Origin of the sequence: Sphingomonas sp. BT-65 (assembly GCF_026107375.2) — a bacterium.
Lineage (GTDB): Bacteria > Pseudomonadota > Alphaproteobacteria > Sphingomonadales > Sphingomonadaceae > Sphingomonas.
The window spans coordinates 277,526-331,836 of sequence record NZ_JAPCIA010000002.1; the positions used below are offsets into that span (position 1 = coordinate 277,526).

Annotated in this window: 58 protein-coding genes (2 of these 58 running past the window's edge); 35 read left to right on the forward strand and 23 right to left on the reverse strand. The window is 67.2% G+C overall.

Features of this window, described 5'->3' with window-relative positions:
• The 5 genes from OK349_RS15905 to OK349_RS15925 form a co-directional block, all read left to right on the forward strand.
• Positions 1-445, forward strand: partial view of a dicarboxylate/amino acid:cation symporter gene (locus tag OK349_RS15905; protein ID WP_265118888.1) — the 3' end only. The gene continues 866 nt to the left of window position 1, outside the view; the window shows 445 of its 1,311 coding nt (coding positions 867-1,311); its start codon lies beyond the left edge, outside the window; it ends in the stop codon at positions 443-445.
• 55 nt (positions 446-500) lie between these two features.
• The gene (gene ggt / locus OK349_RS15910; protein WP_265118889.1) at positions 501-2,219 is read left to right on the forward strand and encodes a gamma-glutamyltransferase; all 1,719 of its coding nucleotides are present in this window, start codon (positions 501-503) and stop codon (positions 2,217-2,219) included.
• Positions 2,216-3,952 carry a gamma-glutamyltransferase family protein gene (locus tag OK349_RS15915; protein ID WP_265118890.1) on the forward strand — a complete coding sequence of 579 codons (1,737 nt, stop codon included), beginning with the start codon at positions 2,216-2,218 and terminating at the stop codon, positions 3,950-3,952. Before ggt ends, OK349_RS15915 begins: the two co-directional genes overlap by 4 nt.
• Positions 3,952-4,800 carry a dienelactone hydrolase family protein gene (locus tag OK349_RS15920; protein WP_265118891.1) on the forward strand — a complete coding sequence of 283 codons (849 nt, stop codon included), beginning with the start codon at positions 3,952-3,954 and terminating at the stop codon, positions 4,798-4,800. Before OK349_RS15915 ends, OK349_RS15920 begins: the two co-directional genes overlap by 1 nt.
• Positions 4,801-4,991: 191 nt before the next feature.
• Positions 4,992-6,500 (forward strand): helicase HerA domain-containing protein, encoded by a 1,509-nt coding sequence (locus tag OK349_RS15925; RefSeq protein ID WP_265118892.1) that lies wholly within the window; start codon positions 4,992-4,994, stop codon positions 6,498-6,500.
• 237 nt (positions 6,501-6,737) lie between these two features.
• Here OK349_RS15925 and OK349_RS15930 read toward each other — a convergent pair whose 3' ends face one another.
• A complete protein-coding gene (locus OK349_RS15930; RefSeq protein WP_265118893.1) occupies positions 6,738-7,490 on the reverse strand; it encodes a TlyA family RNA methyltransferase in 753 nt (250 codons plus the stop codon).
• 87 nt (positions 7,491-7,577) lie between these two features.
• On the opposite strand from OK349_RS15930, the gene OK349_RS15935 reads away from it, so the two are divergent.
• Together OK349_RS15935 and OK349_RS15940 are read left to right on the forward strand one after the other, a co-directional pair.
• The gene (locus OK349_RS15935; protein ID WP_265118894.1) at positions 7,578-8,120 is read left to right on the forward strand and encodes a glycoside hydrolase family 108 protein; all 543 of its coding nucleotides are present in this window, start codon (positions 7,578-7,580) and stop codon (positions 8,118-8,120) included.
• Between the two features lie 45 nt (positions 8,121-8,165).
• The gene (locus OK349_RS15940; RefSeq protein WP_265118895.1) at positions 8,166-8,579 is read left to right on the forward strand and encodes a holin family protein; all 414 of its coding nucleotides are present in this window, start codon (positions 8,166-8,168) and stop codon (positions 8,577-8,579) included.
• 77 nt (positions 8,580-8,656) lie between these two features.
• On the opposite strand, the gene OK349_RS15945 is transcribed toward OK349_RS15940, so the two are convergent.
• On the reverse strand, positions 8,657-9,820 hold the full coding sequence (locus OK349_RS15945) for a Yip1 family protein (RefSeq protein ID WP_265118896.1): 1,164 nt from the start codon (positions 9,818-9,820) through the stop codon (positions 8,657-8,659).
• Between the two features lie 85 nt (positions 9,821-9,905).
• On the opposite strand from OK349_RS15945, the gene hslV reads away from it, so the two are divergent.
• Genes hslV through OK349_RS15965 form a run of 4 tightly spaced genes read left to right on the forward strand, consistent with a single transcriptional unit; the run spans position 9,906 to position 13,891 of the window.
• Positions 9,906-10,454, forward strand: coding sequence for an ATP-dependent protease subunit HslV (gene hslV / locus OK349_RS15950; protein WP_301531121.1), 549 nt, complete (start codon positions 9,906-9,908; stop codon positions 10,452-10,454).
• Between the two features lie 14 nt (positions 10,455-10,468).
• Positions 10,469-11,524 carry an aldo/keto reductase gene (locus tag OK349_RS15955; protein ID WP_265118897.1) on the forward strand — a complete coding sequence of 352 codons (1,056 nt, stop codon included), beginning with the start codon at positions 10,469-10,471 and terminating at the stop codon, positions 11,522-11,524.
• 17 nt (positions 11,525-11,541) lie between these two features.
• Positions 11,542-12,834: an ATP-dependent protease ATPase subunit HslU gene (gene hslU / locus OK349_RS15960; RefSeq protein ID WP_265118898.1), complete on the forward strand. Its 1,293-nt coding sequence runs from the start codon at positions 11,542-11,544 to the stop codon at positions 12,832-12,834.
• Positions 12,835-12,874: 40 nt separating this feature from the next.
• Positions 12,875-13,891, forward strand: coding sequence for a hypothetical protein (locus tag OK349_RS15965; RefSeq protein WP_265118899.1), 1,017 nt, complete (start codon positions 12,875-12,877; stop codon positions 13,889-13,891).
• A 13-nt stretch (positions 13,892-13,904) separates the two neighbouring features.
• Here OK349_RS15965 and OK349_RS15970 read toward each other — a convergent pair whose 3' ends face one another.
• Both OK349_RS15970 and OK349_RS15975 read right to left on the reverse strand, forming a co-directional pair.
• Positions 13,905-15,941, reverse strand: coding sequence for a TonB-dependent receptor family protein (locus OK349_RS15970; protein ID WP_265118900.1), 2,037 nt, complete (start codon positions 15,939-15,941; stop codon positions 13,905-13,907).
• A gap of 188 nt (positions 15,942-16,129) precedes the next feature.
• Complete coding sequence (locus tag OK349_RS15975; RefSeq protein ID WP_265118901.1) at positions 16,130-16,519, reverse strand: hypothetical protein; 390 nt, start codon at positions 16,517-16,519, stop codon at positions 16,130-16,132.
• A gap of 76 nt (positions 16,520-16,595) precedes the next feature.
• Between OK349_RS15975 and OK349_RS15980 the strand changes: the two genes are divergently transcribed.
• The 3 genes from OK349_RS15980 to OK349_RS15990 are packed head-to-tail and all read left to right on the forward strand — an operon-like array spanning position 16,596 to position 19,909.
• A complete protein-coding gene (locus OK349_RS15980; protein WP_265118902.1) occupies positions 16,596-18,116 on the forward strand; it encodes a fumarate hydratase in 1,521 nt (506 codons plus the stop codon).
• Between the two features lie 16 nt (positions 18,117-18,132).
• Positions 18,133-18,624, forward strand: a complete 492-nt coding sequence (locus tag OK349_RS15985) for a hypothetical protein (RefSeq protein ID WP_265118903.1) — start codon at positions 18,133-18,135, stop codon at positions 18,622-18,624.
• 43 nt (positions 18,625-18,667) lie between these two features.
• Positions 18,668-19,909: an MBL fold metallo-hydrolase gene (locus OK349_RS15990; protein ID WP_265118904.1), complete on the forward strand. Its 1,242-nt coding sequence runs from the start codon at positions 18,668-18,670 to the stop codon at positions 19,907-19,909.
• A gap of 151 nt (positions 19,910-20,060) precedes the next feature.
• Here the strand turns inward: OK349_RS15990 and OK349_RS15995 are convergent, their stop codons facing one another.
• The 4 genes from OK349_RS15995 to OK349_RS16010 are packed head-to-tail and all read right to left on the reverse strand — an operon-like array spanning position 20,061 to position 22,872.
• Positions 20,061-20,690: a DUF4198 domain-containing protein gene (locus OK349_RS15995; protein ID WP_265118905.1), complete on the reverse strand. Its 630-nt coding sequence runs from the start codon at positions 20,688-20,690 to the stop codon at positions 20,061-20,063.
• Between the two features lie 18 nt (positions 20,691-20,708).
• Positions 20,709-20,990, reverse strand: a complete 282-nt coding sequence (locus tag OK349_RS16000; protein ID WP_265118906.1) for a DUF3325 domain-containing protein — start codon at positions 20,988-20,990, stop codon at positions 20,709-20,711.
• Positions 20,987-22,579: a PepSY-associated TM helix domain-containing protein gene (locus OK349_RS16005; RefSeq protein WP_265118907.1), complete on the reverse strand. Its 1,593-nt coding sequence runs from the start codon at positions 22,577-22,579 to the stop codon at positions 20,987-20,989. The genes OK349_RS16000 and OK349_RS16005 overlap by 4 nt, the downstream gene beginning before the upstream one ends.
• A complete protein-coding gene (locus OK349_RS16010; protein WP_265118908.1) occupies positions 22,576-22,872 on the reverse strand; it encodes a hypothetical protein in 297 nt (98 codons plus the stop codon). The genes OK349_RS16005 and OK349_RS16010 overlap by 4 nt, the downstream gene beginning before the upstream one ends.
• Before the next feature lie 213 nt (positions 22,873-23,085).
• On the opposite strand from OK349_RS16010, the gene OK349_RS16015 reads away from it, so the two are divergent.
• Entirely contained in the window at positions 23,086-24,126 is a 1,041-nt protein-coding gene (locus OK349_RS16015) for a substrate-binding domain-containing protein (protein WP_265118909.1), read from the forward strand.
• Between the two features lie 41 nt (positions 24,127-24,167).
• Here the strand turns inward: OK349_RS16015 and purT are convergent, their stop codons facing one another.
• The 6 genes from purT to OK349_RS16045 all read right to left on the reverse strand — a co-directional run bounded on the left by purT (position 24,168) and on the right by OK349_RS16045 (position 27,346).
• On the reverse strand, positions 24,168-25,334 hold the full coding sequence (gene purT / locus OK349_RS16020) for a formate-dependent phosphoribosylglycinamide formyltransferase (RefSeq protein ID WP_265118910.1): 1,167 nt from the start codon (positions 25,332-25,334) through the stop codon (positions 24,168-24,170).
• A 57-nt stretch (positions 25,335-25,391) separates the two neighbouring features.
• Positions 25,392-25,784 carry a DUF1801 domain-containing protein gene (locus tag OK349_RS16025; RefSeq protein ID WP_265118911.1) on the reverse strand — a complete coding sequence of 131 codons (393 nt, stop codon included), beginning with the start codon at positions 25,782-25,784 and terminating at the stop codon, positions 25,392-25,394.
• Between the two features lie 171 nt (positions 25,785-25,955).
• Positions 25,956-26,369 (reverse strand): DUF1801 domain-containing protein, encoded by a 414-nt coding sequence (locus OK349_RS16030; RefSeq protein ID WP_265118912.1) that lies wholly within the window; start codon positions 26,367-26,369, stop codon positions 25,956-25,958.
• Positions 26,370-26,485: 116 nt separating this feature from the next.
• Positions 26,486-26,599, reverse strand: coding sequence for a YccS/YhfK family membrane protein (locus OK349_RS16035; protein WP_265118913.1), 114 nt, complete (start codon positions 26,597-26,599; stop codon positions 26,486-26,488).
• Positions 26,600-26,621: 22 nt separating this feature from the next.
• Complete coding sequence (locus OK349_RS16040) at positions 26,622-27,026, reverse strand: SRPBCC family protein (protein WP_265118914.1); 405 nt, start codon at positions 27,024-27,026, stop codon at positions 26,622-26,624.
• The gene (locus tag OK349_RS16045) at positions 27,023-27,346 is read right to left on the reverse strand and encodes an ArsR/SmtB family transcription factor (protein ID WP_265118915.1); all 324 of its coding nucleotides are present in this window, start codon (positions 27,344-27,346) and stop codon (positions 27,023-27,025) included. Before OK349_RS16045 ends, OK349_RS16040 begins: the two co-directional genes overlap by 4 nt.
• 334 nt (positions 27,347-27,680) lie before the next feature.
• Between OK349_RS16045 and OK349_RS16050 the strand changes: the two genes are divergently transcribed.
• The 5 genes from OK349_RS16050 (at position 27,681) to OK349_RS16070 (ending at position 31,208) form a co-directional block, all read left to right on the forward strand.
• On the forward strand, positions 27,681-28,667 hold the full coding sequence (locus OK349_RS16050) for an alpha/beta fold hydrolase (RefSeq protein ID WP_265118916.1): 987 nt from the start codon (positions 27,681-27,683) through the stop codon (positions 28,665-28,667).
• A 138-nt stretch (positions 28,668-28,805) separates the two neighbouring features.
• Entirely contained in the window at positions 28,806-29,213 is a 408-nt protein-coding gene (locus OK349_RS16055) for a DUF350 domain-containing protein (protein ID WP_265118917.1), read from the forward strand.
• Between the two features lie 24 nt (positions 29,214-29,237).
• Positions 29,238-29,657 carry a hypothetical protein gene (locus OK349_RS16060; RefSeq protein WP_265118918.1) on the forward strand — a complete coding sequence of 140 codons (420 nt, stop codon included), beginning with the start codon at positions 29,238-29,240 and terminating at the stop codon, positions 29,655-29,657.
• A 4-nt stretch (positions 29,658-29,661) separates the two neighbouring features.
• Positions 29,662-30,807, forward strand: coding sequence for a glutathionylspermidine synthase family protein (locus OK349_RS16065; RefSeq protein ID WP_265118919.1), 1,146 nt, complete (start codon positions 29,662-29,664; stop codon positions 30,805-30,807).
• Between the two features lie 2 nt (positions 30,808-30,809).
• Positions 30,810-31,208 carry a potassium channel family protein gene (locus OK349_RS16070; protein WP_265118920.1) on the forward strand — a complete coding sequence of 133 codons (399 nt, stop codon included), beginning with the start codon at positions 30,810-30,812 and terminating at the stop codon, positions 31,206-31,208.
• A gap of 13 nt (positions 31,209-31,221) precedes the next feature.
• Here OK349_RS16070 and OK349_RS16075 read toward each other — a convergent pair whose 3' ends face one another.
• Together OK349_RS16075 and OK349_RS16080 are read right to left on the reverse strand one after the other, a co-directional pair.
• Positions 31,222-33,588, reverse strand: coding sequence for a TonB-dependent receptor plug domain-containing protein (locus OK349_RS16075; protein WP_265118921.1), 2,367 nt, complete (start codon positions 33,586-33,588; stop codon positions 31,222-31,224).
• 184 nt (positions 33,589-33,772) lie between these two features.
• Positions 33,773-34,540, reverse strand: a complete 768-nt coding sequence (locus OK349_RS16080; RefSeq protein WP_265118922.1) for a hypothetical protein — start codon at positions 34,538-34,540, stop codon at positions 33,773-33,775.
• A gap of 240 nt (positions 34,541-34,780) precedes the next feature.
• On the opposite strand from OK349_RS16080, the gene OK349_RS16085 reads away from it, so the two are divergent.
• From OK349_RS16085 to OK349_RS16100, 4 genes are all read left to right on the forward strand, one after another.
• Positions 34,781-35,275 carry a hypothetical protein gene (locus OK349_RS16085; RefSeq protein ID WP_265118923.1) on the forward strand — a complete coding sequence of 165 codons (495 nt, stop codon included), beginning with the start codon at positions 34,781-34,783 and terminating at the stop codon, positions 35,273-35,275.
• Between the two features lie 137 nt (positions 35,276-35,412).
• Positions 35,413-36,399, forward strand: a complete 987-nt coding sequence (locus OK349_RS16090) for a toll/interleukin-1 receptor domain-containing protein (protein WP_265118924.1) — start codon at positions 35,413-35,415, stop codon at positions 36,397-36,399.
• Positions 36,400-36,792: 393 nt separating this feature from the next.
• Positions 36,793-39,465 (forward strand): aconitate hydratase AcnA, encoded by a 2,673-nt coding sequence (gene acnA, locus OK349_RS16095; RefSeq protein WP_265118925.1) that lies wholly within the window; start codon positions 36,793-36,795, stop codon positions 39,463-39,465.
• Positions 39,462-39,839: a putative quinol monooxygenase gene (locus tag OK349_RS16100; RefSeq protein WP_372340579.1), complete on the forward strand. Its 378-nt coding sequence runs from the start codon at positions 39,462-39,464 to the stop codon at positions 39,837-39,839. The genes acnA and OK349_RS16100 overlap by 4 nt, the downstream gene beginning before the upstream one ends.
• 4 nt (positions 39,840-39,843) lie before the next feature.
• On the opposite strand, the gene OK349_RS16105 is transcribed toward OK349_RS16100, so the two are convergent.
• Both OK349_RS16105 and OK349_RS16110 read right to left on the reverse strand, forming a co-directional pair.
• The gene (locus tag OK349_RS16105) at positions 39,844-40,776 is read right to left on the reverse strand and encodes a right-handed parallel beta-helix repeat-containing protein (protein ID WP_265118926.1); all 933 of its coding nucleotides are present in this window, start codon (positions 40,774-40,776) and stop codon (positions 39,844-39,846) included.
• A gap of 201 nt (positions 40,777-40,977) precedes the next feature.
• A complete protein-coding gene (locus OK349_RS16110; RefSeq protein ID WP_265118927.1) occupies positions 40,978-41,535 on the reverse strand; it encodes a type 1 glutamine amidotransferase domain-containing protein in 558 nt (185 codons plus the stop codon).
• 97 nt (positions 41,536-41,632) lie between these two features.
• Between OK349_RS16110 and OK349_RS16115 the strand changes: the two genes are divergently transcribed.
• Positions 41,633-42,640, forward strand: coding sequence for a DNA topoisomerase IB (locus OK349_RS16115; RefSeq protein ID WP_265118928.1), 1,008 nt, complete (start codon positions 41,633-41,635; stop codon positions 42,638-42,640).
• A gap of 10 nt (positions 42,641-42,650) precedes the next feature.
• Positions 42,651-43,820 (forward strand): mechanosensitive ion channel family protein, encoded by a 1,170-nt coding sequence (locus OK349_RS16120; protein ID WP_265118929.1) that lies wholly within the window; start codon positions 42,651-42,653, stop codon positions 43,818-43,820.
• Positions 43,821-43,827: 7 nt separating this feature from the next.
• Here OK349_RS16120 and OK349_RS16125 read toward each other — a convergent pair whose 3' ends face one another.
• Entirely contained in the window at positions 43,828-44,778 is a 951-nt protein-coding gene (locus tag OK349_RS16125; RefSeq protein ID WP_265118930.1) for a DUF2167 domain-containing protein, read from the reverse strand.
• 228 nt (positions 44,779-45,006) lie between these two features.
• Here OK349_RS16125 and OK349_RS16130 point away from each other — a divergent pair, with 228 nt between their 5' ends.
• From OK349_RS16130 to OK349_RS16150, 5 genes are all read left to right on the forward strand, one after another.
• On the forward strand, positions 45,007-45,471 hold the full coding sequence (locus OK349_RS16130; RefSeq protein ID WP_265118931.1) for a MaoC family dehydratase: 465 nt from the start codon (positions 45,007-45,009) through the stop codon (positions 45,469-45,471).
• Positions 45,472-45,494: 23 nt separating this feature from the next.
• A complete protein-coding gene (locus tag OK349_RS16135; protein ID WP_265118932.1) occupies positions 45,495-46,670 on the forward strand; it encodes an acetyl-CoA C-acyltransferase in 1,176 nt (391 codons plus the stop codon).
• 104 nt (positions 46,671-46,774) lie between these two features.
• Complete coding sequence (locus tag OK349_RS16140) at positions 46,775-46,987, forward strand: DUF805 domain-containing protein (RefSeq protein ID WP_265118933.1); 213 nt, start codon at positions 46,775-46,777, stop codon at positions 46,985-46,987.
• Between the two features lie 27 nt (positions 46,988-47,014).
• Complete coding sequence (locus OK349_RS16145; protein ID WP_265118934.1) at positions 47,015-47,236, forward strand: DUF805 domain-containing protein; 222 nt, start codon at positions 47,015-47,017, stop codon at positions 47,234-47,236.
• A gap of 111 nt (positions 47,237-47,347) precedes the next feature.
• On the forward strand, positions 47,348-47,953 hold the full coding sequence (locus OK349_RS16150) for a hypothetical protein (protein WP_265118935.1): 606 nt from the start codon (positions 47,348-47,350) through the stop codon (positions 47,951-47,953).
• Between the two features lie 20 nt (positions 47,954-47,973).
• Here OK349_RS16150 and OK349_RS16155 read toward each other — a convergent pair whose 3' ends face one another.
• Positions 47,974-48,459 (reverse strand): hypothetical protein, encoded by a 486-nt coding sequence (locus tag OK349_RS16155; RefSeq protein WP_265118936.1) that lies wholly within the window; start codon positions 48,457-48,459, stop codon positions 47,974-47,976.
• Positions 48,460-48,539: 80 nt separating this feature from the next.
• Positions 48,540-49,007: an Lrp/AsnC family transcriptional regulator gene (locus OK349_RS16160; protein ID WP_265118937.1), complete on the reverse strand. Its 468-nt coding sequence runs from the start codon at positions 49,005-49,007 to the stop codon at positions 48,540-48,542.
• A 119-nt stretch (positions 49,008-49,126) separates the two neighbouring features.
• Here OK349_RS16160 and OK349_RS16165 point away from each other — a divergent pair, with 119 nt between their 5' ends.
• Positions 49,127-49,486 (forward strand): VOC family protein, encoded by a 360-nt coding sequence (locus tag OK349_RS16165; RefSeq protein WP_265118938.1) that lies wholly within the window; start codon positions 49,127-49,129, stop codon positions 49,484-49,486.
• Between the two features lie 14 nt (positions 49,487-49,500).
• Here the strand turns inward: OK349_RS16165 and OK349_RS16170 are convergent, their stop codons facing one another.
• Positions 49,501-49,806: a phage tail protein gene (locus OK349_RS16170; protein ID WP_265118939.1), complete on the reverse strand. Its 306-nt coding sequence runs from the start codon at positions 49,804-49,806 to the stop codon at positions 49,501-49,503.
• A 165-nt stretch (positions 49,807-49,971) separates the two neighbouring features.
• Here OK349_RS16170 and thiL point away from each other — a divergent pair, with 165 nt between their 5' ends.
• Positions 49,972-50,850 carry a thiamine-phosphate kinase gene (gene thiL, locus OK349_RS16175; protein ID WP_265118940.1) on the forward strand — a complete coding sequence of 293 codons (879 nt, stop codon included), beginning with the start codon at positions 49,972-49,974 and terminating at the stop codon, positions 50,848-50,850.
• A 123-nt stretch (positions 50,851-50,973) separates the two neighbouring features.
• Positions 50,974-53,070: a sodium-translocating pyrophosphatase gene (locus OK349_RS16180; protein WP_265118941.1), complete on the forward strand. Its 2,097-nt coding sequence runs from the start codon at positions 50,974-50,976 to the stop codon at positions 53,068-53,070.
• Positions 53,071-53,132: 62 nt separating this feature from the next.
• Here the strand turns inward: OK349_RS16180 and OK349_RS16185 are convergent, their stop codons facing one another.
• On the reverse strand, positions 53,133-53,951 hold the full coding sequence (locus OK349_RS16185) for an endonuclease/exonuclease/phosphatase family protein (RefSeq protein WP_265118942.1): 819 nt from the start codon (positions 53,949-53,951) through the stop codon (positions 53,133-53,135).
• 91 nt (positions 53,952-54,042) lie between these two features.
• Here OK349_RS16185 and OK349_RS16190 point away from each other — a divergent pair, with 91 nt between their 5' ends.
• On the forward strand, positions 54,043-54,311 hold the 5' portion of the coding sequence (locus tag OK349_RS16190; RefSeq protein ID WP_265118943.1) for a LacI family DNA-binding transcriptional regulator. It continues 736 nt past the right edge of the window; the window shows 269 of its 1,005 coding nt (coding positions 1-269); it begins with the start codon at positions 54,043-54,045; the stop codon falls past the right edge of the window.

Here is a 54,311-nt window from a genome sequence, read left to right on the forward strand (position 1 = left end):
CCCCGTCGCGATCCGCGTCGCCGAGCGCAACCTCGGCGTGTCCAAGCCGGTCGCCTCCACCGTGCTCCCGCTCGGCGCGACGATCGGCATGGACGGCGCGGCGATGTATGTCGCGATGCTCACCTTGTTCTCGGCGCAGGCGTTCGGCGTGGACCTGAGCTGGGCCGACTATCTGGTGATCGCCGCGACCACCACGATCGTCGCGATGGGCGTCGCACCGGTACCCTCGGGCTCGCTGTTCGTGCTCGCCGCGGTGCTCCATGCGATCGGCATCACCCCTGAGCAGACCGCGATCGTGGTCGGCTTCATCCTGCCGTTCGACCGCATCCTCGACATGACCCGCACCGTCCCCAACGTCACCTCCGACCTCGCCATCGCCACCGCGGTGGCGCGCTGGGAGAAGGAGATGGACGTGGGCGTCTATTATTCCTCCAACGATGTTTGACCTCACTAGAATCCTCCCCCAGCAAGCTGGAGGAGGAACTGAAAGCCCGACCTTCATGTTCCTGCGCAAGCTCGTCCTCGCCGTCTCGGCGCTCGCCCTCGCGCTGCCGCTCCCGGCCGCGGCGCAGAGCCGCCAGCTCCTCGAATATCCCTCGATCCACTCGCCCGTCGTCGGCACGCGCGGCATGATCGTCAGCCAGAACGGACTCGCTAGCGAGGTCGGCGCGCAGATCCTGCGCGACGGCGGGAATGCGATCGACGCCGCGGTCGCAATCGGCTTCGCGCTCGCCGTCACCCTGCCCCGCGCGGGCAATATCGGCGGCGATGGCTTCATGACCGTCTATGACGCCAGGTCGAAGCAGGTCCGCGTGATCGACTTCCGCGGCATTGCACCCCGTGCCGCCACCCCTGCGATGTTCGTCGATAACAAGGGCAAGGAGCGGGACATTGCTTCGTACGGCTATCTGGCGCCGTCAGTCCCCGGCACCGTCGCGGGCCTTGAACACGCCCACAAGAAATGGGGCAAGCTCCCTTGGACCCGGGTCGTCGAACCCGCCATCCGCCTCGCGCGCGACGGGGTGAAGCTCACTGCCGACGAGGCCTTCGTGTTCGGCTGGGGCCGCCAGCGCCTGTCGAACAGCGCCTCGGGCAGGGCGGTCTTCTACAAGCCCGATGGCGGCCTCTACGCCAAGGACGAGGTGCTGAAGCAGCCCGAGCTCGCCTGGACCCTGGGCGAGATCGCCAAAGGCGGTGCCAAGGCCTTCTACACCGGCGAGGTCGCACGCCGGATCGAAGCGGACATGAAGGCCCATGGCGGGCTCATCACCCGCGTCGACTTGGCCGCCTATCAACCGGTCGAGCGCGCGCCGCTGGTCGGCACCTATCGCGGCTATCAGGTCTATACCCCGCCCCCGGCCAGCGCGGGCGGCGCGACCCTCATCAACATGCTCAACATGCTCGAGCATTACGATCTCAGGGCGATGGGCGCGGGCTCCGCCGCCTCGCTCCATGTGATCGCCGAGGCGTCGAAGCTCGCCTATCTCGACCGCTACCAGGCGCTCGGCGACCCCGCCTTCGTCACCGCCCCGGTCAAGGGCTTCATCTCCAAGGAATATGCCGCCGAGCGCGTCAAGCTGATCGACCCGGACAAGGCGACGCCAGCCCGCGACCTCGCGCCCGGCGACCCGCTCAAGTTCGAGAGCCCCTCGACCACGCATTTCTCGGTCGCCGACGCCGAGGGCAATGCCGTCTCCACGACCTACACGCTCGGCTCGGATTTCGGCTCGGGCGTGATGATCGCCGGCACCGGCATCCTGCTCAACAACCAGATGAACAATTTCAGCCACGAGCAGGCATGGGAAGCGCAGCGCAAGGGCACCCCGCCGCCGCTCAACGCCATGGCGCCGGGCAAGCGCATGCTCTCGACGATGATGCCGACTATGGTGTTCAAGGACGGCAAGCCCTGGCTGATCGTCGGCACGCCGGGCGGCAGCACGATCATCACCACGATGCTCCAGCTCGTCGTCAACACGATCGATTTCGGCCTCAACGTCGACGAGGCGACGCACCAGCCACGCATCTACCAGGGCACGACCGCTTCGCTGCGCGTCGAGCCCAATTTCAACCCGGACACGGTTGCGGCGCTCAAGGCAAAGGGCCATCGCATCGAGATGGACGAAACCATGGGAAGCGCGCAGTCGATCATGATCACCAACAGTCTGTTCCTCGGCGCGGCGGACCCCCGCCGTCCCGGCGCAAAGGCGATCGAACCATGAAGATGCAGATGAAACCCCTCCTCGTCGCCTTCGCGCTCGCCGGTCTCGCCGCGTGCGCCCCGCGCACCGCACAGACGATCACACCGCACGAGCCGCTGCCGGCAACTGCGCCCGCCGCCCCCGCCAAGGAACGCCAGGCCTTCGTCGCCGCGGCGCATCCCCTCGCGGTCGAGGCTGGCCTGGAGGTGCTGCGCAAGGGCGGATCGGCGGTCGATGCCGCGATCGCAGTGCAGGCGATGCTGAGCCTGGTCGAGCCGCAGAGCAGCGGCCTGGGCGGCGGCGCGTTCATGACTCGCTACGATGCGAAGACTCGCACCGTCACCGTCTATGACGGCCGCGAGGTGGCGCCGGCCGGCGCGACGCCCGACATGCTGCTCGGTCCCGACGGCAAGCCGCTGTCCTTCGCGACCGCCGTCGTCTCGGGGCGCGCCACCGGCGTTCCCGGCGTGGTGCGCATGCTTGGCGTCGCGCACCAGCGCGACGGCAAGCTCGCCTGGAAGGACCTGTTCGGCGACGTCGTCCGCACGGCCGAGGATGGCTTCGTTGTCGGCCCCCGCCTCGCGCGCATGATCGCCGGCCGCGCGCCGCAGGCCCGCAGCGCCGACGCCGTCGCCTATTTCCGCAACGCACAGGGCGAGCAGATCAAGGCGGGCGACACGCTCCGCAACCCCGCCTATGCCGCCTTCGTCCGCCGCCTCGCCGCGCAGGGGCCCGACGCCATGTACAAGGGCGAGACCGCCCGCCGCATCGTCGCCCGCCTGCACCAGGGCGAGTTCGCCAGCTCGATGATCGAGGCGGACATCGCCGGTTACAAGCCGGTGGTGCGCGAGGCGGTCTGCAACGGCTATCGCGTCTATATCCTCTGCGCCCCGCCGCCGCCCTCCTCAGGCGTTGGCCTTCTCCAGCTGATGGCGCTCATCGAGCGCACCGATATCGGCACGCGCGGCCCCAATGATCCCATTGCATGGGTCAAATATGCCGAGGCCAGCCGCGTGATGTACGCCGATCGCGACGCCTATGTCGGCGACGTCCCGACCGTGCCGGTCAAGGGCATGCTCGACCCCGCCTATGTCGCAAGCCGCGTCGCGCTGATCGCCGACCGCGCCGGCCCCGCGCCCCAACCGGGCACCCCGCCGGGCGCGGTCACCGCGCGCATCGACGCGACCAATGAGGTCGCCGGCACCTCGCACTTCATCGTCATAGACGGCGAGGGCAATGCCGTCTCGATGACCACCACGGTCGAGAGCCTGTTCGGCAGCGGCCGCATGGTCGACGGCTTCTTCCTCAACAACCAGATGACCGACTTCTCCTTCGTCCCCGAAGGCCCCAACGCGATCGCGCCGGGCAAGCGCCCGCGCTCGTCGATGGTGCCGACGGTGATCCTTCACCCCGACCGCCGCCTCGCCGGCGCGATCGGCTCGCCCGGCGGCAATGCGATCCTCGCTTATGTCTCCAAGGCGCTGGTCGGCATCGTCGAGTGGAACATGCCGGTGGCCGAAGCGATCGCGCTGCCCAACCTCGTCGCGCGCGGATCGAGCTTCAATGGCGAGGCGGGCAAGTTCGCCCCGCCGCTGCTCGCCGCGATGGCCGAGCGCGGGGTCACCGTTCGCGGCGGCTCGGGCGAGGATTCGGGCCTGCACGGCGTGATGATTCGCGACGGCAAGTTCGACGGCGGCGCCGATCCGCGCCGCGACGGCGTCGCCCGCACGATCACGCTGCCCGCGAGGAAGTGATGCGCTTGCCTCTCGCCGCTGCCATCGTCGTGATCGCCGCCCCCGCCGCAGCGCAGGAGGTAAAGGTCGAGGACGTCACCTTCCTCAGCCGCGACGGCAAGACGCAGGTAAAGGGCTATCTCTTCGAGCCCGCCAACGCGCCCGGCAAGCTCCCCGCGGTCGTCATGCTCCACGGCCGGGGCGGCGCCTATTCCTCGCTCGCCAAGGGCAAGTACGACGCCACCACCCTCTCCAGCCGCCATAAGGCGTGGGGCGAGCTGTTGGCGCGCAACGGCTATGCCGCGCTGATGGTCGATGATTTCGGCGCGGTCGGCTATCCCGCGGGCTTCGCCGCCGGCACCTACCAGGACCGGCCCAACGCGGTCGACGAGGTCGAATTCCGCCCACTCCACGCCTATGGCGCGCTGCGCTTCCTCCAGTCGCGCCCCGATGTGATCGTCAACCGCATCGCGCTGCTCGGCTGGTCCAACGGCGCCAGCGCGACGCTCGCCGCGATGGCTGACGACAAGCCCGGCGATATGCGCAAAATCGGCTTCGTTGCCGGCGTCGCGCTATACCCTGGCTGCGGTCTCAAGAAGCGCTTCGAGAAGGACGGCTACAAGCCCTACCACCCGGTCCGCGTGTTCATGGGCACCGCCGACGAGGAGGTCTCGCCCAAGCTCTGCCAGACGCTGGTCGAGCGCAGCAAGGCGGCTGGCAACGACATCGACCTGCGCATGTTCGAAGGCGCGACCCACAGCTACGACACGCCCACCAAATCGCGCCAGTCGGTCGAAGCCAATGCCGCCGCGAAGGCCGCGACCGAGGCCGACATCCTCGCCTTCCTGGCCGCCAAGCTAAAACCCTAAATTCCCCCCCGGAGGGGGAGGGGGACCAGCGAAGCTGGTGGAGGGGTATTCTCCCCACCCGACACCGCTTGCCGAAACTACCCCTCCGTCATCGCTGCGCGATGCCACCTCCCCCTCCGGGGGAGGAATAGCTTCCTCTCCGCCGCAATCCCCTTGCCCCGACTCCCCCCGATGCGCCAAAGCACCTCCCAATGACTGCCCGCATCGACATGGGACTCGACGGCGGCGGCAACCCGGTTGCCGTCGATCTGGAGGAGCTGCTTGCGACCCGTCTGCTCGTCCAGGGCAATTCGGGCTCGGGCAAGTCGCACCTGCTGCGCCGCCTGCTCGAGGGCAGCGCTGGCTATGTCCAGCAGGTCGTGATCGATCCCGAGGGCGACTTCGTCAGCCTCGCCGACGCCTTCGGCCATATCGCGGTCGATGCCGCCGAATACAGCCTGGCCGAGCTCGGCCGCCTCGCGATGCGCGTCCGCGAGCATCGCGCCTCGGTCGTGCTCAACCTCGAAGGTCTCGAGATCGACGGCCAGATGCGCGCCGCCGCCGCCTTCCTCGCCGCCCTGTTCGATGCCCCGCGCGAGCATTGGTACCCGGTCCTCACCGTGGTCGACGAGGCCCAGCTCTTCGCCCCCGCCGCCGCGGGCGAAGTCTCGGAGGAAGCCCGCCGCACCTCGCTCGCGGCGATGACCAACCTCATGTGCCGCGGCCGCAAGCGCGGGCTCGCCGGGGTCATCGCCACCCAGCGCCTCGCCAAGCTCGCCAAGAACGTCGCGGCGGAGGCCAGCAACTTCCTGATGGGCCGCACCTTCCTCGACATCGACATGGCGCGCGCCGCCGACCTGCTCGGCATGGAGCGCCGCCAGGCCGACACGATCCGCGACCTCGCCCGCGGCGAGTTCCTCGCCCTCGGCCCCGCCATCACCCGCCGCCCGATCAGCGTCCGGATCGGCGAGGTCAAGACCGGCTCCAAGGCCGTCAGCCCCAAGCTGATGCCGCTCCCCACCGCCGCGACCGCGGACATGCGCGACATGCTCTTCGCCCCGGGCGCGGAGGACGAGGCGCCGCCCCCGCCGCCGCCCGCGCCGGTGCCGATGGCGGACCTGATGCGCAGCATCGCCACCCCCGCCCCCGCGCCGGTCCCCGACATGCCGGTGCTGGAGGAAGGCGAGCAGGCCGAGGTCCGCCGCGCGATCCTCGCCGAAATTGCTGGTGAAGGCGCAAACGGGGAAGCCCGCCAGCCGCTCCCCGCGATCTTCCAGGATTACACCGTCCGCTGCCGCATGCGCGGGGTCGAGCCCGGCATGGACCTCGCCGCGTTCCGCTCCGCCCTCGCCCTCGCCCGCGCGGGCATCGCCGATGCCGAGGGCTGGGATGAGGCACTCACCCTAGCCGCCTCGCTGCCCGAGGAGATGCTCACCCCCTTCCTCGGCATCGCCCGCGCCGCGCGCGCCAGCGAGCCCTGCCCGTCCGACGCGCAGCTCGCCGCGCTCTACGGCACCAGCTCGCTCGGCCGCGCCAAGCGGATGATGGCGTTCATCGAGGAAAAGGGCCTGATCGTCGCCCGCACCGATCTCTCGGGCAAGCGCAGTGTCAGCCTGCCCCATCTCGGCTGGACCACTGCGCCGTCCTGGCCGGACCCGGCCAACCCGCAACGGCCAGGCCGCACGGCAGTGCGCGCCGCCGAGCGGGCGCGGTTGCTCTAAGCCGCTCGCGCCGTCAGGACGCGAGGATGCTCACGCTCGCGAACAGCAGCAGGCCGCATGCGGCCACGGCTTCGACATAGGCGAACAGCCTGTTCGGAGCGATATCTGGTGCACTATTCATGACTCTCTCCCCCAAGAGAAAGGGGATGTTGCCTCCATGCGAACCCGCTGTCGAGTCCGACTTTAGGGGTATTCGCCCCGCGTCTGTACCGTTGCGGGCGCCGCGAACCCCTGCAGTCAGGCCAGGCTGCCCGCCGCGCCCGCTTGCGCCGCGACCAGAAACTCCACATTTCCCTCCGGCCCGGTGATCGGGCTGCGCGTCACGCCTTCGACGCGCCACCCCGCGCCTTCCAGCCACGCCACCACCTCACCGCACACCCGCTCGTGCACCGCCGGGTCGCGCACCACGCCGCCCTTGCCCACCTCGTCGCGGCCCGCCTCGAACTGCGGCTTGATCAGCGCCACCACCCACGCCCCCTCGTGCACGAAGGCGAAGGGCCGCTCGAGCACCTTGGCCAGCCCGATGAAGCTCGCGTCGCACACCACGATGTCGACCGGCTCGGGGATATGCTCGCGCATCAGTACCCGCGCGCTGGTCTGCTCGTGCACCACCACCCGCGCGTCCTGGCGCAGCTTCCACGCGAGCTGGTTGGTGCCGCTGTCGACCGCATAGACGCGCACAGCGCCACGCGTCAGCAGCACATCGGTGAACCCGCCGGTCGAAGATCCCACGTCGATCGCCACCATTCCCGTCGGGTCGATCGCGAAATGGTCGAGCGCATGCGCCAGCTTGACCCCGCCGCGCGACACCCAGGGATGGTCGCGGCCCTTGACCTCCAGCGGCGCGTCGGGCGCGATTGGCTGGCCAGGCTTGTCCACGCGCCTGTCGCCGCTGAATACCAAGCCGGCCAGGATCAGCGCCTGTGCGCGCGTCCGGCTCTCCGCCAGCCCGCGTTCGACGAGCAACTGATCGGGGCGGGTCTTGGGCATAGGCCGCCCGCTCTAGCCCAACAGAATCCATTTTCCTACAACGAACCATATAGGTTATCTTGAGTCGTCTAAACAGGAGGACTCGAAATGACCATCGACGAACTGATCGAGGAGGTGATCGCCCGCGAGGGCGGCTATTCCAACCACCCTGCCGACCGCGGCGGACCGACGCGCTGGGGGATCACCGAAGCGGTCGCGCGGCAGCACGGCTTCACCGGCGACATGCGCGTATTCCCGCGCGACGAGGCCGCGACGATCTACCGCCGCATCTACTGGCTGCGGCCGCGGATCGCCGATGTCGCGAAGCGCGCGCCGACGCTCGCCGCCGAGCTGTTCGACACCGGCATCAACATGGGGCCCGCGATCGCCGCGCGCTTCCTCCAGCGCGCGCTGAACGCGCTCAATCGCAACGAGAAGGATTATCCCGATCTCGGCGTCGACGGGGCGATCGGCCCCGCCACCCTCGCCGCGCTCGGCGAATTCCTCGACCGCCGCGGCCAGCCGGGCGAGGCCGTGCTGATCAAGGCGGTCGAGGCGCTGCAGGGCGAACGCTACCTCGCGCTCGCCGAGCGCCGCCCCGCCAACGAAGCCTTTCTCTATGGCTGGCTCGCGAACCGAATCGGTTCATGAACCCCCTCAATCATGTCAACTTCGTCAACCGACAGGAGCATCCCAATGAGCATTCTTGAAGGCATTATCGGCCCAATCGCGAGCCTCATCGACAAGATCATCCCCGACCCCAAGGCGCGCGACCAGGCCAAGCTCGAGCTGCTCAAGCTCGAAGGCACGCAGGAGATGGAGGCGGTGCGCACCCAGCTCTCGGCGATCGTCGCCGAGGCGCAGTCGCCCGATCCCTGGACCAGCCGTGCGCGGCCGAGCTTCCTCTACGTCATGTACGCGCTGCTGCTGTGGGCGATCCCGATGGGGCTGATCGGCGCGGTCCAGCCCGAGATGGCGAAGGGCATCGCCAATGGCATGAACGCCTATCTCGCCGGCATTCCCGAGCCGCTCTACGCGCTCTTCGGCACCGGCTATCTCGGCTACACCGTCGCGCGCCAATGGGGGAAGATCAAGGGCGTCGAAAAGTGACACAACGAACCGCGTTGCGCGGAACTTGGTCAACTTCGGAGGGGAACGCGTTGCGGTTCCCCTCCGCAATCGCTTCGTCAGCCGGCCATTCCCTGCAGCTTGCCGAGATCGATCGATCCGACCAGCGACTTGAGCGCGCCGATGTCGGGCGCATTGCCTTCGGCCTCGATCAGGAAGCGGTCGGCGAGCAGCACGCCATAGCTGCCGCGCCCGTCCTTGTTCCATTTCTCGATCGTGTAGCGGCCGTCGATCATGCCCGATTTCTCGTAGCCATTGTCGTCCTCGCGGCTGGTCTCGACCTTGAACGCGCTCGCCATCGCCGCGAAGGCGCCGGCCGAGGCGAGGTCGGCAACCTTCAATCGCACGCTCTGCCCGTTCGCCTCGTAGCGCGCCTCGGCCTGGGATCCGCCCATGCCGCCCGCGCTGGCGCTCGAGCTTTCGACCGCGGTCCGCGTCCAGCCGCCGGTCGACGCCGGCAGCAGCGCGGCGAGTGCCTGACGGTCGACCGGCGTCGCGGTCTTCGCCCGCTCGACCGCCGCTTCCATCTTGGCGGAGGCTTCCTCGAGCTTGCCGAGATCGACCTTGCCCACGCCGGGCAGCTCGACGCTGCCGCCCGCCGCGCCCGCGGCCGCGCCATAGGTCATCGCACGGGGCGCCAGCGCGCCGGTCAGCGCAGTGGTGACGACGCCGACCACGATGAACAGCACGATCGCGACGATCACCGTCACGACCGTATAGCCCATCGCCTTGTCCTCCGGCGCCTTCATCAGCCGCGGCAGGCCGAGATAGAGGAGGTAGAGGCTGTAGAGCCCGAGGATGCCGAGGATCGCGAGCTGCGGGATGATCTGGAAGATACCCGCCAGATAGGCCGCGGTGCCGCTATAGGCGGCGACCTTCATCGCCTGCACCGGGTTCTTCTGTCCGCCGAAATTGGGCGCCAATGCATCGATGATCTTGGACAGCAGCCACGCGCAGAGCAGCGCCAGCGCATAGCCGATCACCGCACCGACCACCGCGGTGGTGATGCTCGGACGATAGGTCACGCCGAGCGCGCTGTAGCCAAAGGCCAGCCCGCCGATCAGCCCCGCGACCGGGCCGATCGCGGCGAGCGGCGCGACCCAGCCGGTCATCAGGCCGCTCACGGTCGCGGGTTCGGGATCGATTCGCGCCCATTCTTCCTTGGGTTTCAGGAGGATGTTCTTGCAACGCTCGATCAGATTGCTCGAAGTCTCACCGGTCATGCCGTGGTTCTCCCTGTTCGTGCTGCGCCCGCTATACACGAAATCGCGATTGAACCCGAGAAGTCCGCGCCCAATATGCGCGGTCATGAGCGACAGTATGAAGTGGCACGGCACAACAATTCTTTCCGTGCGCCGCAACGGCCGCGTGGTCATCGCCGGGGACGGCCAGGTGACCCAAGGCCACACCGTGATGAAACCCAACGCGAAGAAAGTCCGTCCCCTGGGCGACGGAAAGGTCATCGCGGGCTTCGCCGGCGCGACCGCCGACGCCTTCACTCTGTTCGAACGGCTCGAGGGCAAGCTCGAGCGCCACCAGGGCCAGCTAATGCGCGCCGCGGTCGAGCTCGCCAAGGACTGGCGCACCGACAAGTATCTGCGCAACCTCGAGGCGATGCTGATCGTCGCCGACAAGGACATCACGCTGATCATCACCGGCAATGGCGACGTGCTCGAGCCTGAGGCCGGGATCGCCGCGATCGGATCGGGCGGCAACTACGCCCTCGCCGCCGCCCGCGCGCTGGTCGATTACGAGCAGGATGCCGAGACGATCTGCCGCAAGGCGATGCAGATCGCCGCGGATGTTTGCGTCTACACCAACGACCGGCTGACCGTCGAAACGCTCGACGCCGCCTGAAGACAGGATCAGCGATGCTCTATTCCCGCCTCGGCGACAGCGGCCTGATCGTCTCGCGCCTCTCGTTCGGCACGATGACCTTCACCCGTGGCGCCGGTCTGGCGGCGATCGCCAAGACCGAGCTCAAGGATGCGGCGGCGCTGTTCGGGCGCGCGCTCGATGCCGGGATCAATTTCTTCGACACTGCCGACGTCTATTCGGACGGCGAGTCGGAGGAGGTACTCGGCCAGATCATCGCCGGCCGCCGCGACGAGGTGGTGATCGCGACCAAGGCCGGCTGGCGCATGCACCGCCCGCTCAACCGCTCTGGCCTCTCGGCGGCGCACCTCCACTGGTCGATCGACCACAGCCTCAAGCGGCTCGGCACCGATCATGTCGACATCTTCATCGCGCATCGCGACGACGTGAACACGCCGCTAGAGGAAACCCTCCAGGCGCTCGATGCCATCGTCCGCGCGGGCAAGGCGCGCTATCTCGGCTATTCCAACTGGCCGGCGTGGAAGGTCGCCGCGGCGCTGGAGCTCCAGCGCGCCAATGGCTGGGCGCCGTTCACCCATGGCCAGCTGCTCTACTCGCTGGTCTCGCGCGACATCGAGACCGAGTTGGTGCCGATGTCGCAGCGCTACGGCCTCGGCGTCACCGCCTGGAGCCCGCTCGGCGGCGGCTTCCTCACCGGCAAGTACAGCCGCGAGAATATGGGCGAGGCCGGCGACCGGCTCGCCGCGCACGACGGCGTCCCGTTCGATCGCGAGAAGGGCTTCGCGCTGCTCGACCGCATGCGCGAGATCGCCGCGGGCCACGGCGCCAGCGTCGCGCAGGTGGCGCTCGCCTGGGTGCTCGCCAAGCCGGCCATCTCCAGCGTCATCATCGGCGCGACCAAGATGCACCAACTCGACGACAATCTCGCCGCGGTGAACCTCGCGCTCACGCCGGACGAGATCGCCGAGATGGATGCGCTCACCGCCGGCCCGCGCGGCTATCCCGGCTTCATGATCGACCGCATCGACCAGCCGATCGCCGCCGCGCTCGCCGCCCGGCCCGGCACTCCCTACATTCCCGAACAAGCCTGAGAATCGAACAAGCCAGAATGAACGACAACCTGACCCCCAAAGCCATCGTTGCCGCGCTCGACGCGCACATCATCGGCCAGAAGGAAGCCAAGCGCGCGGTCGCCGTCGCGCTGCGCAACCGCTGGCGCCGCCAGCAGCTCAAGGCCGATCTGCGCGACGAAGTGACGCCCAAGAACATCCTGATGATCGGCCCGACCGGCTGCGGCAAGACCGAGATCAGCCGCCGCCTCGCCAAGCTCGCCGACGCGCCCTTCGTCAAGGTCGAGGCGACCAAGTTCACCGAGGTCGGCTATGTCGGCCGCGACGTCGAGCAGATCGCCCGCGACCTGGTCGAGGAAGCGATCCGGCTGGAGAAGGAGCGGCGCCGCGCCGCGGTCAAGGACAAGGCCGAGGCCGCGGCGATGACCCGGCTGCTCGATGCGCTGACCGGCAAGGACAGCAGCCAGGCCACCCGTGAATCCTTCCGCCAGCGGCTCAACGAAGGGCATCTCGACAACAGCGAGATCGAGATCGAGGTCGAGGCAGCGGGCGGCATGCCGTTCGAGATCCCCGGCGCCGGCCCGCAGATGATCAACCTCTCCGAGATGATGAAGGGCTTTGGCGGCCCGCAGCTCAAGCGGCGGAAAATGAACGTCCACGCCGCCTGGTCCAAGCTGGTCGAGGAGGAGGCCGACAAGCGCCTCGATCAGGACGACGTCGCGCGCGCCGCACTCGCCGATGCGGAGGCCAACGGCATCGTCTTCCTCGACGAGATCGACAAGATCGCGGTCAGCGACGTGCGCGGCGGATCGGTCAGCCGCGAGGGCGTGCAGCGCGACCTGCTGCCCCTGATCGAGGGGACCACGGTCTCGACCAAATATGGGCCGATGAAGACCGACCATATCCTGTTCATCGCCTCGGGCGCGTTCCACGTCGCCAAGCCAAGCGACCTGCTCCCCGAGCTGCAGGGCCGCTTGCCGATCCGCGTGGAGCTCAAGGGCCTGACCGAGGATGATTTCGTCGCGATCCTCTCGGACACCAAGGCGTCGCTGCCCGAGCAGTACAAGGCACTGATCGCCACCGAGGGCGTGACGATCGACTTCACCGACGACGGCATCCGCGCCGTCGCCCGCATCGCCGCCGAGGTGAACGCCGAGATCGAGAATATCGGGGCGCGCCGCCTGCAGACGGTGATGGAGAAGCTGCTCGAAGAGGTGAGCTTCGACGCCGAGGACCGCAACGGCACGGCGCTGGTGGTGGATGCCGCCTATGTCGACGGCCAGCTCGCCAGCATCGCGCGCAACACGGACTTGAGCCGCTACGTGCTCTGACCCGCTTGCCGCCACCCCGCCCAGACGGCAGGGTGGCGGCATGCACAGGGGGATCATCGCGCTTGCGGCGCTGTTGCTCGGCTGGTCGGGCGCCGCCGCCGCGCAGGACCGCCCGCCCTGCCGCGAGGTCGGCGACCTCCCGCACCTCACCATCGACCCCCAGGCCGCCGACCAGCTCGCCGAGATCGGCCTCGACCGCGCCGAGGTCTTCCGCCGCATGCGCGAGACCTCGATCCCCGAGACGATGGGCTGCTGGGCGATGCCGGTCGGCAATTTCGACAGCCAGCTCGTCTCGGTCGGCATGTCGCAATGGAATTACGGCACGGGCAGCCTCCAGCCGGTGCTCAAGGCGTGGCGCAACAGTTTCCGCAGCCGCGGCCGCTTCAAGCGCGAGCTGAAGGCGCTCGCTCCCACCTACGGCAAGCTGTTCTTCTCGAAGGGCTGCCTCGACACCCCCGTCCGCGACAAATGCCGCACCGCGATCCTTGCCGCCCACGGCCCCGACGGCAAGCTCAACGCCACCGTCCTCGCCGAACTCACCCGCATCTTCGAGCATGACACGATGCTCCAGGTGCAGACCGACGCCTATGTCGCGCTGCTCCTCGAAGTCCGCGCCGAGCTGTTCCGCCTCTGGCCCGCCGGCCCGATCACCCCGCGGAAAGTGCGCTGGGCGATCGACATCCGCGTCCAGCAGAAGACCCTGCCCAATGACGAGGACGCCGCACGCCTGCGCCGCAAACTCGCCGCCCTCCCAGCCGCCGAGCGCCCGGTGCGCCTCAAGGCGATGCTCGCCTGGTACCAGGGCCTCAGCGAAGCGGTCGACCAAGACGGCGTGTCGCGCGACTATCAATGGAACGTCCAGCAATGGACCTGCCTGATCGACACCGGCCGCATCGATGACGAGCAGTTCGAGCTGCTGCACTTGACCTTCCTGCGCAGCCGCACCGCGACCGGCAACTCCGGCCGCTGGCAGGCCCTCACCTTCTCGCGCCGCGCCAAGATCATCCTCGGCACCGGCAGCGTCAGCGGGATCAGGGACGGGGGATGCAAGCCCTGACCCCGCGCACTGCCTAGAACCGCGCTCGCAATCCGCCGAGCACCGTCCGCCCCTCGCCGGGGTGGAAGATCGCGCTCGCGTCATTGGCTGCCACCGCCGCCGACTGGTCCGAGACATAATGTTTGTCGGTCAGGTTGCGCGCATCGACGAAGACCGTGAGGCCATTGCCGAGCTCGATCCCCGCGCCCACCCCGAACGTCGCATAGCCCGGCACGCGGAAGCTGTTGCGATAGTCCGCCCAGGTCGAGCGCGGCCGCCAGTCGAGCGACGGCTCGACGAACAGCCCGCCCCCGCCCTCGTAGCGCAGCGAGGCGCGATACTGGTGCACCGGCGCGATCGGCAGCCGGTTGTCGCCATAGATAGGGTCGCCGTCGAAGCGGAAATCGGACCAGGCATAGGTCTGCCTCAGCCGCAGCCGCGCCGCCGCGCCGTCGAGGATCCACCAGTCGAGGCTCGCCTCGACCCCCTGGTGCCGGGTCTTGTCCGCATTGAACACCGTCGCGGGGATGGTGGGCGAAGTCTGGAAGCTCAGCAGCTCGCCCTTCACCCAGGCGTGGTAATAGGTCACGTCCCACGCCACCGCCCCGCTGCGGCCGCGCGTTCCCGCCTCCGCGGTCCAGGCGCGCTGCGGATCGAGCGGCACGAACACTGATCCCAGCAAATTGGTCTGCGCCAGCGCGCCGAAATGCGGCGGCTCCACCGATCGCGTGACATTGGCATAGACCTGAACACCGCCACGCTCGAACAGCAGCCCCGCACGCGGCGCGAACCATTCGTAGCTGCGCTCGGCGGTCCCGCCGGTCAGGTGGTTCGAATAATCGCGCCCGGCATGCCCCCAGCTCGCGCCGGCGACCAGCGCCAGCTCGGGCGTCACGAACACGCGACCCTCGGCGAACAGGTCGAGCGCATTGCCGACCTGCTTCGTGTCACCAATCCGCGGCCCCTGCGCGCTCGCCATGTTGACGAACAAATCCTGCTCGGTGCCGCCCTCGCGATAGAAGGCGCCGAAGAACAGGTCGGACTTCAGGCCCGCCAGCTCGCCCGACCAGTCGAAGCGCCCGAACGCACCCTGGGTGTCGGTGTCCTGCAGGATGAAGATGCCGACCGGGTGATAGAGGTCGGTCTGCGTCGCATAGACCCCGCCCTCGAACACCAGGCCGTCGCTGAGCCGCAGCCGCGTCTGCAGCGTGGCGCGATACACATTCTGGTCGCGCCGCTGGTTCTGCGCGACCGTCGTGGCGCCCGGTGCGCGCGGATCGTTCAGCGCCTGCGCCAGCGTCACCGTCCCCGGTACGCCCTGGCCGATGTCCGCGGCGTAGAGGATCGCGCGCACCTCGCTGTCCTCGCCGAAGCTGTAGCCCAGGTTGACCGTGGCGCGCAGCTGGTCGGTCCAGCCCTGCACGCGATAGCCGTCGCTGTGGAAGGCGTTGACCCCGGCATAATAGTCGAACGCGCCCGCGGTGCCCGATCCCGCCGCCGCGCCGCGGACCGTCGCGTCGCTGCCGCCCTCGAGCCGGAACAGGAAGGGCGATTGCGCGGTCTTGCCGTTGGGCGTCACGAAGTTGATCGCGCCGCCGAGCTGCGCCCCGCCGAAACGCAGCGCGTTGCCGCCCTTGTAGACCTCGACATAGCGCGCGCCGAGCGGGTCGATCTTCTGAAAGTCGGAGAAGCCGTCGGCATCGGCGAACGGCACGCCGTCCTGCGCCAGCAGCACGCCGCGCTGGTGGAAGCTCTGGTCGAGCCCCGAACCGCGGATCGACAGCCGCCCCTCCTCGCCATAGCGCTTGGCGGCGAGCACGCCGGGCACGTCGCGCAAGATGTCGGGCGTGCCCACGGCGAAGCGGTCCTCATAGGCCTCGGCCGCGACGACCGAGACCGAGCCCGGCGTGCGCGCGAGGCGCTCGCGCGCTTCGGCGACCACCGGCGGGTCCTCCGGGTTGGCCTGTGCGGTAACGATGACGTCGGGCGCCTTCTGCTCGCCATCGGAAGCGAAAACGGGCGAGGCAAGGCAAGTGGCGGCGAGCAGCGCCGCCGCGTGGATCGGTTTCATGGATATGTGTTCCTGATCGGCGCTGATCGGCTTCCTGCGGTCACCCTCACCCTTCCGCGCCTTCGGCGCCCCTCCCTCTCCCATTGGGAGAGGGAAGGCGCCCGCAAGCGCAGCGAGTGGGAAGGGTGAGGGTGACCGCAGGAAGCCGGTGCAATCAGCGCGATTTGTTCAACTTGTCGGCGAAACGATCAGGTGAGAGCCGGCGGCCCACGCAACGGCGGTCGGAGATACGGCGTGCGAACGAGCGCCGGAGGGACGGCCGCGACGAACCCGAGCGCGAGGATGAACACCAGAGCCGCGGCGAGCAGCACCGGGTCCGCGCCGGGCAGCAACGCCAGCCCCAGCCCGGCGAACACGCAGGGCTGGTCCATCTTGGCGGTATCGTCGGGCTTGGCCGGCATGCCCGGCACGTCGATCGCGACATGCTGCGGCCCGAACTGCGTACACACCAGCACCATGATCTGCCCCGGCGACGCGACCGGCATGAACCCCGCCGGCACCACCAGCTTCATCGCGAGCGCGAGCACGAGCAGCGCGGCGGCGAAACGGGGATGGTCGAGGACGAACCGGCGGAACACGCCGCGCGGTTAGCGGCTGGCGCTCGGCCTGTCATCCGCTAAAGGGTCCGGCAAAACAGACATGCAGGGACATGCCATGGTTACCATCAAGGCCGCCGATCTGATCGAGAGCGTCGCCGACGCGCTCCAGTTCATCAGCTACTACCACCCGATGGATTACATCCGCGCGCTGGGCGAGGCGTACAAGGCCGAGCAGTCGCCCGCCGCCAAGGACGCGATCGCGCAGATCCTGACCAACAGCCGCATGTGCGCCGAGGGCCATCGCCCGATCTGCCAGGACACCGGCATCGTCAACGTGTTCGTGAAATGGGGCATGGACTGCCGCCTCGACGATACCTCGCGTTCGCTTCAGGAAGTCGTCGATGAAGGCGTGCGCCGCGCCTATCTCCACCCCGAGAACAAGCTGCGCGCCTCGGTCCTCGCCGACCCCGCCTTCACGCGCCGCAACACGCGCGACAACACCCCCTGCGTGCTCCATGTCGAAATGGTCGCGGGCGACCATGTCCATGTCGACGTCGCGGCCAAGGGCGGCGGGTCGGAGAACAAGTCCAAGTTCAAGATGATGAACCCCAGCGACTCGATCGTCGACTGGGTGCTGGAGATGCTGCCGCAGATGGGCGCCGGCTGGTGCCCGCCGGGCATGCTCGGCATCGGCATCGGCGGCACCGCCGAGCATTGCGTGCTGCTCGCCAAGAAGGCGCTGATGGAGCAGATCGACATGGCGACGCTAAAGGCGCGCGGCCCCCAGAACGATCTCGAGGCGCTGCGCATCGAGATCTTCGACAAGGTCAACGCGCTCGGCATCGGCGCGCAGGGGCTGGGCGGCCTCTCGACCATCCTCGACGTCAAGATCATGGACGCACCCTGCCACGCCGCAGGCAAGCCGGTGGCGATGATCCCCAACTGCGCCGCCACCCGCCACGCGCACTTCACCCTCGACGGCTCGGGGCCCGCCTATCTCGAAGCGCCCAAGCTCGACGAGTGGCCCGACGTCAACTGGACGCCGGACAAGGCCGCGATCCGCGTCGATCTCGATACGCTCACCCCCGAAGTGGTGCAGTCGTGGAAGCAGGGCGACCGCCTGCTCCTCAACGGCAAGATGCTCACCGGCCGCGACGCCGCGCACAAGCGCATCGCCGACATGCTCGCGCGCGGCGAGAACCTGCCCGTCGAGTTCAAGGGCCGCGTCATCTATTATGTCGGCCCGGTCGATCCGGTCGGCGAGGAAGTGGTCGGCCCCGCCGGCCCCACCACCGCGACGCGCATGGACAAGTTCACGCGCATGATGCTCGAACAGGGCCTGCTCGCGATGGTCGGCAAGGCCGAGCGCGGCCCCGCCGCGACCGAGGCTATCCGCGACCACAAGAGTGCCTATCTCATGGCTGTCGGTGGCGCCGCCTATCTCGTCGCCCGCGCGATCAAGGGCAGCAAGGTCGTCGGCTTCGCGGATCTCGGCATGGAAGCGATCTATGAGTTCGAGGTGCAGGACTTCCCGGTGACGGTCGCGGTCGATGCCGAGGGCAACAACGTCCACCAGTTGGCGCCGCTCGTCTGGCGTGAGAAGATCGCCAAGGAGAAGCTGCTCGAAGGAGCGTAATGAGCGATATGTTGCCGTGAAGGTCGACCTGGTCTCGCCGCATACGCCCGTCGCCGCCGCCGAGCGGCTCAAGACGGCGGTAGGCGGGCCGATCTATCGGGACACCCCCAAGCGCGTCACCGGCAACGGCACCGAGCAACGCATGCGGCTCTGGATCCACCGCCCCCATTTCCGCAACGACCTGCGCACCGCGCTCAAGGCGAGGATGGAACCGTATCGCGGCGGCACGCGCATCCGCGGGCGGGTCGGCACCCCGCGCAGCGGGATCGCCTTCCTCGTCTTCTGGTTCGGCTTCGTCCTGCTCTTCTTCGCGGGTGGCGTCGCCGGCTGGATCGCGACCGGCTCGCTGGCCAGCCCGATGTTCCTCGTCATCCCCGGGCTGATGCTGCTGTTCGGCGCGGGCTTCATTTATGTCGCGACGATGCACAGCCGTGAGGACCGCGCGATGATCCTCGATTTCCTGCGCGAAACGATCGCCACGCGCGAATATCGCGGCGGCGACCTCTAGCAGGTCTTGAGTTGGGCAGGGCCAACACACACTTAGCGTAACAATGCGCCTCCTCCGACGGGTCCTGCGCTGGACCGGTACCCTCCTGCTCTGGACCTTCGTCGCCGCGTGCCTCGCCACGGTGATCGTCCCGCGCTATCTCGACCGCATCTATTACGAGGGTCCGCAAAGCGCCCATTTCGACGGCGAACGCTTCTTCAATCCGGATGGAGACGACACCTTCCGCGTGCCCGGCGGGAATAGCCGCCTGGGCTTTGCGGCGCGATTCTTCCGCCGCGACGACACCCGCCCCGCCTGGCCCATCGCGGTCAACGTCGCCAAGGACACGCCTCCCGCGCGCGTCACCGGCGGTGCGATGCGCGCGACCTGGGTCGGCCACGCCACGGTGCTGGTGCAGGCCGACGGGCTCAACATCCTCACCGACCCGATCTGGAGCGACGTCGCCGGCCCGTTCAACCTCGCCGGCCCGCGCCGCATCGCGGCACCGGGAATCGAGTTCGACAAGCTCCCCAAGATCGATCTCGTCGTCGTCAGCCACAACCATTACGACCATCTCGATATCCCGACGCTCAAGCGCCTGTGGGAGCGCGACAAGCCGGCGATCGTCACCAGCCTCGGCAATGACACGATCCTGCGCTCGGCGGGGATCGAGGCATTCGGCCTCGACTGGAAGCGAGCTGGCACCCTGACGGACACGGGTTTCGAGATCGAGGAAGGGCTGCCACGCTGCGATCCGGTGGCGGCCTGCCCCGGCGACCGGGCAACCGTGATCGTCAACCGCAACCACCATTGGGGTAGCCGCTGGTTCACCGACCGCAACCGCGCGCTCTGGTCGAGCTTCGTGGTGACGCTGCCCGGCGGCAATCTGTTCTTCGCGGGCGACACCGGCGCGGGCGATTACAAATGGGCGAACGAGGCCGCGTCCTACGGCCCGATCCGCCTCGCCATCCTCCCCATCGGCGCCTTCCGCTTCGAGGAAGGGCAGATGGGCACGGGCAGCCATATCGGCCCGGCCGATGCGATCAAATTGTGGAACCGCATGGGCCGCCCGACCGCGCTTCCGATGCACTGGGGCACTTTCCGCCTGTCATGGGAGGGCTATTGGACCCCGCCGCGCCTGCTCCGCGCGCTCCAGGCCTGCGCGGGCGAGACCTCGGGACGCTTCGCCCCGCAATCGCTCGGCCGCGCGTGGGACATCCCGGCGCTCGGCGAAGCGCCGCCGCCGGTCGACGACAAGCGTATCGACGCCTGCCTCAAGACCCCCGCCGTCCGCGCGCTGCGCTAGTAGGCCGGTCACCCTCACCCTTCCGGCGCTTCGCGCCTCCCTCCCTCTCCCAATGGGAGAAGGAATGATCGGGTGAACAGCGCCCCGCGCTGTTCACCCGATCATCCCACCGCAGCCAGGCGGTGGGAAGGGTGAGGGTGATCGAAACTACTCAGTTCACGAAGCTGGTCGTCGCGGTGCGGTGCAGGATCGCCACCTTCCCCGCGGGCAAGGTGAAATCCCCCTCTTCCTTGACCGACGCCTTGAGGATGTAGCGCCCCTTCTCGGCCAGCGCGGGCAGCGCGACCTCGCCCTTGTCGTCGGTCTCGAGCATCAGCGTCCAGCGGCTGGGCGAGACCAAAGTCACCTCGGTCTTCGCCACCGGCTTGCCGTCGCGCGTCAGCACGAAGCGGTCGCCATTGGCCGCCACCGGCGCCAGCTCGAGCGGCATCACCGCCTTCGCCTCGCTCCGCCCGGCGCGCGCATAATAGACCACGCCCGCCCTCTTGCCGTCCTCGTCCCACGGCTTGAACACGTCGTCGTCCCAGGCGCGCACGTCGCCCGCCGGAACCACCACCTCGATATAGCCCGGCCCGCGCGTCTGCGCCGCGGTCGAGACCGGCACCAGCTTGGGCGCTTTGAGCGACGGAAAGGCGGGATCGCCGCCCGGCGGGATCGGCCGCTCGGGCTCGCCCAGCCAGATCTGCGCCGCGCCGTTCGCGCCGCGCTCGATCCACACCTCATGCGCCTGCGCGACGCCGGCGGTTCCCAATGCCAGCGCGGCGATCAGCAGCTTCTTCATGCTCGTTCCTCCCTCGATCTATTTCCGGTCCGCAGGCGCGGGGATCAGGTTGAGCGCAAGGAACACCAGTCCGGCGCCCAGCATCAACAGGGCTACCCAAAGAATCGGGCCGAATACCCATCCCTGCGCGGCGATCGCGAACGGAAATGCCGCCACCAGCGCCGTCCATGCCGCGCCACGCATCGTGAGCGCCATCACCGCATCCGGCCGCTTACCCAGCCGCTTGTGGTGATGCGCGTCGGTCGCGAGGCCGAACAGCGCAAAGGCCAGGGTCGTCAGGATGAGGGCGAGCGCGGTCACTCAGCCGGCTCCATCTGCGCCGCCGGGATCGCTGCGCTGCGCCGCCGCACCCGCCGCTCGGCCGGCCTGTGCCGCGCCACCCGCCGCGCCAGCGCGAGGAACGCGAGGCCGAACACCAGCAGCGCGGTGTCGATCCCCGCCAGCATCCCGTCCCCGCTCGCCAGCGAGGCGATCAGCCCGCGCTCGGTCCCGAACAGATTATAGACCGGCAGCGCCGCCAGCAGCGCGCCGGTCAGCCCGAGCAGCGCCACCCAATTGGGCTGCGGCCGCCGCGCGATCGCCAGCACCAGTGCCGCGCCCCACGCCATGAACAGGCAATGGATCTCCCACGCCGCCCGGTCCGCCATGCCGACCGGCAGCAAGCGGTTCGCCCATAGCAGCACCGCGATCCCCAGCGGGAAGCCGCCGATCGCCGCGACGTTCAACCGCTCGACCAGCCGGAAGCCGAAATGCGGGCGCGCCGGATCGGGCAGCCTCTCGCGCCTTTTGACCGTCCACATCACCAGCCCGCTCGCGACCATCACCGATCCCGCAACCCCGCACAGGAAATAGAGGAAGCGCAGCCAGGGCGAGGCATAGCGCCCGGCATGCACGCCGATCATCGCCCCCGCCGTGGTCACCCCCGCGCCATGGTCAGGTGCGGTCCACAGCGGCTTGCCGGTGGTGCCGTCATAGGTGATGCGCGAGGTATAGGCGGACAGCATCGTCGCCCCCGAACGCAGCACGCGCACCTTCGCCCCGGCGTCGCCCGGCTCATTGACCTCGAGATACGCCGCCTTGCCCCCCATCCGCTGCTCGGCATCACGCAGCAGCGGGCCAAGATCGACCAGCGGCGCGGGCCGCCCGGTCCGCTCGGCCTCCACGCCCACGGGATAGATGGCGTCGAAATAGTCAGCGTCGTTCGAATAGGCCGCGACCGTCGCCCAGGGCAGCAGCGTCACCATCAGCGTGACCAGCCCGGTATAGGTGATCATCAGGTGGAATGGCAGCGCCAGCACCGCGGTGGCATTGTGCCCGTCGAGCCACGACCGCTGCCCCTTGCCCCGGCGCAGCGTGAAGAAGTCGCGGAAGATCTTCTTGTGCGTGACGATGCCCGAGAGGATCGCGACCAGCATGAACAGGCCGGCGAGCCCGGTCAGCCAGCGCGCCACATACCACGGCATGTAGTAGAGGTCGTAGTGGAAGCGATAGAAGAACTCGCCGCCGCGCGTCTCGCGCACCGCTGCCGCGCGGCCCTCGGCATCGATCGTCACCTGGTTGTCGCGGCGGCTGGCGGGCGCCTCGCCTTCCGCGGGCTGGGGCACCCACATTGCCACCGCCCCGTGCGTGGTCCCGCCGGGCAGCGTGATGAACCAGCTCTTGGCGTCAGGCGCCTCGCGCTGCAGGAACCGCTGCGCGCCGGCCAGCACCTTCTCGGGCTGGTCGACCTTGGCCAGCTCGGGCCGCATCCAGCGGTTCATACCCTCGCGATAGAAGGCGATCGTGCCCGCCGTGAACATCGCGAACAGCAGCCAGCCGAGCAGCAGCCCCGACCAGGTGTGGAGGAACGCCTGCGACTGGCGGAAGCCCTTCTCGCCGAGCTCGCTCATGCCGCGCCCCCGGCCATCGCCGCCCAGGTGATCGCCGCCGCGACGCCGCCCGCCACCGCCAGCACCCAGACGGCGCGCCAGCCGCTCTTCGCCGCGAACGACCACATCGCCGCGACCGCGCAGATCGCGAAGGCGGTGAGCATCCCCGTCGTCGTCGCATCCGCGCGCGGCATCGGCAGGATGCGCGACAGCGCCATCGCCCACAGCGTCGCGACCGCATAGCCGAGCGGCAACGCGGCGAGGATACGGAGCGCCAAGTCGCCCCGCCGCCGGAGCGCTTCGAACCTGTGCATGTCTAGCGGCCTCTTCGGCGATTCGGAGACGCGATAGCCGCTCCACTGTTGCGAGTCACTAGCAATAGCATGCCCGCGCAACCGCCGCCGCTGTCCGAATGCGTCAGCGCGTCACGAATTTGTCACACAGCGGTAACCCTGGAGGCGGAGAAGAGGATCGGCGGACGCATATGTTCTGCGCCCCCCGACTCGTAACGGATGGGGAGGAATGCGATGCTTGCCCGGCTAGGCCTGTTTGTGCTCGCGACGTTCACGCTCGCCGCATGCGATGCGATTTCCGCCATTTCCCCGCGTGAGGTGCGCGTGGTCGGCTCCTCCACCGTCTATCCCTTCACCAAGGAAGTGGCGGCCGCCTTCGTCGAGGCGAAGAAGGGCCGCCGCACCCCGGTGATCGAATCGACCGGCACCGGCGCCGGCATCACCCGCTTCTGCGAGGGCGCCGGCCCCGCCTTTGCCGACATCGCCAACGCCTCGCGCCGCATGCGCCGCGCCGAGTTCGACAAGTGCAAGGCGAACGGCGTGGGCGACATCATCGAGGTGCCGATCGGCCTCGACGGGATCGCGCTCGCCGAATCCAACGCCGGGCCCAAGCTCAAGCTCACGCGCAAGGACCTCTATCTCGCGCTCGCCGCCAATCCGCTGGGCAAGCCCAACACGGCGAAGACGTGGAAGGATGTGAACCCGTCGCTGCCCGCGATCCCGATCCTCGTGCTGGGGCCGCCCTCGACCAGCGGCACGCGCGACGCGTTCGTCGAGCTGATCCTCGAGCCCGGCTGCCTCGCGGCGATGCCGACGGCGAAGGAGCTCAAGGCCGCGGGCGATCCCGCGCTGTTCGAGAATGCCTGCCGCCGCATCCGCGCCGACGGCGCCTATGCCGAGAAGGGCGAGGACGACACGCTGATCGTCCATGGCCTGTCGGAGAACCCCAACGCGATCGGGCTGATCGGCTATTCCTATCTCGACGCCAACCGTTCGCGCCTGCACGGCGTGCCGCTCGAGGGCGTGACGCCGACCTATGACGACATCGCCAGCGGCAAATATCCGGGCGTCCGTAGCCTCTACCTCTACGTCAAGGCGAAGCATCTCAAGGCAATGCCCGAGCTCAAGGAATTCCTCGCGCTCTACACCAGGATGTGGGCGCCGGGCGGCGAGCTGTCCAAGCACGGGCTAATCGCCGCGCCGCAAAGGGTCCGCGACCGCTCCGCCGAGGCGATCCAGCTCGCGCTCCCGCTCGACACGACGGCGCTGCCATAAGCCTCATCATTCCTCCCCCGGAGGGGGAGGAATTTCGAGTTCTATCCGTAAACGATCCACACCTTCGCCGCCGCCTCAACCGCCAGCTTGCGCGCCGCATCGGTATCGCCCGCCAGCGCCAGCGCCACGCCCATCCGGCGATAGGGCCGCGTCGTCGGCTTGCCGAAGATGCGTATGTCGATCTCGCCGCCCGGCACCGCCAATGCCTCGGCCAGACCCTCGTAACCGGGCGCGTCGCTGTCGCGGTCGGCAAGGATCACCGCCGAGGCCGACGGGCCGTAGAGCCGCGCCTCGGGCACGGGCAGCCCCAGCACCGCGCGCGCGTGCAAATCGAACTCGCTCAGATTCTGCGAGATCAAAGTCACCATCCCGGTATCGTGCGGCCGCGGCGACAATTCGGAGAAGATCACCTCTTCCCCCTTTACGAAGAACTCGACCCCGAAGATGCCGTAGCCGCCCAGGTCGTCGACCACCTTGCGCGCCATGTCCTGCGCGTCGGCGATCGCCTGCGGCGACATCGCCGTCGGCTGCCAGCTCTCCTGATAGTCGCCGCGTTCCTGCCGGTGCCCGATCGGCGGGCAGAAGCTCACCCCCTCGCGCGAGCGCACCGTCAGCAGCGTGATCTCGTAGTCGAAATCGACGAATTCCTCGACGATCACGCGCCGCCGGTCGCCGCGCATGTTCGCCACGGCATAGTCCCACGCCGCCTCCAGCGCGCCCGCCTCACGCACCGTGCTCTGCCCCTTGCCCGACGAGGACATCACCGGCTTGATCACGCACGGCAGCCCGGTGTGCTCGACACCCGCAAGCACCTCGTCCAGGCTCTCGGCATAGCGATAGCGCGAGGTGCGCAGCCCCAGCTCGACCGCCGCCACCTCGCGGATGCCGTCGCGGTTCATCGTCATCTGCGCCGCGCGCGCCGAGGGGACAACCGTCACCCCCTCGGCTTCCACTTCCGCCAGCACTTCGGTGCGGATCGCCTCGACCTCGGGCACGACATAGCCGGGGGCATGCTTTGCGATCGCCGCGCGCAACGCCGCGCCGTCCAGCATCGAGAACACCTCGCACCCGTCCGCGACCTGCATCGCCGGCGCCCCCGCATAGGAATCGCACGCGATCACCTGCGCGCCCAGCCTTTTGGCCGAGATCGTGAACTCGCGCCCCAACTCGCCCGAACCGAGCAGCAGGATCTTCGCGGTGAACGCCATTCGCCTCGTCTCCGTCGCAACCATCGGAGCCCTCCGTGGCCGCGGCGGCGGATTTTGTCACCCCTTGGCGTTGGCCTTCACCGCCGCGCGCACCAGCGCCTTGAGCCCCTCGGCATCCACCGCCGCATCCTCGTGGAAATCGATCGCCCGCCGCGTGCCCCCGTCGAGGCTCGCGTTGAACAGCCCCTTGGGATCGTCGAGCCGCGCGCCTTTGGCGAAGGTCAGCTTGACCTTGTCCTTGTAGGTCTCGCCGGTGATCAGGATGCCGTCGTGCGACCAGGTCGGCACGCCCGAGGGATTGGACGGCTTGCGCCACTTCACCTCCTCGATCACGTCGGGGTCAGCTTCCTTCACCAGCGCGCGCAGCTTCGCCAGCATCGGCCCGCGCCAGCCGCCCAGCGCTTCGATCTTGGCGTCGATCAGCTCCGTTGCGTTCGGTTCGTCAGCCATTTTGTCTCTCCCGAAGGTCAATCAAACTCATTCCTCCCCCGGAGGGGGAGGGGGACCGCCGCGAAGCGGTGGTGGAGGGGTAGGTCGCCATAAGCTGATCGGCCCGCTCGTGGAGACTACCCCTCCACCAGCTGCGCTGGTCCCCCTCCGGGGGAGGAATCTGCCGCCCACCTATGTCATCCATCCCGGCAGCGCCGCCGCCTGCTTGATCCAGTCGCTCAGCTGCGCCTCGTCCCATTCGTCATCCTCGTGGATGTGGAAATAGCGCGTGTCCTTGTCCTTCGATTCGACCGGCGGCTTGGGCTTGAGCGCCGCGCCCTTGAAGAAGGCGACCTTGATGTACTTGTTGAAGCAGTGGACCCCGAGGAAGAAGCCCTGCCCCTCCACGCCGTACATCGGCGAGTTCCACTTCACCGCCTTCCTGACCCCGGGCACCGCCGCCTCGATCAGCTTGTCGAGCCGCTTGCCCGCCGCCGACTTCCACCCCGGCATCGCCGCGATATAGGCCTGTACCGGCGCGTCGCCGTCGCCCTTGGGGATTTGCGGATTGCCGCCCGAGAGCAGCCTGGGTTCCTTCGCGGCCATCGCCTTCACTCCGCCGCGACCGCGCCCCGCCGCCACTTGCCGAGATAGGGCAGCGCGAACATGTACAGCCCCGTCACCAGCAGCAGCGCGAGCGGCGCCAGCGGCAGGTAATAGACTCACTCGACCGGCTGCTGGCCCATGCCGAGCATCGCGAAGATCGCGACCACGATTGCCGCGAAGATGATCGAGGTCCAGCGATGTACCTGCCGGATCGACTTGCTCACACCCATTGCACCCTCCTCTGCTGTTATCTCAGTCCAGCGCTGCCAGCACCGCCTCGAGCCGGTCGAGATACCGCGGCCACCCGGCGCGCGCGCCATGATAAGCGAGCTTCTGCTCGGGCAGGAACCCGGTCTGCACCATCTTGAGGTGCGTCCCGGTCGCGCTCGGCGTCAGCGTCCAGGTGACCACGCTGTCCAGCCCCAAGCCGGTCCATGTATAGGCCAATGTCCGCTCGGGCTCGACCTCGATCACCTCGCAAGCCAGGTCGCCCCATTCGGCGTTGAGCCCGAAGCGGTGCCCCACCTGCGGCACGAAATCGTTCGCCATCAGCCATTCGGCGATCAGATGCGGCTGGGTCAGCGCCCGCCAGATGCGCCCGGCGGGATGCGCGATCTCGCGCTCGACCGTCACCGTCTCCACGCCCGTCGCGCTCATTGGTCCATCCTGTTCAGCAGGTCCTCCAGCCCGTCGATGCGCCGTTCCCAGAAGCCCTTCATCTCGCGCGACCAGGCGTCGAGCGGATCGAGCGCGCACAGTTCGGCGCGGTAATGCGTCTGCCGCCCCGCCTGACGATCCTGCACCAGCCCCGCGCGCTTCAATATGCCGAGATGCTTCGACACCGCCGGCTGCGACACGCCCGCGCCCGCGGTCAGCACGCCCACCGTCTGTTCCCCCTCGCGGCACAGCCGCTCGAAGATCGCCCGCCGCGTGGGGTCGGCAAGCGTGCGGAACAGCAGGTCGGGGGCGGCGGACATCAAGATACATAACTCGCTGGCTATCGATCGTCCGATAACCAGCGGGCTATGTGTGAGTCAAGCCACCACCAGTAGCGGCGGTAACTTCCTCGTCACCCCGGACTTGTTCCGGGGTCCACCTTGCTGCAAGCACTGGGCAAGCGGCTCACCCGCTCGGCGAAACCGCGAAGTGGACCCCGGAACAAGTCCGGGGTGACGGTCGAGACGGGCTAAGCGAGCAGCATCTCTCATCCAGCGGCTCAAACGACGTCAATGCCCGTATATCTACCTATATGAACATTGATGTTCATTATTATGATTGACGCGTTGGCCACATTGCCGGAGGCATAGCGTCATGAGCAGCCTTCTCCTTCTGATCGTCGGTGGCGCGGGAATTGCCGGTGTCATCGCCGCGCTTGCCGCCTGGTCCTGGCACGTCGCCCGCCGCGTCGATCGCGCGGTCCCGCCCGATGGGGCATTTCGCGAGATCGCCGGGCGGCGGCTTCACGTTCGCGATATCGGCCAGGGCCCGCCGATCGTGATGATCCATGGCCTCGCCGGTCAGATGCGCAATTTCGCTGCGGTCGTCGAGCAACTGCGGGCGGACCATCGCATCGTCCTGATCGACCGGCCCGGCAGCGGCCACAGCCCGGGGCGGGGTAGCGACAGCCTCGCCGACCAGGCGGCGCTCGTCGCCGCGCTGATCGGCGAGCTCGGGCTCGAGCGCCCGCTGGTCGTCGGCCATTCGCTCGGCGGCGCGGTCGCGCTGGCGCTGGCGCTGGGCCATCCCGAGCGAATCGGCGGGCTCGCGCTGGTCGCCCCGCTTACCCAGGTGCAGGAGGAGGTGCCGACGGCGTTCCGCGGGCTGATGATCGCCTCGCCGCTGGTCCGCGCTGCGCTCGCGCATACGCTGGCGATCCCGATGATCCGGCTTCGTTCGGCAGAGTCGCGCGAGGTGCTGTTCGCGCCCGAACCCGTCACCCGCGCCTTCGAGACCGAGTTCGGCGGCGCGATGCTCGCCCGTCCCCGCGCCTTTTATGCCGCTTCGTCGGAGATGACCGCGGTCAACGGCGCGCTCGCCCCGCTCGTCGCGCGCTATGGCGAGATCGGCCTGCCCGTCCGCATCCTGTTCGGCGCCGCCGACCAGGTGCTCGCCGCCCCTGTGCACGGCACGCGCACCGCCGCCGCCATTCCCGGCGCGCGCTGCACGATCGTCCGCAACGCGGGGCATATGCTGCCGGTGACTCAGCCGGATCGCGTCGTGGCCTTCATCCGCGATGCCTGCGCCGTGATTGCGGTTCCCCCCAACGTCCGTGCCCGGATCGCCGAATTCGCCAAATAGAAATCGCGGGCACCCGCAGCCTCGAAATCGGGGAGCGTTCGGAAGCGGTGACCAGCGCCGACTGGCTGGCTTTCCTTGCCGCCAAGGGCTTGATACACCAGCCGCCGCAGCGGCATTCGCTGCGATGGAGGGGGTCCGATGTTCCACTATTTCGTCGAAACGCTACCGCATTTCCTCGCCTATTTCGCCGCGGCGGTGGCGTTGGCGATCGGCTTCCTGCTGCTCTACGTGATGATCACCCCGCATCGCGAATTTTCCCTGATCCGCGAGGGCAACAGCGCCGCCGCCGCGCAGCTCACCGGCACCTTTCTCGGCTTCACCATCCCCGTCGCGGTGGTGATCGGCAATTCGGTCAGCATCCCCGACATGCTGCTGTGGGGCGCGGTCGCCGCGCTGGTCCAGCTCATCGTCTTCTTCGTCATCGCGCGGCTGATCTTCAAGTCGATCTCCGACCGCATCACCGAGCGCTGCGTCGCCTCCGGCATCTTCGTCGGCGGCATGGGGCTCGGCATCGGCATCCTTCAGGCCGCGTGCATGGTCCCCTGAGCGGGCGAGCGAGGAGACCAGGACATGAAGAAGCAACTCACCATGACCACCGCGATGGCCGCGGCGCTGGCCGCGCTGCCCGGCTGCTCGGGCGGGGACGACTGGAACGAGGATGTCTACGCCGCGAGCGACACCGCGGTGTGTGTCGACCAGCAGGGCACGCGCGTCGACGACGATCTGTGCCAGTCGCGCAATTATTATTCGGGCCATAGCGGCGGCGGCGGCAACGCCTTCCTCTGGTATTATCTCGGCCGCAGCTCGGCGATCCCCTATTATGGCGATTCGATCCGCGACCCGCGCTACGCCGGCTATGGCTCGTACCAGCCGCGCCCCGGCGCCACCTATGCCCGCGCCCCCACGCACACCCGCATGACGCGCTCGGCCGCGGTGTCGCGCGGCGGCCTCGGCTCGAGCGGACGGAGCTTCGGCGGCGGCAGGTCCTGAGCGGATGGAACGACATGCGGTCGCCCCGCGCGACAATTGGCAGGCGGCGGTCGAGGCGCAGGGGCTGATCTGGCACAGCGACGCCGACGGCCCCTATTGGGACGAGAGCGCCTATTACGCCTTCACTCTCGACGAGATCGAGCGGTTCGAGGCGGCCTCGGAAACCGTCTACCAGCTCTTCCTCGAGGCCGGCGAGTGGATCGTCGGCCACAGCGACGTGCTCGAGCAGTTCGGCATCCCCGATTACTGCCACAAGCCGATCCGCGCCGCGTGGAAGGACGAGCCGCCTTCGCTCAACTATGGCCGCTTCGACTTCGGCTATAACGGTGAGGGCGACCCCAAGCTGTTCGAGTTCAACTGCGACACCCCCACCTCGATGCTCGAGGCCGCGGTGGTGCAGTGGGACTGGAAGGAAGCGCTCTTCCCCGAGCTCGACCAGTATAACAGCCTGCACGAGAAGCTGATCGGCCGCTGGGCCGCGCTCCGTTCGCGCCTCCCCGGCCGGCAGGTCTGGTTCACCCATGTCGCCGACGCCGCGCATGAGGACACGATCACCACCACCTATATGCGCGACCTCGCCTCGCAGGCGGGGCTCGAGACCCATGCCGTGGTGATCGACGATATCGGCCTCGACGCCAATGGCCGCATCGTCGATCACGAGGACCAGCTGATCAGCGCGATCTTCAAGCTCTATCCCTGGGAGTGGATCGTCCGCGAGAGCTACGGCCCCGACATCGTCCGCCACCTCCCCTCCACCGCCTGGATCGAGCCGATCTGGAAGATGCTGTGGAGCAACAAGGCGATCCTCCAGGTCCTCTGGGCGATGTTCCCCGGCCACCCCAATCTCCTCGCCGCCTCGGTCGTGCGCGACCGCATCGGCGAGAGCTACGTCGCCAAGCCCTTCCTCGCGCGCGAGGGCGCGAACATCGAGGTCGTCCGCCACGGCGAGACCATCGCGCGCAGCCAGGGCGAGTATCGCGACGGCCTCACCATGTACCAGCAACTCTATCCGATGCGCGACTTCGGCGCCGGCTATCCCCTGCTCGGCTGCTGGGTGGTCGACGGTGCCGCGGCGGGCATGGGGATCCGCGAGGACGGGCTGATCACCGGCAACCGCGCCCGCTTCGTGCCGCACGTCATCAGGGGATAAGCATGACCAAGCTGCAAGCCGCAACCGACACGCTGCGCGAGCTCGCCGCAGCCTATCTGGTGCTCCTCTTCACCGCCGCCTTGCTGTTCATGGGGCTAGAGGGTCTGCCCTTCCTCGACAGCCTCTATTGGGCCGGCACCACCGCCACCTCGACCGGCTATGGCGACATCTCGCCCAAAACGCCGGGCGGCCGCCTGCTCGCGCTCGCGGTCATGCACATCTCGATCTTCGGCATCGCGCCGCTGATCGTGGTGCGCCTGATCGACCGCCTCAATTCGGACCGCGACGCCTTCACCCACGAAGAGCAGCTCCTGATCATCGAGCGGCTCGAACGGATCGAGGCCGCGCTCGCCCTCCGCGCGGCCGACCCCGCCGCCCCGCACGACCCCGCCGCTTCCTGATCGGCAGATTCACCTATCCGCCTCCAAACCGCTTCCTGAACACCAGGCTGACGGTGCGCGGATTGGGCGGATTGTTGTAGGGATCGAACCCCAGGACCGCGTCCGGAAGAAAATTCGGCCGCTGGTTGAGCACATTGGCCACAACCAACTGCACTTCGCTGTCCTTCGCGCCCGGCGCCGCGACGAGACGTCCGAGATCGAAGCCGAAGAAGACGGATACGGTGGTGAATGCGCTCACCTTGCGTGATGGTTCGCCCGGCCGATTGTCGGTGAATCCGTCGACATAGTTCACGACCGACCCGACCGAATAGCCGCCGCGCGCCCAGACCACCGAACCGTTGAACCGCAGGTCGGCGGGCTGGGCATAGCCGTCGAGGCGCGAGGCGGCGGCTCCCGATCCTGCCGTCAGGCTGAGGCTCAGGATATATTGCCCGGTCAGCTTGAAGCGTGCGTCGCCACCGAACATGCGCGTGCGGTAAGCGAGGTCGAAATCGATGCCGTCAGTCGATTCCACCGCGAAGTTTTGCGGGCGGATGTCGGCGACCAGCTGCACCTGCGACAATAGCGCCGCCGGAATCTGGCTTGCGCTGTTATAGACCACCGTCCCGCCGCCGTTGACGAACGGCACGCCCGTCACGAACCAGCGGAACGTCGTCGGGTTGTTGACGATGCTGTTCACCAGCGCCTGGCTCGGGTTGACCGTGTTGAAGCCCTGGAGATCCGGCACGCTGACGCTGTCGTCCTGCGATGGCGTCACCACCCGCCCTGATATCTTGATCCGGTAATAGCCGGCCTTGATCGAGAGGTTGGGAATGAACGCCGGGGTCAGGTCGATGCCGGCCGTGAACGTGTCGGCATTCTGGGTCTTGAGATCGGGATTGGCGCCGGCGCGGAACATGACCAGCGCATTGCCCGCCGGCAATGCCGGGTTCTGGTCGGCCGAATCGAGGAATGCATAGGGGTAGTTCCAGAACGAGACCTGCTCGGCGATGCCGATCGTGTCGCGAAACCGCGGCACCAGGAAGGACCGCGCATAGGTGCCGCGCAGCGCGATCGACCGGTCGATCTGCCAGCGCACCCCGGCCTTGGGCGCAAGAGCATCATCGAAGCCCAGATCCTCATAGCGTGCCGCGGCCGACAGCGTGAGCGAGCGCACCAGCGGAACCCCCATGTCCGCGCCGACGATCGGCACGTTCACCTCGCCGAACAGCGACTTCACCTCGCGCTCGCCGCCGTCGAGATTGAAGAAGATCTTCGCGCTCGTGCGAAAGGTCTCGCGCCGGTATTGCACGCCGCCGGCGAGCAGGATCGGCCCCGCGGGCAATTTCGCCAGCGTCGTCTGGCCGGTCAGCTCCGCGGCGAACAGCGTGTTGCGGTGCGTGTAAGTCGGTCTGGGCGCAGCAAAGGGCCGCTCGCCCCGGAACAGCGCGCTGGTCGTGCGGTTGCTTCCCCAGTCGAGATTGAGGTCGAACGAGGTCGCCTCGCTCGCTTGCCAATGCACATTGCCATAGACCGAATAGCCGGCCGCTTCATTGTCGTAGAAGCGATTGTCCTCGCCATGCCCGATATAGTTGATGCTCGCGTCACGCTTGCGATGAAAGTGCGAGGCATCGACCGAGAATTTGAGGTCGCCGAACGCCTGCTCGACACCCGCGTAGAGCCCGCTCACGTCCTCGTTGGGAAGCTGGGTGATCTGCAGCAGCGTGTTCGAGACCAGGATCGGGTCCTCGATATAGGCCGAGCGCTTCTGGTACATCGCGGCGCCATAGACGCTGCCGCTGCCCCAGCTGTGCCCGGCCAGCGCGCTGAGCTCGACATTGTTGGAACCGGTCTGCGTCGCGGTCGATGCGCGCAGCCGCAGCTCGGCGCCATTGGTGATCTTGCGGGTGACGATGTTGACGACGCCGGCGACCGCATCCGCGCCATAGGTCGCCGATGCGCCGTCGGCGATGATGTCGATCCGCTCGATCAGCGCCGACGGGATCACCGAGACGGTCGGCGCCTCGACCATGCCGATGCTCGCCATGCGCCGCCCGTTGATGAGGGTCAGCGTGGCATCGGAGGCGAGGCCGCGCAGCGCGAAGGCGGCGAATCCGTCATACTGGTTGAACGTCGTGCCCGCGCCGAGCGTCGACCCGATGCTCGAGGCCGAGGTTCCGAAATCGCTCAGGTCGCCCGTGAAGTTCTGCGGAATCGTCAGCATATATTCCGACAGCGATCCCGACCCCGCCTTCTCGACATCCGCCAGCCCGTAGGTCTGGATTGCGCTGGCGATATATTCGCGCGGCAAGCGCCGGATAAGCGAGCCGGTGACGACGATGTCCCGGGCTTCGTCGCGTCCCTCGCGCTCGGAGGACTCCGCTTGATCGGATTGTTCCACCCCCGACGCCTCTTGCGCCAGAACGGGTGACGCCGGCATGCAGACCAGCGCGACGGCAAGCAACGGACAAGTCGATCGGCGCACAATTCCCCCCAATGGATACGATATGTTACATCGTCACACAATTCAGACGCGCCTAGAAGCACTGGCCTCCGCCGTCAAGCCGGGACCCCGGGATATGCGGCTAGATCGGATTGCGCCTGGCCGGCGCCCCGTCCCCGTTCGCGCCCGCCTTCGGCCAGATCAGGCCCTCGCCGTCGCCTGCCTCCGCCTGCAGCCGCTCCCACGCCTCGGCCTCGGCCAGCGCTTTGAGCCGCGCCTCCCCGCGCCGCCGCCGCTCCACGCCGTCGAGCAGCTTCATGAGGTGCGCATCGGTTTCTTCGGGGGTCGCGTAGCGCGGTCCGCGCGGCCGCGCCTTGGCTTCCGCCGCCAGTTCGATACGCCGTGCCACGTGCGCCTCGCGCAGCAGCATGCGCAGCAGCGATTCCGAATAGCGCCGCCGCGTCCCCACCACCTCGCCGCGCACCACCACCGGCTCCTCCCAGCCCTCGACCGCGCGTTCCCACGCGATCTGCTCGAGCATCGGCGCCGACCGCGCCAGCGCCGCCGCGAAGTCGCGCGCGAAGCCCGGCGATCGCTTGCGCAGCCGATAGACCGAGGTGTCGGAGATCCCGACCCGCTCGCACGCATCCTTGACCTTCCCCGTCTCCGAAAGCGCGCGCAGAAAGGCGCGCCGCCGCAGCCGCGTCCACCCGTCGAACCGCTCATGCGGATCGCCCGGCTCGACCGCGGCGCCCTGCGCTTCGATCCACGCCGCCTGCTGCGCGGCCACCGCCGCGTCCCACCTGGCCCGGAATTCGCCGTTGCGCTGTCGCCGCTTATAGGCCGTTGACAGCGACCGCCCGATCGCCCCCGCCGCCTTGCGCGCCTGCCCGGTCGCCCGGAGCGCCATCAGAAAGGCGGTCTCGGTATCCGCCGTCCATCGTGAAAAAGATTTCCGCATCGCCCCTCGCCCCGCTTGTTCGCATCGAGGGGAGCCCAGTTATACGGAATGCAGCGTGTAGGAAAGAACATTTTGGGAACATCGGCTGTCGATCGCCATTCGAGTTGATCACGAGCCGGTAGGATTGCAGAACTGAAAGCCTCATCTGCCAATTTCCAGTCACCTCTAGTACCGTCAGAGGACAAGAAAATGACTGATCAACTCCCTGCAGTGCTCGGCATGATTGATCCTAGACGTGCTCGGCGCTGTGATATTACCCGGGCCAAAGGCCCAGCCTATTTTGTTCCTTTCGATAGAAGAGAGGATCATATTTTTGTGTCAGGCGGAGAGCGGCCATACGCGGTCCTCCTCGGGGGACAATGGGCCGGCGAGGGTTTCGCCTTGGATCGCGCGGAAAATTGGCATGGCGTGGCGGTAGAAGGGATAGATGTTCGCGCAGATTTCGTATCGGCTTTCTCGCCATCAATGGATGGGAAGCGTCGCCTGGCGATCGTCGTTGCGCGGGGCCGCCTCGGCATTTTTGCGAGCATCAAAGAGGAAAACTTTGGCCAGACCATCATTGTCGGCTTGGACGGAGATTTCGGTCATTCCGATACTGAAGAGCGACTAGCTTTCTCTGAATGGAAAATTGTTCTGAGGCAAGGAGATGATGACATTACGCTGGCCATGATCAGCGCTGTCTAATGGAGAATTCACTGCGGCACCCCGACCTACAGTTCCTTGGCACCGATCGTCGCAGACCGACTAGCGGAAGATAGGCCTTCGCCCTTCAACCGCTGCGCTCGCGCATCTGCCACTTGCCCCCACGCGATGTTCACGATATGATCCAGCGTAGGGCAAGAGCTGACTTTGAGGCAGCAGTGGACGCATTCATTTCATACTCTCATCGTGATGCCGCAGCCTTAGATCGCTTACACGTCCATCTCGCCGTTTTGAGGCGTGACGGGTTGATTGACGCTTGGTTCGACCGAGACATTCTTGCCGGTGACAACCTGGACCAAGAGATTGCAGAAAGGCTGGAAGCCAGCGGATTATTCCTGCTGCTCGTTACGCCAGACTTCCTCAATTCAGACTACTGTGTTGAAAAGGAAATGGCGCGCGCGATGGCGCGGCAAGCTGCAGGCGAAGCCAGAGTAATCGCGATCATCGCCGAGCCCTGTGATTGGCAGTCCACCAACCTTCGGAATATCAAAGTCGTACCGCAGGATGGCCGAGCGGTGAGCGAGTGGACTAATCCCAATAGCGCATATCTGAATGTTGTTCAGGAGATTCGTCGCGCGATCGAATCTGATCAGAGGCCGACAGAGTTGATACCTCGCGGCGCAGAGCCTCCAATTTCGCCGGATGCACAACGACGCTACCGCGCTAAGCGTGACTTCGACGACATCGATCGTAGCGAATTTCGCCAGACGGCCTTCAATCAAATGCGAGACTATTTCCGTAGCGCGGTTAATGAACTTGATTCCCTCGATAATTTTCGCGCTCGCTATAGCGAACTGTCAGCTACATCTTTTGGCTGCACAATCGTGAACCGTGCTCGCGATCGAGGTACGGCCCACCTTACAGTGCATACGCGTAAGGGCGGGCGCTCTGGTTTTGGGGATGTATATTGGTTGTTCGAAGAGAATGCGCCTGATGATGGAGCTCACGGGTGGCTTTCGATCGAACACGATGAATTCGAACTATACCTGCAGTCAAACGCCTTTCGCATGGGGAGGGGCGATGACCGCTCCCGCATGACTCCTATGCAGGCTGCACAAATGCTGTGGGAGAACCTGCTTGAAAAAGCAGGGATATCCTATGACTGATTCTATTCGATTCCGGTGCAACAACTGTGGCCATCGATTCGAAGCCGAGGTTCTTACCGAAGCTGAGAAACGCGAGGCTCGGCGGCGCGATCGGCCTACCTCACCAATCGCATGCCCTGAATGCAGACGAACGGACGTCCGTCGCGGTTGGGAGTGACCGACCCAGTCAGTCACGGCACAGGTTAGCTATTGGAGAGTCATCTCTCTGCCCCCCACGCCCCCTCCCCTTCCCCCCGCCCCCTCCCCCTGCTATCGGCCCTCCCGAATCTTCGCATTCGCTTCACGCCGGCGCGCCCGTGCGGCTCTGTTAGCAGCCGCTCCCCCCACGCCGCTCCGGCGGCACACTGACAATGCCGCTCCGGTGGCACACAGATGGGAAAGGGACCCGCAAGCATGACAGCCATCGGCCAGGACAGCCTCGGAACGCGCGACACGCTCACCGTCGGCGGCAAGAGCTACAGCTATTACAGCCTCGCCAAGGCCGCGGCGAAGCTCGGCGACGTCAGCCGCCTGCCCTTCTCGATGAAGGTGCTGCTGGAGAACATGCTGCGCTTCGAGGACGGCGTCACCGTCACCCCCGAGGATGCCCAGGCGATCGTCGACTGGCAGAAGAACCCGATCGCCCCCGAGCGCGAGATCCAGTACCGCCCCGCACGCGTGCTGATGCAGGACTTCACCGGCGTGCCCTGCGTGGTCGACCTCGCCGCGATGCGCGACGCGATCACCAAGCTCGGCGGCGACGCCGCCAAGATCAACCCGCAGGTCCCCGTCCACCTCGTCATCGATCACTCGGTGATGGTCGACGCGTTCGGCACGCCCAAGTCGTTCGGCCAGAATGTCGAGCTCGAATATGAGCGCAACCTGGAGCGCTACGAGTTCCTGAAGTGGGGCTCGAAGGCGCTCGACAATTTCTCGGTCGTCCCCCCGGGCACCGGCATCTGCCACCAGGTGAACCTCGAGTACGTCGCCGACGCGGTGTGGACGTCCGAAGCTTCGGACGGCGCGACCGTCGCCTATCCAGACACGCTGGTCGGCACCGACAGCCACACCACCATGGTCAACGGCCTCGGCGTGCTCGGCTGGGGCGTGGGCGGCATCGAGGCCGAGGCCGCGATGCTCGGCCAGCCGGTGTCGATGCTCATCCCCGAGGTGATCGGCTTCAAGCTCACCGGCAAGCTGCAGGAGGGCATCACCGCCACCGACCTGGTGCTGACCGTCACCCAGATGCTGCGCGCCAAGGGCGTGGTCGGCCGCTTCGTCGAGTTCTTCGGCCCCGGCCTCGCGACGATGACCCTCGCCGACCGCGCGACCATCGCCAACATGGCGCCCGAATATGGCGCGACCTGCGGCTTCTTCCCGATCGACGACAAGACGCTCGAATATATGCGCCTCACCGGCCGCAGCGACGAGACCGTCGCGCTGGTCGAGGCCTATTGCAAGGCGCAGGGCATGTGGCGCCACGACGATGTCGCGGACCCCGTGTTCACCGACACGCTCGAGCTCGACATGGCGACCGTCACCGCCAGCCTCGCCGGCCCCAAGCGCCCGCAGGACCGCGTGTCGCTCAACAAGGTCGACGAGGTGTTCAACGGCGACCTGTTCAAACTCTATGGCAAGGAGGACGCCGCGCGCGTGCCGGTCGAGGGCAAGGACCACGATATCGGCGACGGCGACGTGGTGATCGCCGCGATCACCAGCTGCACCAACACCTCCAACCCCTCGGTGCTGATCGCCGCGGGCCTCGTCGCGCGGAAAGCGCGCGCCAAGGGCCTGACGCGCAAGCCCTGGGTCAAGACCAGCCTTGCCCCGGGGTCGCAGGTCGTGACCGACTATCTGAACAAGGCCGGCCTGACCGAGGATCTCGACGCGATCGGCTTCAACCTCGTCGGCTATGGCTGCACCACCTGCATCGGCAACTCCGGCCCGCTGGCCCAGCCGATCTCCGACGCGATCAACGGCAACGACATCGTCGCTGCCTCGGTCCTCTCGGGCAATCGCAACTTCGAGGGCCGCGTGTCGCCCGACGTGCGCGCCAACTTCCTGGCCTCGCCCCCGTTGGTCGTCGCCTATGCCCTCAAGGGCACGGTGACCGAGGACATGATCGAGACCCCGATCGGCGAGGGTAACGACGGCCCGGTGTACTTGAAGGACATCTGGCCGACGAACGAGGAGATCCAGGGCGTGATCAACGCCAACATCGACTCCGACATGTTCCGTACCCGCTATTCGAACGTGTATCTCGGCGACGCCCATTGGCAGAAGATCGCGGTCGAGGGTTCGGCGACGTATAACTGGCCCGTTTCAAGCACTTACATCGCCAACCCGCCCTATTTCGAGGGCATGACGATGACCCCGGCCCCCGTCGCCGACATCATCGATGCTAAGCCCTTGGCAATATTGGGAGATTCGATCACCACCGACCACATCAGCCCCGCCGGCTCGATCAAGGCCGACAGCCCCGCGGGCAAGTGGCTGATGGAGCGCCAAGTCGCCAAGGCCGACTTCAACAGCTATGGCGCGCGCCGCGGCAACGACAATGTCATGGTCCGCGGCACCTTCGCGAATATCCGTATTCGTAATGAAATGGTGCCGGGCGTCGAAGGTGGCATGACGAAGTATGAAGGCGAGGTCATGCCGATCTACGACGCCGCGATGCGTCACAAGGCGGACGGTACTTCGCTGGTCATCGTCGCGGGCAAGGAATACGGCACCGGTTCTTCGCGCGACTGGGCAGCGAAGGGAACCAACCTGCTCGGCGTGCGCGCGGTGATCACCGAGAGCTTCGAGCGCATCCACCGCTCGAACCTCGTCGGCATGGGCGTGCTCCCGCTGCAGTTCGCCGAAGGCGTCGACCGCCAGAGCCTCAAGCTCGACGGCAGCGAAACCTTTACGATTCAGGGTGTTGCGCAGCTCCGCCCGCGCCAGGACGTCGAGGTCAAGCTCACCCGCGCCGACGGCTCGAGCGAGACCTTCCTCACCCGTTGCCGCATCGACACGGTCAACGAGCTGGAATATTTCCTCAACGGCGGCATCCTGCAGTATGTGCTGCGGAATCTCGCAAAATGAGACTTGGGCGCAGGCAGACGATCGCCGGGGGACTGGCGATCGCCCTGCTTGCGCCGCAGGTCAAAGCGGCGGAGAGGATCAACATGTTCGGATTGCTGGGGAAAATGCGCGCCCAACCCGGCAAGCGCGCGGAACTCATCGCGATCCTGCTCGAAGGCACCGATGCGATGCCGGGCTGCAAGGCCTATATCGTCGCCGAGGACGTGAAGGAGCCCGACGCGATCTGGATCACCGAAGTGTGGGACAAGGCCGAGAGCCACAAGGCTTCGCTCCAGCTTCCCGCCGTCCAGGCCGCGATCGCCAAAGGCCGCCCGCTGATCGCCGGCTTCGACAGCCAGGTCGAGCTTAACGTCGCCGGCGGCGTGGGGCTCTAACGCCTCAGCGCTGCGCGATCGGCGCGATCCGGTCAGCAAGATCGTTGTTGCGCAACGTCAGCGCATCGCGCGACCAGTTGCCGACGAAGGTCGTGCGCTCCTTGAACGCGGGCGACAGCCACGCCTTGTTGCCCTCGATCACGAGGCCTTCCGAGCTGTGCTTGGCCCCCTCGGGCGCCACCGCGATCATCGTCGAGTAATTGTCCTTGTTCGGCCCTTGCTCGAACGAATTGCCCGCGATCCGCCCGCTCGCGCCGTTCGAGAGGTCGATCGCATAGTTGGTGTGGCTGCCCTGGCTGTCGTCGAAGCTCGAATCGAGGATCTCGACCCGCGGCGCACGGACCTTAACATAGTGCCCGCCGGTGCCCCGCTCGAACCGCGACTGGAAGATGCGCAGCGAGCCATAGTCGCCGATGTACAGCGCATGCGCACCATTGCCGGTCGGGTCCTTGCCCAGCCCAGCAAAGGTCGAGCGCTCGATCGTGATGCGCCCGCGCGGGAAGCTCGCGGTCAGGATGCCGCACTGGCCGTCGATGAACATCGCGTTGGTGACGTGGAGGTCGCCGGTCTCGAGCCGGATGCCGGCGCCGTTGCCGTCCTCGACCAGCGTGCGCATGAATACGATGCCGTCGACCTTCGCCCCGCGCCCGCGCAGCACCAAAGTCGCCTTGCCCTCGCAGATCGCGCGGTCGAAGATCGCCTTGCCCGGCACTTCGGAGACGAAGCTGATCTCGCCCGCCTCCTGAACTGCGCACTCGCCATAGCGGCCTGGCGCGATGCGGATCGTGCCGCGTCCCTCGCCGATCGCCGACACCGCTTCCTGCAGCGAGGCATAGCCGCGGCCGGTCTCCTGCACGGTGAACGGCGCGGCCTGGCCCTGCGGCAGCGCGGGGGCAGTGGAGGCGAGCAGGGCGGCGAGAGCGAAAGCGAGACGCATGGACGGACTCCGCGAAGTTTCGCGAGCTTATGCGCCGGAAGGTGTCACTACCCCCTTAACTCCTCCCCCGGAGGGGGAGGTGGCATCGCGCAGCGATGAACGGAGGGGTAGCTTCGTCAAGCGGCATTGCTTGAGGAGAGTACCCCTCCACCGGCTTCGCCGGTCCCCCTCCCCCGGAGGGGGAGGAATTCGATAGCTCCATTACTCCACCGCCGCTTCCAGCTCCTCGGCCAGCACCGACTTGATCGCGGCGACGAACATCGGGATGTCGCCGGGCTTGCGGCTGGTGATGAGGTTGCCGTCGATCACCACTTCCTCGTCCACCACCGTGGCACCCGCGTTGGCGAGGTCGGTGCGAACGGAGGGCCAGCTCGTCACGCGCTTGCCGTCGACGATGTCGGCCTCGACCAGCAGCCACGGCGCGTGGCAGATCGCCGCGACCACCTTGCCGTCATCGAAGAATTCCTGGACCAGTTCCACCGTCCGCCGGTCGAGCCGCAGCTTGTCGGGATTGCCGACTCCGCCGGGCAGCACCAACGCGTCGAAATCGGCGCTGTCCATCTCCGCGACCAGCGCGTCGGGTATGATCGCCGCGCCCTTCTCGCCGCTGCTCTCGCCCTGGATCGGATCGCGCGTGAGCGAGGCCAGCGTCACCTTCGCACCCATATCGAGCAAGGCCTGGCGCGGCTTCATCAGCTCCGATTCCTCGAATCCGTCGGTCGCGATCATCAGCACGCGTGCCTGCGCCAACTCGGTCATCTTCGCTCTCCTCAAGCTCCGGGGTTCGTTGCCTTTTCAACCGCCGCGCCGCGCACCGGTTCCGGAACGATGCGGCGGGACGCGCATTCAACGGGGCATGAAGCGCGGCCTGCGATATTGCGACGACAGCCGGCCGGGCATCACACGGCGCAAGGTGCGGCACGGCTGGGGCTATTGGGATGCCGAGGGCAAGCGCATCACTGATCGCGACGAGATCGACCGGCTCAACGCCGTCGGCCTCCCCCCGGCCTATACCGACGCCTGGTACTGCCCGCACCCCAATGGCCACCTCCAGGCAACCGGGATCGACGATCGCGGGCGCAAGCAATATCGCTACCACCCTGAATTCCGCGCCGCGCAGGAGGCTGCGAAGTACGACCGCTGTGCCGCCTTTGGCCATCTCCTCCCCAAGCTGCGCGCGCGGATCGCGGCCGATCTGCGCAAGCGTTCGCTGTCGAAGGAACGCGCCGTCGCCGCGGTCGTCCGCCTGCTCGACCGCGGCCATGTCCGCATCGGAAACGAGGGTTACGCAAAGGCCAACAAGAGCTTCGGCGCAACCACGCTGCGCAAGCGCCACGCCAGGCTCGAAGGCCACAGCCTCAAGCTGCAATACCGCGCCAAATCGGGCCGGCTGCGCACACTCACCCTCACCGACGGCAGCTTGCTCAACTTCGTCAAGAAATGCCACGACCTGCCCGGCCAACAGCTATTCGGCTGGCTCGATGAAGAAGGCGAACCCCACCCCGTGACCTCGACCGGCGTCAACGACTATATCCGCGATGCGATGGGGGACGAATTCACGGCCAAGCATTTCCGCACCTGGGGCGCGAGCGTGATCGCGTTCGAAGCGCTGGCGTCCGCCGACGGCTTCGTCGGCCTCAACACGATGCTCGAACCAGTGACGCAGGCGCTCGGCAACACCCCCGCTATCGCCCGCAAATCCTATGTCCACCCCGATCTAATCGCGCTCGCCAAGGACCGCGGGGCGCAGGAAGCATTCCGCGAGACGCTCGCCCTCCCCCGTGCCACGCGCTACCTCACCCGCGCCGAACGCGGGCTGATCGCCTTTCTCGAAAGCGCTGGCGTTTCCGCCAAGGCCGCCTGAAGGACCAGCAATGATCGTCACCAACACCGCCGCCGCGGCCGGGAAGACCGCGAAAGATACGTCGGAGAATCTCGATCTTCAGGCGCAAACGCTGTGGAACGACAGCATCGCCTGGCTCGGCAGCCACTGGCTGCAGATCCTGATCGCGGTCGGTGTCGCGACCGCGATCGTGCTGATCCTCCACTTCCTGCGGCGCTGGGGGATGAAGCTGTGCGAGCATTCGACCGGCCCGGCCGGCTGGGGCACCATCCTCGGCCGCGCGGTCGCCAAGACCGGTAATTTCTTCATGATCATGGTCGCGGCCAAGCTGGTCAGCGGCTACGCCAACCCGCCCGAGGTGCTGGGCAAGACGATCGACTTCCTGTTCACCCTCGCCGCCGTGTTCCAGGCCGCGCTCTGGGCGCGCGAGCTGATCCTTGGCGCGATCGAGAAGCGCACCGAGTCCGAGAACTATCATGGCGAGGCATTGCTCTCGGCGCTCGGCCTGATCCGCCTGCTCGTCACCTTCGCGCTGTTTGCGATTGCGCTGGTCGTGGTGCTCGACAATCTTGGGGTCAACGTCACCGGCCTGGTCGCCGGCCTCGGCGTCGGCGGCATCGCCATTGGCCTCGCCGCGCAGGGCATCTTCGCCGACCTGTTCGCCGCGCTCGCGATCATCTTCGACAAGCCGTTCCGCCGCGGCGACAAGATCTTCTACGACCAGACCAAGGGCACGGTCGAGGCGATCGGGCTCAAGTCCACCCGCATTCGCGCCTTCACCGGCGAGGAGCGGATCATCGCCAACAAGCAACTGCTCGACAAGGAAATCCAGAACGTCTCCGCGCGCCATCACGTCCGCAACGCGCTGACGATCGGCGTCGCCTACCAGACCCCGCCCGACCTGCTCGAACGCATCCCGGCAATGATCGAGGCGATCATCGAGGCCTCGGGCGCTACCCCCGCGCGCGCCAGCTACGACAAGTTCGGCCCGAGTTCGGTCGACCTCGTCGTCGAGTTCGACGTGCCGGGCGACGACGTGCCCGCCGGCAACCTCGCGCGCGACAAGATCGTGATCGGCATCCTGCGCAAGTTCGCGAAGGAGGGCATCGTCATCCCCTATCCCACCCAGACCGCCTACGCCGCGGCGCCTGACGGCACACTGATCTATCCCTATCCGGAGGGGCAGGCAGACGGGCGATGAGGCAGGCCTAGCCCTCCTCCTCATCCTCCGCGCGGCGGCCGAACAGCTTGCGGAACATCGCGAGGGCCGCCCCGCCGAAGGCGAGAATCCCGACCAGGATCAGCTTCCAGAACTTCGCCAGGACCGCGAGGAACCCGACCTTCTTCGCCACGGCGACCGCGGCGCCGCCGCCAACCAGGCCGGCAAGCCCATAGCCGGCGACCTTGTCGGTCGTCGCGTCATAGTCGGCATAGCGCGCGCCGGTCTCGAAATCCGCGGACTGGCCGAACGTCTTCGCTGCCTGGCGCACCTGCGCCAGCATCGGCATCGTTGCCACCATGTTGAGGCTCAGCACGCCCGTTCGCCCCAGTAGGCGGACGTCATAGTTGAGGCTGTTGATCTTGCTGTCGCTCGAGGCGAGCTCGCGCGCCCAGATCAGCGAGTGGGCCGTGGCGTCGTAGGATGGCGGTTGGGCCCAGCCGACCACCGACAGCGTGGGAAAACCCGCAGCCTTGCGCTGCTCGTTCTCCGTCGCCTCGCCTTCCTTCATCGATGCGAGCACCGCATCATAATCCTGCGCGGTGGCGTCCGCGTCGGAGACATAGCCTGTGTCGCGATAGGTGATCACGGCGCCCCATGCATCGTCGATCGGCGACTTGCCCTTCTCCATCACCAGGCCGAGCACGTCCGACACCACTTCGGGCGGATTCCCCCATAGCTGGATCAGCACCCGTTTCGCTTCGTCCGCCGGAAGGAAATAGTAGCGATCGCCGAGGTGCAGCACCGCCTTTGCCGCCGCGATTCGGACATCGCCCGATTGCGGATGCAGGCTGCGAAGAAAGGCCTTGGCGTCGGCCGGCAGCTTTTCGTCGATGGCGATCGCGGCGCCTGATGGCGATGCCGACTGTGCATGGACGGGACTCGCCCCGAGCACCGCCAGCGCAATGGACAACGCGACCGCGCGACTCGATGTCCGCATGTTCCTTCCCCCCAATTTCCCCGGGGAGATCAGGACAGGATTGGCCATGCGCGTCAAGCCAAAGCGAAAAATCGATCCTGTCGCACAGGAATTCGAATATCGGGTTTGGTTTCACCAGCGCAATGCACCCTTATAGGAGTTAGTTTTTTCGCGTTTGCAGTAGGGACCCTCTTGCCGTTCACGTCAGGTTGCGCCTACATGCGGACGAGGATGCGAGAGGGAGCCGGAATGGCCGACGCCGAGACGATCACGATCCAGCAGCTCGCCGCTCGCACGGGCGCGGAGCGAGTCTCGGCCTGGGTCGAGGTGACCCAGGACATGATCGACAAGTTCGCCGAAGCGACCGGCGATCACCAGTTCATCCATGTCGATCCCGCCAAGGCCGCGATGACGCCGTTCGGCGGCACCATCGCGCACGGCTTCCTCACTTTGTCGCTGATGCCGCTGCTCAATTCGCTGACGCCCCAACCCCGGATTGAGGGGGTCAAGATGGGGGTCAACTATGGCGGCAACAAAGTCCGCTTCCTGCAGCCCGTGCGCTCGGGCAAGCGCGTGCGCGGCCGCTTCAAGACGCTGGAGCTGACCGAGAAACGCCCCGGCCAGTGGCAGCAGACCGTCGAGTTCACCGTCGAGATCGAGGGCGAGACCAAGCCCGCGATGATCGCCGAATGGATCAGCCAGATCTTCGTCTAACGACCAACAAAGGATAGCCGCCCATGCGTTCCGCCGTCATCGTCTCCACCGCCCGCACCCCGATCGGCCGCGCCTATCGCGGCGCCTTCAACGCGCTCCCCGCCCAGACGCTCGCCGCCAGGTCGATCGAGGCCGCCGTGCAGCGCGCCGGGATCGACGGCGCCGAGGTGCAGGATGTGGTGTTCGGCGCCGCGCTCCAGCAGGGGCACCAGGCCGGCAACATCGCGCGCCAGGCGCTGCTCCGCGCCGGCCTGCCGGTCAGCGTCGCGGGCATGTCGGTCGACCGCCAGTGCGCCAGCGGCCTGATGGCGATCGCCACCGCCGCCAAGCAGATCATCGTCGACAATATGGACATCGCGATCGGCGGCGGCGTCGAGAGCATCAGCCTCGTCCAGACCCCGCAGATGCGCATCGCCCCCGATCCCGAGCTGCTGGCGATGCACAACGACGTCTACATGCCGATGCTGCAGACCGCCGAGGTCGTCGCGGCGCGCTACAGCATCGGCCGCGAGGTGCAGGACGAATACAGCCTCCAATCGCAGCAGCGCACCGCCGCCGCGCAGGCCGCGGGCAAGTTCGACGACGAGATCATCCCGGTCACCGCGACGATGAACCTCGTCAACAAGGAGACCAAGGAGGTCACCCAGAAGGAGGTCACCCTCACCAAGGACGAGGGCAACCGCCCCGACACCACGCTCGAAGGGCTCCAGGCGCTCCAGCCGGTGGTCCCCAACGGCGTCATCACCGCGGGCAACGCCTCGCAGCTGTCGGACGGCTCCTCGGCCAGCGTGCTGATGGAAGAGAAGGTCGCCGAGAAGCGCGGCCTCACCCCGCTCGGCCGCTATGTCGGCATGGCGGTCGCGGGCACCAAACCCGACGAGATGGGCATCGGCCCGGTCTTCGCGATCCCCGCGTTGCTCGAGCGGTTCAACCTCAAGATGGACGATATCGGGCTGTGGGAGCTCAACGAGGCATTCGCGGTGCAGGTGCTCTATTGCCGCGACCAGCTTGGCATCCCGAATGATCTGCTCAACGTCAATGGCGGCTCGATCTCGATCGGCCACCCCTATGGCATGACCGGCGCGCGCTGCACCGGGCATGCACTTATCGAGGGCAAGCGCCGCGGGGCCAAGTACGTCGTCGTCACGATGTGCGTCGGCGGCGGCATGGGCGCGGCGGGGCTGTTCGAGGTGCTTTGAGACCTTGACGGGAGGCTGCGCGAACCCGCAGCCTCTCGGTCATGGAAGTCGTCGATCGATACGGGCCGCCGTTCTTGTCCCTGGCGACCAAGCCGATCAGGGATATGTTCGTCTTCTCCGGGCGTTCGACCAGGACGGAAGCGCTCGGGTTCCTGCTGCTCGCCACCCTGTTCGGGCAAATGCCAGTGGCGATCGCCGGCGATCTATCCGATCCGCTTCGGATCGCGAGCGGGCTGGCGCTCGGGCTGCTCATCCATCTTCCGATCTATGCGCTGTTCGTGCGCCGGATGCACGATCTCGACCGTTCGGGTGGGTAGGTCTGGATTCCCGTGCTGCAGACCACATTGGCGACCACGCTTCTGCTCCAACCGAATATTGGTGGCGGCACGCGCATCACCTTCCTGATCTGGAACACCCGCCCCGGCTGGGACGGCCTGTCCGCGATTCTGCTTTGGGCAATGCTCGCTACGATCCTCGTCGAGATATTCCTCTTCTTCTGGCCCGGCACGCTCGGCCCCAACCGCTACGGCGCCGATCCGCGCGAGGCGGCTAGCGCACGCGCGTGACGTAGCTGGTCCACATGACGGCTGGCCGCTTTGAACACGGCCGTTGATGTGCTGGCGCGTTATACTGTATCATTATGCGATAATCGGGCGACAGTCTCGCTGGAGGGCGTCATGACGAGGCATATCGCACTGACGGCAGCCCTGAATGCGGCTGCGCTCGTCGCTTCTCCGGTATGGGCTTGCAGCATCGCGCCGCCACCGCCTCCGCTGGTTGGCGAGAGTCCGGAAGCCTATAAAGTGCGGGTCGCGGAGCTGGACCGCAGACAGACCGAGACATGGTTACGGACCCGACAGACCACGGCGCTGCAGCATGCGGCGCTGATCTTCGTCGCGCGGGACACGGCCTGGACGCCGCCCTATCGCCCGCCGCCTACCCGGCGCGTGCGCGCAGGGCAGCCGATCCCGCCGCCGGTGCCTCTGCCCAAGGTCAGATATGCGTATCCCGCCCCGTCCTATTTCAAGCCGATCGGCTGGTTCAGGGGCCCGCGACCGCAGGCATTGTTCCGGGTCAACCGTTCAATGACCACCTGCGGCGCGATGAGCATCGGCGACACGACGCACAGTGCGCCGGGCAACCTCTACGTCTTCTTCGCACGCAAGGGCCCGCTTTCCGAGAAGACCCTAATCGACGCGATCGCAGTCGACAGTATCGACGACCCCGCGCTGGTCGCGTTCGTGGCAAAGTATCGCGGGAAACCGCCCGCCGCGCGTCGATAGCGGCGGCGGCGGGCCTGCGGTTACCCGACCCGATTGAAATAGTTGGTTCGCATCACCGGCTTGCCGTCCGGCGTGAAGAACACGACGGTCTCGGTCATCGTCTTGCCGTCCATCGCGACCGTATAGGTACGCATCGACGCCGGCACCCCGCCCTTGGCCAGCGCCTGCACCATCACGTTGGGCATGGGCAGCTTCACCGCGGCCGTATCGGCCTCGAGATTGCCCTCGACCGGGTAGGAGGTGCCGTCGGGCCAGTAGGTCCCCATGGCCTGGCTCCGCGATCCGTCGTTGCCGAGGACCTCGACCTGAGTCCGCCACTTGCCGTCGCTCGCCTCGCTATAGGTGATCGTCACCCGCTTCGGCCGCGCCTCGGGCGGCATCGGCAGGCGCGCGAGGTCGACGGCCCAGCTGCCGAGCAGCGGCGAAGCCGGCTGCGCCGTCCGGGTCGACGCGGGCGCCGCCAGCAGCGTGCCGCCGAGCACAAGGATTGCAACGAACGCTTTCATATGCTCTCTCTCCCTACGAGTGGCTGAGATGATACATTGTATCATTACCAGAGGCAATGGCTCACTGCGCTCGACGCGATTTACTCGATCGGCAGCGTCAACCCGACCTTGGTCCGCCCCATTACCACCGAGGTGCGGAAGCGCCGCACATTCTCGTCGCCGAAGAACAGCCGCCGGGTGAGCGCCTCGAAATCGGCCATGTCGCGCGTCACGCAGACCAAGGCGAAATCCGCCTCGCCCGTCACATAATAGCATTGCTGGACATGCGGCTCGCGCAGCGCCTTGCGGCGGAACGAGTCGAGCTGGTCGATGCGGTCGCGCTCGAGTTCGACCATCACGATGAAGCTCATGCCGAGCCCCACCGCGAGCGGATCGATCACCGCCACCTCGCGCGCGATCACGCCGCCCTCGCGCAAGCGCCGCAACCGCCGCTGGACCGAGGCGGGCGACAGCCCCGTCTCGTCCGCCAGCGCGTTGATCGCGATGCCGGCATCGTCCTGCAGCAGCGACAGCAACCGGCGGTCCTGCGGGTCCAGCTCAAGCGCCATGATCGAACCCGATCAAATTTTCTACCATTTTGATCGATCTGCCTCGAAATTGATCGAAATCTGCGCATCACTGTAGCGGATTCGCCATTATCTGCACGCTTCCAGACACGGAGGCAACCATGCTCGACCATCTCGAAATCAAGACTCCCGACCTCGCCCGCACGCTGCATTTCTACGCGACGCTGCTCGCCCCGCTCGGCTACCGGCAGATGGTAGACGGGGCGGGCAAAGGGTTCGGCGACGGCCAGCGGCTCGACTTCTTCCTGACTGAGGGCGAGGCGTCGGCGAACGTCCATTTCGCCTTCACCGCGCCGGATCGCCGCGCGGTCGATGCGATCTATGCGATCGGGCGCAAGGCCGGCTTCACGCTCGACCGCGCGCCCGCGCTCGCGCCGCACATCCATCCCGATTATTATGCCGGCTATCTGCGCGATCCCGACGACCGGCTGATCGAGTTCGTCTGCCATGCCTCAGCCTGACGCGGGGCGCCGACTCACTCGGTCGGGCAAGCCGGGGCGGCATCCCCGGCGCCGCGCTTCAGCACGATGTTGCCATATTTGGTGTTGCCGGGCTTGGCCTTGGGGCTGTCGTCCCCGCCAGTCTTGCGCGCGGTCAGCGTCGCCTTGGGGATATGGTTGCCCGCACCGCTCGGCTTCGGCGTGGGACTGGGCGTCGGCGTCGCCTTGGCGAGCACGCACTGGTCCTTGGCGCCGCCCGAGACATCCGATTGGGTGAGCGCTACTCCCGCCGCCGCGGTCCCCGACGTTGCCATCAAGCCGATCACAAATGCCGTCCGCATCGCATCCTCCCGAAATGACCGAGCCTTCCTATCACATCGGGAGGCCGCTCGCGACGCGGCCGGACGGAAGTTGTCATTTCGAGGCCGAGCCGGTTGCGGCTGAACCAGCCTTGCCGAGCCTTTGCGCCTTTCCTCCACCGCGCGCCTCGCTTACCGCTGTCTCCAGTGTCCGACGAGTTCGCCTTTCTCGACGCCCTGCGCGCCATCGCCACGCATCCCGCCGCAGCGGAGCTGGCCGACGACACCGCGGTGCTCGAGGTCGCCGCGGGCCGGCTGGTCCTCACCAGCGACACGATGGTCGAGGGCGTCCACTACCGCCCGCACGACCCCGCCGACGCGATCGGCTGGAAGCTCGCCGCGGTGAACCTCTCGGACCTCGCCGCCAAGGGCGCCACCCCCATCGGCTGCCTGCTCAATTACGCCCTGTCGGGCGACGCCGAATGGGACCGCGCCTTCCTCGCCGGTCTCGACCAGGCCCTCACGCGCTTCGCAATGCCGCTGCTCGGCGGCGACACCGTGGCGATGCCGAGCGGCGCGCCACGCAGCCTCACCCTCGCCGCGATCGGTACCGCCCCGGCCCGCGTCCCACTGCGCACCGGCGCCCGCCCCGGCGATGCTCTCTGGGTGACCGGCCAAATCGGCGGTGCTGGCTTCGGCCCCGACGGCGCGCCGCGCGATCTCACCCGCTATCTCCGCCCGCAACCGCGCCTCGCCGAGGGTCGGGCGATCGCCCCGCTCGCCACCGCGATGATGGACATTTCCGACGGCCTCCTCATCGACGCCCGCCGCATGGCCGAAGCCAGCGGCATCGCGCTCGCGATCGACCTCGACGCCGTCCCGCTCGCCTTGCCCGGTCTCGACGCGATCGAGGCCGCTACCGCCGGCGACGATTACGAACTGCTCTTCACGCTTCCCGCCGGAACCACCCCGCCGGTTGCCGCGACCCGCATCGGCGCTGCCCGCGCAGGCGCCGGTCTTACGCTAATGGCGAGCGGGGCCCCCATCCCGCTCCCCGACAGGCTTGGTTACCGCCACGGCGGCTGACTCGCGCGCGTCCCAACCGCGGCTTGACAGCCCCCCACCCCTCTATACGTTCCGCCACCGACCGCCTGCCGTACCGGGCAAAGACCCGGACGGCGGGCGGATTTCTCAGGGGAAGGATACCAGATGACGATTGTCTATATCGCCATCGCGTGCGGCGTACTCGCCGTGCTCTATGGTTTGGTGACTTCGCAGCAGGTGCTGCGCGCGCCCGCGGGCGACCAGAAAATGCAGGACATCGCCGCCGCCATCCAGGAAGGCGCCAAGGCCTATCTCGGCCGTCAATACACCACCATCGCGGTCGTCGGCGCGATCGTCGCCGTCGTGCTGTACTTCACGCTCGGCGGGCTTTCGACCGTCGCGTTCCTCGTCGGCGCGATCCTCTCGGGCGCCGCGGGCTATGCCGGCATGCACATCTCGGTGCGCGCCAATGTCCGCACCGCCGAAGCCGCGCGCACCAGCCTGCAGGGCGGCCTCACCCTCGCCTTCCGTTCGGGTGCGATCACCGGCATGCTTGTCGCGGGTCTCGGCCTGCTCTCGATCTCGGTGCTCTTCTGGTATCTCGTCGGTGTCGCCGGCAATGAGCCCAATGGCGAGGAAATCATCCATGCGCTGACCGCGCTCGCCTTCGGCGCTTCGCTGATCTCGATCTTCGCGCGTCTCGGCGGCGGCATCTTCACCAAGGCCGCCGATGTCGGCGCCGACCTCGTCGGCAAGGTCGAGGCCGGCATCCCCGAGGACGACCCCCGCAATCCCGCCGTGATCGCCGACAATGTCGGCGACAATGTCGGCGACTGCGCGGGCATGGCCGCCGACCTGTTCGAGACCTATGTCGTCACGATCGGCCTCACCATGGTGTCGATCGCGCTGCTCGTTGCGGGCAGCTCGGAACAGTTGCTCGCGCTCATGTCGCTGCCGCTGATCGTCGGCGGCGTGTGCATCGTCACCTCGATCATCGGTACTTACATGGTCCGGCTCGGCAAGAACGGCTCGATCATGGGCGCGCTCTACAAGGGCTTCTGGACCACCGCGATCCTCGCCGTCCCGGCGATCTATTTCGCGACCCAATATACGCTGAGCGACCTCTCCGCCCCGATCGGCAACGCCGCCTATACCGGCATGGACCTGTTCTGGTGCATGATGATCGGCCTCGCCGTCACCGGGCTACTGGTGTGGATCACCGAATATTACACCGGCACCAACTACCGCCCGGTCCAGTCGATCGCGCGCGCCTCGATCACCGGCCATGGCACCAATGTGATCCAGGGTCTCGCGATCAGCCTCGAATCGACCGCGCTGCCCACGATCGTGATCGTGATCGCGGTGATCACCTCGTTCCAGCTTGCCGGGATCATCGGCGTGGCGTTCGCCGCCACCTCGCTGCTCGCGCTTGCCGGCATGGTCGTCGCGCTCGACGCCTATGGCCCGGTCACCGACAATGCCGGCGGCATCGCCGAGATGGCGGGGCTTCCCGACGACGTGCGCACCCGCACCGACGCGCTCGACGCGGTCGGCAACACCACCAAGGCGGTGACCAAGGGCTATGCCATCGGCTCCGCCGCGCTCGCCGCGCTGGTGCTGTTCGGGGCCTATACCGAGGACCTCAAGCGCTACTTCCCCGACGTGTCGGTGGATTTCTCGCTCAACAACCCCTTCGTCATCGTCGGTCTGCTGCTCGGCGCCTTGCTCCCCTACCTGTTCGGCGCCTTCGGCATGACCGCGGTCGGCCGCGCCGCCGGATCGGTGGTGGAGGACGTGCGCAAGCAGTTCCGCGAGAACCCCGGCATCATGGAGGGGACCAGCCGTCCCAACTATGGCCACACGGTCGACATCGTCACCCGCGCCGCGATCAAGGAGATGATCATCCCGTCGCTGCTGCCGGTGCTCTCGCCGATCCTGCTCTACTTCGTGATCCTCGCCGTCGACAGCCAGGCCAACGCCTTCGCGGCGGTCGGCGCGATGCTGCTCGGCGTGATCGTTTCGGGGCTGTTCGTCGCCATCTCGATGACCTCGGGCGGCGGCGCGTGGGACAATGCCAAGAAGTATATCGAGGACGGCAATCACGGCGGCAAGGGCAGCGAGGCCCATAAGGCCGCGGTGACCGGCGATACCGTCGGCGATCCCTACAAGGACACCGCGGGTCCCGCGGTGAATCCGATGATCAAGATCACCAATATCGTCGCGCTGCTGCTGCTCGCGGCCCTGGCGGGCGGCGGCGGCTAAGCCGCTTCGCAAACCAGCCTTTCGGGCCCCGTCCGGCATGTCCGGGCGGGGCCTTTTTCCCATCAGGGCCAGCGATAGTCCACGACGACGGGGAAATGATCCGACGGATACCGCCCGCGCCGACCGAACGTCACCGTCTCCACCCGCCCCGCGGTCAGGCCCCGTGCCAGCACCCAGTCGATCCGCCGCTCGGGTTTGCCGGTGAAGCCGTGGAACGTCCCCTCCGGCCCGCGCTGCACGGCCGCCGCGCTCCAGGCATCACTCAACCCCGCCGTCAGCGCCCGGTGCGCGCCCGAATCCGGGACGGTGTTGAAGTCGCCCGTCAGCACCACCGGCAGATCGCCCGGCAGCTTCGCGATGCGCGCCGCGATCAGCTCCGCCGCCTTGGTCCGCGCGCTCTCGTCCTCGGCCCGGTGCGCGAAGTGCGTGTTGAAGAACCAGAAGCGCTTGCCGCCGGGGATCGTTTCGAACAGCCCGAAGGTCGCCATGCGCGGCAGCGACTCACCCCAGCTGTTGCTTCCCGGCACCTCGGGCGTCTCCGACAGCCAGAAATTGCCCATCTCAATGAGCTTCAGCCGGTCGCGGCGGTAGAACACCCCCATATGCTCGTCGGCATGCCCGCCGCGCCGGTCGATCCCGAACCAGTTGTAGCGCGGTAGCTTCGCAATCAGGTGGTCGCCCTGGATCTTCCATAATTCCTGCGTGCCGATGATGTCGGGATCGGCGCGCCGGATCGTCTCGACGAACAGGTCCTGCCGCGCTTCCCAGCGGTTCGGCCCATCCGAGGCGAGCGGCAGGCGGACGTTGAAGCTCATCACCTTGAGCCCCTCCCGCGCCTGTGCCGCCGCGGGCAGCGCCGCCGCCAGCCCCAATCCGATCATCAGCGCACGCCTTTGTATTATCATATCGCCACATCGCTCTTGCTTGTTGCCAACGCTGTCACCTATGCCTTGATCCGGTCAGGGGAGGCAAATGGCGCGCAGGCCGACGATCAAGGAAGTCTCGAAGCTCGCGGGGGTCTCGTTCAAGACCGTCTCGCGCGTGCTCAATAACGAGAAGAATGTCAGCGACGAGACTCGCCGCCGGGTCGAGCAGGTGGTGGCCGAGCTCAACTTCCGCCCAAGCCTCGCCGCGCGCACCCTGGCCGGGCGCAAGTCGTTCCAGGTCGCTTTGCTCTACGACAATCCCAGCCCTTATTATGTCTATCACCTCCAGGCCGGCGCGCAGGAGCGTTGTCACGA

Excerpts from the sequence above, each read along its gene's own strand:
- ggt (WP_265118889.1), top strand. The coding sequence starts at position 501 with ATGTTCCTGCGCAAGCTCGTCCTCGCCGTCTCGGCGCTCGCCCTCGCG.
- OK349_RS15915 (WP_265118890.1), top strand. The coding sequence starts at position 2,216 with ATGAAGATGCAGATGAAACCCCTCCTCGTCGCCTTCGCGCTCGCCGGT.
- OK349_RS15920 (WP_265118891.1), top strand. The coding sequence starts at position 3,952 with ATGCGCTTGCCTCTCGCCGCTGCCATCGTCGTGATCGCCGCCCCCGCC.
- OK349_RS15925 (WP_265118892.1), top strand. The coding sequence starts at position 4,992 with ATGACTGCCCGCATCGACATGGGACTCGACGGCGGCGGCAACCCGGTT.
- OK349_RS15930 (WP_265118893.1), bottom strand. The coding sequence starts at position 7,490 with ATGCCCAAGACCCGCCCCGATCAGTTGCTCGTCGAACGCGGGCTGGCG.
- OK349_RS15935 (WP_265118894.1), top strand. The coding sequence starts at position 7,578 with ATGACCATCGACGAACTGATCGAGGAGGTGATCGCCCGCGAGGGCGGC.
- OK349_RS15940 (WP_265118895.1), top strand. The coding sequence starts at position 8,166 with ATGAGCATTCTTGAAGGCATTATCGGCCCAATCGCGAGCCTCATCGAC.
- OK349_RS15945 (WP_265118896.1), bottom strand. The coding sequence starts at position 9,820 with ATGACCGGTGAGACTTCGAGCAATCTGATCGAGCGTTGCAAGAACATC.
- hslV (WP_301531121.1), top strand. The coding sequence starts at position 9,906 with ATGAGCGACAGTATGAAGTGGCACGGCACAACAATTCTTTCCGTGCGC.
- OK349_RS15955 (WP_265118897.1), top strand. The coding sequence starts at position 10,469 with ATGCTCTATTCCCGCCTCGGCGACAGCGGCCTGATCGTCTCGCGCCTC.
- hslU (WP_265118898.1), top strand. The coding sequence starts at position 11,542 with ATGAACGACAACCTGACCCCCAAAGCCATCGTTGCCGCGCTCGACGCG.
- OK349_RS15965 (WP_265118899.1), top strand. The coding sequence starts at position 12,875 with ATGCACAGGGGGATCATCGCGCTTGCGGCGCTGTTGCTCGGCTGGTCG.
- OK349_RS15970 (WP_265118900.1), bottom strand. The coding sequence starts at position 15,941 with ATGAAACCGATCCACGCGGCGGCGCTGCTCGCCGCCACTTGCCTTGCC.
- OK349_RS15980 (WP_265118902.1), top strand. The coding sequence starts at position 16,596 with ATGGTTACCATCAAGGCCGCCGATCTGATCGAGAGCGTCGCCGACGCG.
- OK349_RS15990 (WP_265118904.1), top strand. The coding sequence starts at position 18,668 with ATGCGCCTCCTCCGACGGGTCCTGCGCTGGACCGGTACCCTCCTGCTC.
- OK349_RS15995 (WP_265118905.1), bottom strand. The coding sequence starts at position 20,690 with ATGAAGAAGCTGCTGATCGCCGCGCTGGCATTGGGAACCGCCGGCGTC.
- OK349_RS16005 (WP_265118907.1), bottom strand. The coding sequence starts at position 22,579 with ATGAGCGAGCTCGGCGAGAAGGGCTTCCGCCAGTCGCAGGCGTTCCTC.
- OK349_RS16010 (WP_265118908.1), bottom strand. The coding sequence starts at position 22,872 with ATGCACAGGTTCGAAGCGCTCCGGCGGCGGGGCGACTTGGCGCTCCGT.
- OK349_RS16015 (WP_265118909.1), top strand. The coding sequence starts at position 23,086 with ATGCTTGCCCGGCTAGGCCTGTTTGTGCTCGCGACGTTCACGCTCGCC.
- purT (WP_265118910.1), bottom strand. The coding sequence starts at position 25,334 with ATGGCGTTCACCGCGAAGATCCTGCTGCTCGGTTCGGGCGAGTTGGGG.
- OK349_RS16025 (WP_265118911.1), bottom strand. The coding sequence starts at position 25,784 with ATGGCTGACGAACCGAACGCAACGGAGCTGATCGACGCCAAGATCGAA.
- OK349_RS16030 (WP_265118912.1), bottom strand. The coding sequence starts at position 26,369 with ATGGCCGCGAAGGAACCCAGGCTGCTCTCGGGCGGCAATCCGCAAATC.
- OK349_RS16035 (WP_265118913.1), bottom strand. The coding sequence starts at position 26,599 with ATGGGTGTGAGCAAGTCGATCCGGCAGGTACATCGCTGGACCTCGATC.
- OK349_RS16040 (WP_265118914.1), bottom strand. The coding sequence starts at position 27,026 with ATGAGCGCGACGGGCGTGGAGACGGTGACGGTCGAGCGCGAGATCGCG.
- OK349_RS16045 (WP_265118915.1), bottom strand. The coding sequence starts at position 27,346 with ATGTCCGCCGCCCCCGACCTGCTGTTCCGCACGCTTGCCGACCCCACG.
- OK349_RS16050 (WP_265118916.1), top strand. The coding sequence starts at position 27,681 with ATGAGCAGCCTTCTCCTTCTGATCGTCGGTGGCGCGGGAATTGCCGGT.
- OK349_RS16055 (WP_265118917.1), top strand. The coding sequence starts at position 28,806 with ATGTTCCACTATTTCGTCGAAACGCTACCGCATTTCCTCGCCTATTTC.
- OK349_RS16060 (WP_265118918.1), top strand. The coding sequence starts at position 29,238 with ATGAAGAAGCAACTCACCATGACCACCGCGATGGCCGCGGCGCTGGCC.
- OK349_RS16065 (WP_265118919.1), top strand. The coding sequence starts at position 29,662 with ATGGAACGACATGCGGTCGCCCCGCGCGACAATTGGCAGGCGGCGGTC.
- OK349_RS16070 (WP_265118920.1), top strand. The coding sequence starts at position 30,810 with ATGACCAAGCTGCAAGCCGCAACCGACACGCTGCGCGAGCTCGCCGCA.
- OK349_RS16080 (WP_265118922.1), bottom strand. The coding sequence starts at position 34,540 with ATGGCGCTCCGGGCGACCGGGCAGGCGCGCAAGGCGGCGGGGGCGATC.
- OK349_RS16085 (WP_265118923.1), top strand. The coding sequence starts at position 34,781 with ATGACTGATCAACTCCCTGCAGTGCTCGGCATGATTGATCCTAGACGT.
- OK349_RS16090 (WP_265118924.1), top strand. The coding sequence starts at position 35,413 with ATGATCCAGCGTAGGGCAAGAGCTGACTTTGAGGCAGCAGTGGACGCA.
- acnA (WP_265118925.1), top strand. The coding sequence starts at position 36,793 with ATGACAGCCATCGGCCAGGACAGCCTCGGAACGCGCGACACGCTCACC.
- OK349_RS16100 (WP_372340579.1), top strand. The coding sequence starts at position 39,462 with ATGAGACTTGGGCGCAGGCAGACGATCGCCGGGGGACTGGCGATCGCC.
- OK349_RS16105 (WP_265118926.1), bottom strand. The coding sequence starts at position 40,776 with ATGCGTCTCGCTTTCGCTCTCGCCGCCCTGCTCGCCTCCACTGCCCCC.
- OK349_RS16110 (WP_265118927.1), bottom strand. The coding sequence starts at position 41,535 with ATGACCGAGTTGGCGCAGGCACGCGTGCTGATGATCGCGACCGACGGA.
- OK349_RS16115 (WP_265118928.1), top strand. The coding sequence starts at position 41,633 with ATGAAGCGCGGCCTGCGATATTGCGACGACAGCCGGCCGGGCATCACA.
- OK349_RS16120 (WP_265118929.1), top strand. The coding sequence starts at position 42,651 with ATGATCGTCACCAACACCGCCGCCGCGGCCGGGAAGACCGCGAAAGAT.
- OK349_RS16125 (WP_265118930.1), bottom strand. The coding sequence starts at position 44,778 with ATGCGGACATCGAGTCGCGCGGTCGCGTTGTCCATTGCGCTGGCGGTG.
- OK349_RS16130 (WP_265118931.1), top strand. The coding sequence starts at position 45,007 with ATGGCCGACGCCGAGACGATCACGATCCAGCAGCTCGCCGCTCGCACG.
- OK349_RS16135 (WP_265118932.1), top strand. The coding sequence starts at position 45,495 with ATGCGTTCCGCCGTCATCGTCTCCACCGCCCGCACCCCGATCGGCCGC.
- OK349_RS16140 (WP_265118933.1), top strand. The coding sequence starts at position 46,775 with ATGTTCGTCTTCTCCGGGCGTTCGACCAGGACGGAAGCGCTCGGGTTC.
- OK349_RS16150 (WP_265118935.1), top strand. The coding sequence starts at position 47,348 with ATGACGAGGCATATCGCACTGACGGCAGCCCTGAATGCGGCTGCGCTC.
- OK349_RS16155 (WP_265118936.1), bottom strand. The coding sequence starts at position 48,459 with ATGAAAGCGTTCGTTGCAATCCTTGTGCTCGGCGGCACGCTGCTGGCG.
- OK349_RS16160 (WP_265118937.1), bottom strand. The coding sequence starts at position 49,007 with ATGGCGCTTGAGCTGGACCCGCAGGACCGCCGGTTGCTGTCGCTGCTG.
- OK349_RS16165 (WP_265118938.1), top strand. The coding sequence starts at position 49,127 with ATGCTCGACCATCTCGAAATCAAGACTCCCGACCTCGCCCGCACGCTG.
- OK349_RS16170 (WP_265118939.1), bottom strand. The coding sequence starts at position 49,806 with ATGCGGACGGCATTTGTGATCGGCTTGATGGCAACGTCGGGGACCGCG.
- OK349_RS16180 (WP_265118941.1), top strand. The coding sequence starts at position 50,974 with ATGACGATTGTCTATATCGCCATCGCGTGCGGCGTACTCGCCGTGCTC.
- OK349_RS16185 (WP_265118942.1), bottom strand. The coding sequence starts at position 53,951 with ATGATCGGATTGGGGCTGGCGGCGGCGCTGCCCGCGGCGGCACAGGCG.